Source organism: Stenotrophomonas maltophilia group sp. Smal17, assembly GCF_030237045.1.
Classification (GTDB): domain Bacteria; phylum Pseudomonadota; class Gammaproteobacteria; order Xanthomonadales; family Xanthomonadaceae; genus Stenotrophomonas; species Stenotrophomonas forensis.
Window position 1 is genome coordinate 1 of the sequence record NZ_JASJSU010000011.1, and the last position, 52068, is coordinate 52068.

Annotated in this window: 72 protein-coding genes and 7 tRNA genes (1 of these 79 only partly in view); 26 read left to right on the plus strand and 53 right to left on the minus strand. The window is 64.7% G+C overall.

Annotation, left to right across the window (positions count from 1 at the left end):
• On the plus strand, positions 1-411 hold a 411-nt coding region (locus QRO93_RS04945; RefSeq protein WP_285303979.1), incomplete at its 5' end, for an energy transducer TonB.
• A 128-nt stretch (positions 412-539) separates the two neighbouring features.
• Here QRO93_RS04945 and QRO93_RS04950 read toward each other — a convergent pair.
• The 7 genes from QRO93_RS04950 to QRO93_RS04980 all read right to left on the minus strand — a co-directional run bounded on the left by QRO93_RS04950 (position 540) and on the right by QRO93_RS04980 (position 9993).
• Positions 540-1442: a cation diffusion facilitator family transporter gene (locus QRO93_RS04950; RefSeq protein ID WP_006461443.1), complete on the minus strand. Its 903-nt coding sequence runs from the start codon at positions 1440-1442 to the stop codon at positions 540-542.
• Between the two features lie 28 nt (positions 1443-1470).
• Positions 1471-3759, minus strand: coding sequence for an Orn/Lys/Arg decarboxylase N-terminal domain-containing protein (locus QRO93_RS04955; RefSeq protein WP_285303980.1), 2289 nt, complete (start codon positions 3757-3759; stop codon positions 1471-1473).
• Between the two features lie 20 nt (positions 3760-3779).
• A complete protein-coding gene (gene adiC, locus QRO93_RS04960) occupies positions 3780-5132 on the minus strand; it encodes an arginine/agmatine antiporter (protein WP_006461445.1) in 1353 nt (450 codons plus the stop codon).
• 76 nt (positions 5133-5208) lie between these two features.
• Complete coding sequence (locus QRO93_RS04965; RefSeq protein ID WP_180880233.1) at positions 5209-6654, minus strand: DcaP family trimeric outer membrane transporter; 1446 nt, start codon at positions 6652-6654, stop codon at positions 5209-5211.
• Between the two features lie 515 nt (positions 6655-7169).
• Positions 7170-8009, minus strand: a complete 840-nt coding sequence (dsbG, locus tag QRO93_RS04970) for a thiol:disulfide interchange protein DsbG (protein WP_164087824.1) — start codon at positions 8007-8009, stop codon at positions 7170-7172.
• 30 nt (positions 8010-8039) lie between these two features.
• Positions 8040-8843 carry a TlpA disulfide reductase family protein gene (locus tag QRO93_RS04975; RefSeq protein ID WP_180880231.1) on the minus strand — a complete coding sequence of 268 codons (804 nt, stop codon included), beginning with the start codon at positions 8841-8843 and terminating at the stop codon, positions 8040-8042.
• Between the two features lie 82 nt (positions 8844-8925).
• Positions 8926-9993, minus strand: a complete 1068-nt coding sequence (locus tag QRO93_RS04980; RefSeq protein ID WP_053510834.1) for a GlxA family transcriptional regulator — start codon at positions 9991-9993, stop codon at positions 8926-8928.
• A gap of 186 nt (positions 9994-10179) precedes the next feature.
• Here QRO93_RS04980 and QRO93_RS04985 point away from each other — a divergent pair, with 186 nt between their 5' ends.
• The 7 genes from QRO93_RS04985 (at position 10180) to QRO93_RS05015 (ending at position 11515) form a co-directional block, all read left to right on the plus strand.
• The gene (locus QRO93_RS04985) at positions 10180-10578 is read left to right on the plus strand and encodes a heavy metal-responsive transcriptional regulator (protein WP_053450073.1); all 399 of its coding nucleotides are present in this window, start codon (positions 10180-10182) and stop codon (positions 10576-10578) included.
• A gap of 102 nt (positions 10579-10680) precedes the next feature.
• Positions 10681-10756 (plus strand) — tRNA-Ala (locus QRO93_RS04990).
• 54 nt (positions 10757-10810) lie between these two features.
• A tRNA-Glu gene (locus QRO93_RS04995) sits at positions 10811-10886 on the plus strand.
• Positions 10887-11070: 184 nt separating this feature from the next.
• A tRNA-Ala gene (locus QRO93_RS05000) sits at positions 11071-11146 on the plus strand.
• 48 nt (positions 11147-11194) lie between these two features.
• Positions 11195-11270 (plus strand) — tRNA-Glu (locus tag QRO93_RS05005).
• A 45-nt stretch (positions 11271-11315) separates the two neighbouring features.
• Positions 11316-11391: transfer RNA gene (locus QRO93_RS05010), tRNA-Ala, on the plus strand.
• Between the two features lie 48 nt (positions 11392-11439).
• Positions 11440-11515, plus strand: a tRNA-Glu gene (locus tag QRO93_RS05015).
• 60 nt (positions 11516-11575) lie between these two features.
• On the opposite strand, the gene QRO93_RS05020 is transcribed toward QRO93_RS05015, so the two are convergent.
• On the minus strand, positions 11576-11992 hold the full coding sequence (locus QRO93_RS05020; RefSeq protein WP_008267409.1) for a GNAT family N-acetyltransferase: 417 nt from the start codon (positions 11990-11992) through the stop codon (positions 11576-11578).
• 77 nt (positions 11993-12069) lie between these two features.
• Between QRO93_RS05020 and QRO93_RS05025 the strand changes: the two genes are divergently transcribed.
• Positions 12070-13026 (plus strand): SOS response-associated peptidase family protein, encoded by a 957-nt coding sequence (locus QRO93_RS05025; protein WP_053511701.1) that lies wholly within the window; start codon positions 12070-12072, stop codon positions 13024-13026.
• A 45-nt stretch (positions 13027-13071) separates the two neighbouring features.
• On the opposite strand, the gene QRO93_RS05030 is transcribed toward QRO93_RS05025, so the two are convergent.
• Complete coding sequence (locus QRO93_RS05030; protein WP_006461763.1) at positions 13072-13269, minus strand: hypothetical protein; 198 nt, start codon at positions 13267-13269, stop codon at positions 13072-13074.
• Positions 13270-13338: 69 nt separating this feature from the next.
• Complete coding sequence (locus QRO93_RS05035) at positions 13339-13719, minus strand: response regulator (protein ID WP_049458821.1); 381 nt, start codon at positions 13717-13719, stop codon at positions 13339-13341.
• Between the two features lie 132 nt (positions 13720-13851).
• Here QRO93_RS05035 and QRO93_RS05040 point away from each other — a divergent pair.
• Positions 13852-13937 (plus strand) — tRNA-Leu (locus QRO93_RS05040).
• Positions 13938-14028: 91 nt separating this feature from the next.
• Here QRO93_RS05040 and QRO93_RS05045 read toward each other — a convergent pair.
• The 3 genes from QRO93_RS05045 to QRO93_RS05055 form a co-directional block, all read right to left on the minus strand.
• Positions 14029-14535: a hypothetical protein gene (locus QRO93_RS05045; RefSeq protein WP_285303982.1), complete on the minus strand. Its 507-nt coding sequence runs from the start codon at positions 14533-14535 to the stop codon at positions 14029-14031.
• Between the two features lie 541 nt (positions 14536-15076).
• Positions 15077-15505, minus strand: a complete 429-nt coding sequence (locus tag QRO93_RS05050) for a BLUF domain-containing protein (RefSeq protein WP_053450077.1) — start codon at positions 15503-15505, stop codon at positions 15077-15079.
• 174 nt (positions 15506-15679) lie between these two features.
• The gene (locus tag QRO93_RS05055) at positions 15680-16294 is read right to left on the minus strand and encodes a hypothetical protein (protein WP_053450078.1); all 615 of its coding nucleotides are present in this window, start codon (positions 16292-16294) and stop codon (positions 15680-15682) included.
• A gap of 61 nt (positions 16295-16355) precedes the next feature.
• On the opposite strand from QRO93_RS05055, the gene QRO93_RS05060 reads away from it, so the two are divergent.
• The gene (locus QRO93_RS05060) at positions 16356-16655 is read left to right on the plus strand and encodes a hypothetical protein (protein ID WP_053451337.1); all 300 of its coding nucleotides are present in this window, start codon (positions 16356-16358) and stop codon (positions 16653-16655) included.
• Between the two features lie 617 nt (positions 16656-17272).
• Here QRO93_RS05060 and QRO93_RS05065 read toward each other — a convergent pair.
• The 23 genes from QRO93_RS05065 to QRO93_RS05175 all read right to left on the minus strand — a co-directional run bounded on the left by QRO93_RS05065 (position 17273) and on the right by QRO93_RS05175 (position 38286).
• Entirely contained in the window at positions 17273-17707 is a 435-nt protein-coding gene (locus QRO93_RS05065) for a BLUF domain-containing protein (protein WP_053451338.1), read from the minus strand.
• A gap of 301 nt (positions 17708-18008) precedes the next feature.
• Positions 18009-18692, minus strand: coding sequence for a hypothetical protein (locus QRO93_RS05070; RefSeq protein ID WP_285303983.1), 684 nt, complete (start codon positions 18690-18692; stop codon positions 18009-18011).
• A 1-nt stretch (position 18693) separates the two neighbouring features.
• Positions 18694-23721: a host specificity factor TipJ family phage tail protein gene (locus QRO93_RS05075; protein ID WP_053450081.1), complete on the minus strand. Its 5028-nt coding sequence runs from the start codon at positions 23719-23721 to the stop codon at positions 18694-18696.
• Positions 23712-24107 (minus strand): hypothetical protein, encoded by a 396-nt coding sequence (locus QRO93_RS05080; RefSeq protein ID WP_053450082.1) that lies wholly within the window; start codon positions 24105-24107, stop codon positions 23712-23714. Before QRO93_RS05080 ends, QRO93_RS05075 begins: the two co-directional genes overlap by 10 nt.
• The gene (locus tag QRO93_RS05085) at positions 24107-24568 is read right to left on the minus strand and encodes a DUF1833 family protein (protein ID WP_053450083.1); all 462 of its coding nucleotides are present in this window, start codon (positions 24566-24568) and stop codon (positions 24107-24109) included. Before QRO93_RS05085 ends, QRO93_RS05080 begins: the two co-directional genes overlap by 1 nt.
• Complete coding sequence (locus tag QRO93_RS05090) at positions 24565-24921, minus strand: hypothetical protein (RefSeq protein ID WP_053450084.1); 357 nt, start codon at positions 24919-24921, stop codon at positions 24565-24567. Before QRO93_RS05090 ends, QRO93_RS05085 begins: the two co-directional genes overlap by 4 nt.
• A 63-nt stretch (positions 24922-24984) precedes the next feature.
• Entirely contained in the window at positions 24985-28575 is a 3591-nt protein-coding gene (locus tag QRO93_RS05095) for a phage tail tape measure protein (protein ID WP_053450085.1), read from the minus strand.
• 51 nt (positions 28576-28626) lie between these two features.
• On the minus strand, positions 28627-29025 hold the full coding sequence (locus QRO93_RS05100; RefSeq protein WP_148564978.1) for a hypothetical protein: 399 nt from the start codon (positions 29023-29025) through the stop codon (positions 28627-28629).
• A 36-nt stretch (positions 29026-29061) separates the two neighbouring features.
• Positions 29062-29304 (minus strand): hypothetical protein, encoded by a 243-nt coding sequence (locus tag QRO93_RS05105; RefSeq protein ID WP_238581810.1) that lies wholly within the window; start codon positions 29302-29304, stop codon positions 29062-29064.
• An 80-nt stretch (positions 29305-29384) separates the two neighbouring features.
• Complete coding sequence (locus tag QRO93_RS05110) at positions 29385-29732, minus strand: hypothetical protein (RefSeq protein WP_008265925.1); 348 nt, start codon at positions 29730-29732, stop codon at positions 29385-29387.
• Positions 29733-29735: 3 nt separating this feature from the next.
• The gene (locus tag QRO93_RS05115; protein ID WP_053450086.1) at positions 29736-30188 is read right to left on the minus strand and encodes a hypothetical protein; all 453 of its coding nucleotides are present in this window, start codon (positions 30186-30188) and stop codon (positions 29736-29738) included.
• A 67-nt stretch (positions 30189-30255) separates the two neighbouring features.
• The gene (locus QRO93_RS05120; RefSeq protein WP_053450087.1) at positions 30256-30594 is read right to left on the minus strand and encodes a DUF3168 domain-containing protein; all 339 of its coding nucleotides are present in this window, start codon (positions 30592-30594) and stop codon (positions 30256-30258) included.
• Complete coding sequence (locus QRO93_RS05125; protein WP_053450088.1) at positions 30591-30992, minus strand: HK97-gp10 family putative phage morphogenesis protein; 402 nt, start codon at positions 30990-30992, stop codon at positions 30591-30593. Before QRO93_RS05125 ends, QRO93_RS05120 begins: the two co-directional genes overlap by 4 nt.
• Complete coding sequence (locus QRO93_RS05130; protein ID WP_053450089.1) at positions 30985-31332, minus strand: head-tail adaptor protein; 348 nt, start codon at positions 31330-31332, stop codon at positions 30985-30987. The genes QRO93_RS05125 and QRO93_RS05130 overlap by 8 nt, the downstream gene beginning before the upstream one ends.
• The gene (locus tag QRO93_RS05135; protein ID WP_008267712.1) at positions 31332-31640 is read right to left on the minus strand and encodes a head-tail connector protein; all 309 of its coding nucleotides are present in this window, start codon (positions 31638-31640) and stop codon (positions 31332-31334) included. The genes QRO93_RS05130 and QRO93_RS05135 overlap by 1 nt, the downstream gene beginning before the upstream one ends.
• Complete coding sequence (locus tag QRO93_RS05140; protein WP_187299770.1) at positions 31640-32131, minus strand: hypothetical protein; 492 nt, start codon at positions 32129-32131, stop codon at positions 31640-31642. Before QRO93_RS05140 ends, QRO93_RS05135 begins: the two co-directional genes overlap by 1 nt.
• Positions 32132-32197: 66 nt before the next feature.
• Positions 32198-33409, minus strand: coding sequence for a phage major capsid protein (locus tag QRO93_RS05145; protein ID WP_053450090.1), 1212 nt, complete (start codon positions 33407-33409; stop codon positions 32198-32200).
• Complete coding sequence (locus tag QRO93_RS05150; protein WP_053450091.1) at positions 33406-34053, minus strand: HK97 family phage prohead protease; 648 nt, start codon at positions 34051-34053, stop codon at positions 33406-33408. Before QRO93_RS05150 ends, QRO93_RS05145 begins: the two co-directional genes overlap by 4 nt.
• Positions 34046-35302 (minus strand): phage portal protein, encoded by a 1257-nt coding sequence (locus QRO93_RS05155; RefSeq protein ID WP_053450092.1) that lies wholly within the window; start codon positions 35300-35302, stop codon positions 34046-34048. Before QRO93_RS05155 ends, QRO93_RS05150 begins: the two co-directional genes overlap by 8 nt.
• Positions 35299-37206, minus strand: coding sequence for a terminase large subunit (locus QRO93_RS05160; RefSeq protein WP_238581811.1), 1908 nt, complete (start codon positions 37204-37206; stop codon positions 35299-35301). The genes QRO93_RS05155 and QRO93_RS05160 overlap by 4 nt, the downstream gene beginning before the upstream one ends.
• Positions 37139-37417 carry a hypothetical protein gene (locus tag QRO93_RS05165; RefSeq protein WP_053450093.1) on the minus strand — a complete coding sequence of 93 codons (279 nt, stop codon included), beginning with the start codon at positions 37415-37417 and terminating at the stop codon, positions 37139-37141. Before QRO93_RS05165 ends, QRO93_RS05160 begins: the two co-directional genes overlap by 68 nt.
• Before the next feature lie 297 nt (positions 37418-37714).
• Positions 37715-38041, minus strand: a complete 327-nt coding sequence (locus QRO93_RS05170; protein WP_080374937.1) for a hypothetical protein — start codon at positions 38039-38041, stop codon at positions 37715-37717.
• Positions 38038-38286 (minus strand): hypothetical protein, encoded by a 249-nt coding sequence (locus QRO93_RS05175; protein ID WP_148564979.1) that lies wholly within the window; start codon positions 38284-38286, stop codon positions 38038-38040. Before QRO93_RS05175 ends, QRO93_RS05170 begins: the two co-directional genes overlap by 4 nt.
• Here QRO93_RS05175 and QRO93_RS05180 point away from each other — a divergent pair.
• Positions 38279-38662, plus strand: a complete 384-nt coding sequence (locus QRO93_RS05180) for a hypothetical protein (RefSeq protein ID WP_053450094.1) — start codon at positions 38279-38281, stop codon at positions 38660-38662. The genes QRO93_RS05175 and QRO93_RS05180 overlap by 8 nt on opposite strands.
• Positions 38663-38668: 6 nt before the next feature.
• Here QRO93_RS05180 and QRO93_RS05185 read toward each other — a convergent pair whose 3' ends face one another.
• The 17 genes from QRO93_RS05185 to QRO93_RS05265 form a co-directional block, all read right to left on the minus strand.
• Positions 38669-39031, minus strand: a complete 363-nt coding sequence (locus QRO93_RS05185; protein ID WP_053450095.1) for a hypothetical protein — start codon at positions 39029-39031, stop codon at positions 38669-38671.
• On the minus strand, positions 39031-39309 hold the full coding sequence (locus tag QRO93_RS05190; protein WP_053450096.1) for a hypothetical protein: 279 nt from the start codon (positions 39307-39309) through the stop codon (positions 39031-39033). Before QRO93_RS05190 ends, QRO93_RS05185 begins: the two co-directional genes overlap by 1 nt.
• Entirely contained in the window at positions 39306-39509 is a 204-nt protein-coding gene (locus QRO93_RS05195) for a hypothetical protein (protein WP_008265830.1), read from the minus strand. The genes QRO93_RS05190 and QRO93_RS05195 overlap by 4 nt, the downstream gene beginning before the upstream one ends.
• Positions 39510-39564: 55 nt before the next feature.
• A complete protein-coding gene (locus QRO93_RS05200) occupies positions 39565-40047 on the minus strand; it encodes a hypothetical protein (RefSeq protein WP_008267275.1) in 483 nt (160 codons plus the stop codon).
• A complete protein-coding gene (locus tag QRO93_RS05205) occupies positions 40044-40487 on the minus strand; it encodes a hypothetical protein (protein ID WP_232281350.1) in 444 nt (147 codons plus the stop codon). The genes QRO93_RS05200 and QRO93_RS05205 overlap by 4 nt, the downstream gene beginning before the upstream one ends.
• A gap of 8 nt (positions 40488-40495) precedes the next feature.
• Entirely contained in the window at positions 40496-40981 is a 486-nt protein-coding gene (locus QRO93_RS05210; protein ID WP_053450097.1) for a glycoside hydrolase family 104 protein, read from the minus strand.
• Positions 40982-41076: 95 nt separating this feature from the next.
• Positions 41077-41793: a hypothetical protein gene (locus tag QRO93_RS05215; RefSeq protein WP_053450098.1), complete on the minus strand. Its 717-nt coding sequence runs from the start codon at positions 41791-41793 to the stop codon at positions 41077-41079.
• Positions 41794-41896: 103 nt separating this feature from the next.
• On the minus strand, positions 41897-42151 hold the full coding sequence (locus QRO93_RS05220) for a hypothetical protein (protein ID WP_148564981.1): 255 nt from the start codon (positions 42149-42151) through the stop codon (positions 41897-41899).
• Complete coding sequence (locus QRO93_RS05225) at positions 42151-42450, minus strand: hypothetical protein (RefSeq protein WP_053450100.1); 300 nt, start codon at positions 42448-42450, stop codon at positions 42151-42153. The genes QRO93_RS05220 and QRO93_RS05225 overlap by 1 nt, the downstream gene beginning before the upstream one ends.
• Complete coding sequence (locus tag QRO93_RS05230; RefSeq protein WP_265349061.1) at positions 42447-42572, minus strand: hypothetical protein; 126 nt, start codon at positions 42570-42572, stop codon at positions 42447-42449. Before QRO93_RS05230 ends, QRO93_RS05225 begins: the two co-directional genes overlap by 4 nt.
• A 74-nt stretch (positions 42573-42646) precedes the next feature.
• Positions 42647-43015, minus strand: a complete 369-nt coding sequence (locus QRO93_RS05235; protein WP_053450102.1) for a Ref family recombination enhancement nuclease — start codon at positions 43013-43015, stop codon at positions 42647-42649.
• Positions 43015-43212 carry a hypothetical protein gene (locus QRO93_RS05240; protein ID WP_040008728.1) on the minus strand — a complete coding sequence of 66 codons (198 nt, stop codon included), beginning with the start codon at positions 43210-43212 and terminating at the stop codon, positions 43015-43017. The genes QRO93_RS05235 and QRO93_RS05240 overlap by 1 nt, the downstream gene beginning before the upstream one ends.
• Positions 43209-43871 carry a hypothetical protein gene (locus QRO93_RS05245; protein ID WP_053450103.1) on the minus strand — a complete coding sequence of 221 codons (663 nt, stop codon included), beginning with the start codon at positions 43869-43871 and terminating at the stop codon, positions 43209-43211. The genes QRO93_RS05240 and QRO93_RS05245 overlap by 4 nt, the downstream gene beginning before the upstream one ends.
• Complete coding sequence (locus QRO93_RS05250; protein ID WP_053450104.1) at positions 43861-44754, minus strand: helix-turn-helix domain-containing protein; 894 nt, start codon at positions 44752-44754, stop codon at positions 43861-43863. Before QRO93_RS05250 ends, QRO93_RS05245 begins: the two co-directional genes overlap by 11 nt.
• 1 nt (position 44755) lies before the next feature.
• A complete protein-coding gene (locus tag QRO93_RS05255) occupies positions 44756-45070 on the minus strand; it encodes a hypothetical protein (protein ID WP_053450105.1) in 315 nt (104 codons plus the stop codon).
• Positions 45071-45296: 226 nt separating this feature from the next.
• Positions 45297-45482 (minus strand): hypothetical protein, encoded by a 186-nt coding sequence (locus QRO93_RS05260; RefSeq protein WP_053450106.1) that lies wholly within the window; start codon positions 45480-45482, stop codon positions 45297-45299.
• A 59-nt stretch (positions 45483-45541) separates the two neighbouring features.
• A complete protein-coding gene (locus QRO93_RS05265; RefSeq protein WP_187299771.1) occupies positions 45542-45985 on the minus strand; it encodes a helix-turn-helix transcriptional regulator in 444 nt (147 codons plus the stop codon).
• Between QRO93_RS05265 and QRO93_RS05270 the strand changes: the two genes are divergently transcribed.
• From QRO93_RS05270 to QRO93_RS05335, 14 genes are all read left to right on the plus strand, one after another.
• On the plus strand, positions 45984-46754 hold the full coding sequence (locus tag QRO93_RS05270; RefSeq protein ID WP_187299772.1) for a helix-turn-helix transcriptional regulator: 771 nt from the start codon (positions 45984-45986) through the stop codon (positions 46752-46754). The genes QRO93_RS05265 and QRO93_RS05270 overlap by 2 nt on opposite strands.
• A 189-nt stretch (positions 46755-46943) precedes the next feature.
• Complete coding sequence (locus QRO93_RS05275) at positions 46944-47135, plus strand: hypothetical protein (protein WP_053450109.1); 192 nt, start codon at positions 46944-46946, stop codon at positions 47133-47135.
• A complete protein-coding gene (locus QRO93_RS05280; protein WP_053450110.1) occupies positions 47132-47347 on the plus strand; it encodes a hypothetical protein in 216 nt (71 codons plus the stop codon). Before QRO93_RS05275 ends, QRO93_RS05280 begins: the two co-directional genes overlap by 4 nt.
• Positions 47344-47640, plus strand: a complete 297-nt coding sequence (locus QRO93_RS05285) for a hypothetical protein (protein ID WP_238581813.1) — start codon at positions 47344-47346, stop codon at positions 47638-47640. The genes QRO93_RS05280 and QRO93_RS05285 overlap by 4 nt, the downstream gene beginning before the upstream one ends.
• A complete protein-coding gene (locus tag QRO93_RS05290) occupies positions 47637-47873 on the plus strand; it encodes a hypothetical protein (RefSeq protein WP_053450111.1) in 237 nt (78 codons plus the stop codon). Before QRO93_RS05285 ends, QRO93_RS05290 begins: the two co-directional genes overlap by 4 nt.
• 109 nt (positions 47874-47982) lie before the next feature.
• Positions 47983-48225: a hypothetical protein gene (locus QRO93_RS05295; protein WP_053450112.1), complete on the plus strand. Its 243-nt coding sequence runs from the start codon at positions 47983-47985 to the stop codon at positions 48223-48225.
• Positions 48226-48301: 76 nt separating this feature from the next.
• The gene (locus tag QRO93_RS05300) at positions 48302-48532 is read left to right on the plus strand and encodes a hypothetical protein (protein WP_053450113.1); all 231 of its coding nucleotides are present in this window, start codon (positions 48302-48304) and stop codon (positions 48530-48532) included.
• Complete coding sequence (locus QRO93_RS05305; RefSeq protein ID WP_285303986.1) at positions 48529-49083, plus strand: DUF1566 domain-containing protein; 555 nt, start codon at positions 48529-48531, stop codon at positions 49081-49083. Before QRO93_RS05300 ends, QRO93_RS05305 begins: the two co-directional genes overlap by 4 nt.
• A 32-nt stretch (positions 49084-49115) precedes the next feature.
• The gene (locus tag QRO93_RS05310) at positions 49116-49541 is read left to right on the plus strand and encodes a DUF1566 domain-containing protein (RefSeq protein ID WP_053450115.1); all 426 of its coding nucleotides are present in this window, start codon (positions 49116-49118) and stop codon (positions 49539-49541) included.
• 74 nt (positions 49542-49615) lie between these two features.
• Entirely contained in the window at positions 49616-50011 is a 396-nt protein-coding gene (locus QRO93_RS05315; RefSeq protein WP_148564982.1) for a four helix bundle protein, read from the plus strand.
• Positions 50008-51375 (plus strand): RNA-directed DNA polymerase, encoded by a 1368-nt coding sequence (locus QRO93_RS05320; RefSeq protein WP_053450117.1) that lies wholly within the window; start codon positions 50008-50010, stop codon positions 51373-51375. The genes QRO93_RS05315 and QRO93_RS05320 overlap by 4 nt, the downstream gene beginning before the upstream one ends.
• Entirely contained in the window at positions 51368-51691 is a 324-nt protein-coding gene (locus QRO93_RS05325; RefSeq protein WP_053450118.1) for a hypothetical protein, read from the plus strand. Before QRO93_RS05320 ends, QRO93_RS05325 begins: the two co-directional genes overlap by 8 nt.
• Positions 51681-51965, plus strand: coding sequence for a hypothetical protein (locus QRO93_RS05330; RefSeq protein WP_053450119.1), 285 nt, complete (start codon positions 51681-51683; stop codon positions 51963-51965). The genes QRO93_RS05325 and QRO93_RS05330 overlap by 11 nt, the downstream gene beginning before the upstream one ends.
• Positions 51962-52068 carry the 5' portion of a hypothetical protein gene (locus tag QRO93_RS05335; RefSeq protein WP_053450120.1) on the plus strand. Its footprint extends 478 nt past the window's final position, so 107 of the gene's 585 nt are visible here — the first part of the coding sequence; its start codon is at positions 51962-51964; its stop codon lies beyond the right edge, outside the window. Before QRO93_RS05330 ends, QRO93_RS05335 begins: the two co-directional genes overlap by 4 nt.

Below are 52068 nucleotides of genomic sequence, written 5' to 3' on the forward strand. Positions count from 1 at the left end.
CGTGGCCGGCAGCCGCTGCCGATCGCCCCGCCTGCGGCCGCGACCGATGCAAGTCCCGCACCGGCATCGATCACGGCCGCGCCGCCCGCTCCAGACGCACCCCCTGCGGACTTCCAGGCCGGCGCCGCCAGCGACCAGTGGGAAGCCCGCCTGATGGCGCGGCTGGAGCGGTACCGCTACTACCCTGCCGCCGCGCGCTCACGACGCCAGCAGGGGACGGCCTGGGTCAGGGCCAGCATCGACCGTGAGGGGCGGCTGCTGGCACTGCGTCTGGAGCAGTCCAGTAGCCAGCCGATGCTGGACGACGCCGCGCTGCAGACCTTCCGCCGCGCGCAGCCACTGCCGCCCATTCCTGCTGAACTGAAGGCGCCGCAGGAACTGGTGGTACCGGTGGAGTACTACCTGCGCTAGGCGCCCCAGGCCTCGTATGGATGACCGGGATTGCGCAGCAGTCTGCGACCTCAACTCCGGTTGAGGTCAAATACATCCGACGCAACAGAGTAGTCCGGCACGCGCAACGATCGCGGTCCTTCGTCGCGTCACGTCCACGCCGGATCGGCAGTGAAATCGATGGTCAGCCAGAACGTGCTGCCGCGTGCATCCAGCCGTACTGCGATCTCATCACGCATCGCATCGACCTGGCCCACCGAGCCCAGCGGTGTCGCCGGGTCGGCCAGCACATGGATCTCGATGAAGCGCATCCGCCCCATCTTCGCCACGTGGCTGGTGAAGCCGGCATAGCCGCGCTCGGCCACGAACGCCTGCATCACCTGCTGCACGCGCCGGTCCAGGTCATCCGGCGCCACCTGCAGCACTTCACGCATGGCCTTCCACGCGCTTCGCGCCGGCACCGGCAGTACCGCCAGGCTGATCAACGCCAGCACGATCGAATCCAGGTACGGCACCCAGTGATGCCACTGACCGCCGTGCAGCACCAGGGCCAGCACGAAGGCCAGCACCACGGCCAGGCTCATCAATCCGCCCAGCAGCCAGCCACGCACGTCCAGCCACAGCAACGCCGAGCGCAGGCGCCGCGCACGCTGCGCGACGAACGCGGCCATTGCCAGGTTGCTGGCACTCAGCAACGCCGCCCACCACAGCGCGGGCCCGAACTTCACTTCGTGCCCGCCCGTGGTCAGGCCAATCACCGCGTTGGCCAGCGCATACACGCAGGCCAACGAAAGGATCACCCCGCCAAGCGCCTCCACCATCGGCTCCAGGTGCCAGTAACCGTACTGGAAGCGCGGGCTCTGTTCCCGCGCCACCAGCCGCAGTACCGACAACGACACCAGCGTCAGGGCAACGTCGACCAGACTGTAGACACCATCGAACAGGATGGCCTGCGATCCCACCAGCAGGCCACCGATGAAGCCGACCGCGCTGACCGCGATGGTCACCCCGATCGAGAACTTCAGGATGCGTTGCTCGCGCGCAGTATCCATCGTTCGCCGAAGGGCCGACCGTCGCCGGTCAGGCCTTCAGCACCTCCACCCTGTACGAGGCCTCATCGCCATCGTGCTCGATGATCAGCCCGTGCACGTCCGACTCGAAGCCCGGGAAACGGGCATTCTGCTCGCGGGCGATGCGCAGCGACTGGATGATCGGCTCGTCGCTGTCGCCGAAGCGTTCGCCCGGCATGATGGTCGGGATGCCCGGCGGGTACGGTACCAGCATGGTGGCGGCGACGCGGCCGCTGAGCTGCTCGATGTCGACCCGCTCGATCTCGCCCTTCACCAGGTGATTGTAGGCGTCGGCCGGGGTCATCACCGGGGTCGGCAGGTCCACGTACATTTCGCGCATCACCTTGGCCACCGAGAATTCCTGGTTGAACGCGTGCAGCGCATCGCACAGGTCACGCAGGCCCCACCCGGCATAGGTATTGGGGTACTCAGCGGCCAGCGATGGCAGTGCCTGGCTCAGCGGCGCGTTGCGGTCGTACAGCTCCTTGAACGCCATCAGCTCGGTGACCAGCGTACTCCACTTGCCTTTGGTGATGCCCATCGAGAACAGGAACAGCACCGAGTACAGGTTGGTCTTCTCCACGGTGATGCCGCGGCCCCACAGGAACTTGCTCAGCACCGCCGCCGGGATGCCCAGCTTGCCCATGCTGCCGTCCATCGCCAGCCCCGGGGTCAGCAGGGTTACCTTGATCGGGTCGATCAGCACATAGTCGTCAACCAGATTCTCGAAGCCGTGCCAGTGCGCATCCGGCTGCAGGTACCACTCCTCGCGCTTGGCCACCAGCGGTGCCGGCGTATCGCCCTTGTCCAGGCTGCGCTCGAGCTTGGTGGGCTGCCACACGCTGAACCACCAGTCGTCGCGGCCGAGGTCATCGCGCACGTGCAGCATCGCGCGGCGGAAGGCGATCGCCTCGTCATGCATTTCCTGCACCAGCGAGCGGCCCGCATCGCCCTCCATCATCTTCGAGGCCACGTCACAGGCCGCAATCACCCCGTAATGCGGACTGGTCGAGGTGTGCATCATGAACGACTCGTTGAAGCGCTCGGCGTCCAGGTTGCGATGTGCGGAATTGCGCACGTGGATCATCGACGCCTGCGAGAACGCGGCCAGCAGCTTGTGGGTGGAATGGGTGGTGAAGATGATCGCATCCTGCTCACGCGGCTTGCCCTTGGCCATGCCGTAATGGTTCTCGTAGAACGGATGGAACGCGGCGTAGGCATACCAGGCTTCGTCGAAGTGCAGGAAGTCGACCGCGCTGCCGATCTCGTCGGCGATCTTCTCGGCGTTGTAGCACAGGCCGTCGTAGGTCGAGTTGGTGACCACCGCGATGCGCGGCTTGGAGCCGGCCTGGTAGGCCTTGCTGGCCAGCGGATTGGCGGCGATGCGCTGCTGCAGCGACTCGGGCGTGAACTGGTCCAGGCTGATCGGGCCAATGATGCCGTGCGCGTTGCGGCTGGGGGTGAAGTACACCGGCACCGCGCCGGTCATGATCAGCGCGTGCAGCAGCGACTTGTGGCAATTGCGATCGACGAACACCACGTCGCCACGCGCCACCGTACCGTGCCACACGATCTTGTTGGCGGTGGAGGTGCCGTTGGTGACGAAGAAGGTATGGTCGGCGCCGAAGTTGCGCGCTGCCTCGTTCTCGGCATCCTTGATCGGGCCGGTATGGTCAAGCAGCGAACCCAGCTCCGGCACCGAGATCGACAGATCGCTGCGCAGGGTGTTCTCACCGTAGAACTGGTGGAAGGCGCGGCCGACCGGCGACTTGGTGAACGCCACGCCGCCGGCATGGCCCGGCGTGTGCCAGGAGTAGTTCGACTCGGCCGCGTGGTGGATCAGGGCCTTGAAGAACGGCGGCAACAGGTTCTTCATGTAGTCTTCGGCCGCACGCATCACCTGCCGCGAGATGAAGCTCTTGGTGTCTTCGAACAGGAAGATGAAACCGTGAATGTACTTGAGCAGCTTGCTCGGCACCTTCTCGATGGTGCGGCGCTCGCCGTACAGGAACACCGGCAGGTTGGCGCGGCGCGCGCTCTGCTCACGCAGGAACGCGGTCAGGCGCTGGAACTCGCCGTCCACCTCTTCGCTGCCATCGATCGAGATCAGCACCGCCGAGGCCGCCACGTAGGTGCGGGCACCGGCACGGGCATCATCCAGGTTCAGGCCGCACAGCACGCGCTGGTCGTTGCTGCGCAGCTCCTCCACCAGCGCACGGATCAGGATGCCACCGATGCGCGGCGACTCGTAGTCGTTGTCGATGACAATGACCGGGTAGTCCAGGGACTTGAAGTACACGTTGATTCTCCTTGTCTAACTCAGGAACGCTGGGCGCCGGCGCTGATCGCCGAGGCCTCGCGGGCGCGCTGCCGCTGCTGGCGGCGCTCCTCGCTGAAGAAGGGATAGAACACGGTGATGAACAGCACGAACAGGAACGCGTACTGCACGATGGTTCCCGACGAACCGTAGATCGCCCACAGGCAGTACACGACGGTCAGGCTGGTCAGGGTCCAGAACGCTCCGGTGTGGACCAGCGTGTGCGAACGCTCGACCACGAAGTAGCACGCCACGCACGAGTAGATGTAGGGCAGCAGCGTCAGCACCACCGCCGCTGACGTGATCACGTCGAACTGCGCGGACGCGGTTTCCGAGGTTGAGGTGACCAGCACGGCCAGGGTCATCAGCACCGCTACGATCAGCACGCCCTTGACCGGCACGTCATCCTTGTTGGTCTTGCTGAAGATGCTCGGGAACAGGCCGTCATCCGACGCCGCCTTGGCGCTCTGCGCGGTCAGCAGGATCCAGCCGCCCAGCGAACCGGCAGCACCGATGAAGGCGCACAGGCTGACCAGCGCACCGCCCCAGCCACCGACCGCCTTGGCCGCGGCCAGCGCAAACGGCGCATCGGAGGTCTGCAGCTCACCGTTGGGTACCATGCCCATGATCACCGAGGAGCTGGCGATATAGGCGATGGCAGCCAGGAACACGCCCGCCAGCGTGGCCCGGGCCACGTTCTTTTCCGGGTTCTCGACCACGCCGGCGGTCACCGAGGCCGATTCGACGCCGATGAAGGCCCACAGGGTCAGTGCCGCGGCGCTGGAGATCGCGCCGAAGTTGGATTCACCGGACACGTTGTAGGCGCCCTTGAAGATGTCGGCATCGAAGAAGAACCAGCCGAAGATGGCGATGCCCAGGATCGGCACCAGCGCGAAGCTGGTGGTGACCGTCTGCACGCGGCTGACGAAGGCCGGGCCGATCATGTTGGCGAAGCTGAGCGCCCAGACCAGCACCAGCACCGCGATGCAGCGCACCAGCGGCTCGGACAGGATCGGGAAGAAGTAGCTGAAGTACCCCACCGCAGCGATCGGAATGGCGACATTACCGATCCAGTTGGCGAACCAGTAGATGGTGTTGGTCTGGAAGCCCATGTACGGCCCGAACCAGTCACGCGCGTAGGCATAGGGACCACCCGCCTTCGGTGCCAGCTTGCCCAGCTTGGCGAACACGAAGGCCAGCAGCAACGCGCCGGCAGTGGTGATCAGCCAGCCCCAGATCGAGGCGGTGCCGATCTTGGCCAGGCTGGACGGCAACAGGAACACACCCGAGCCCATCATGTTGCCGGCGACGAGGAAGGTGGCTCCGACCACCCCGATTTTCTTTGCTTCTGCCATGACAATCTCCTGTACTGGCATGAGCCCGGTGCGGCCGGGCGTGGGGACGGTTGCGCTGGCGTACGGCCGCTGGCGCTTACTTGATGAAGTTGTATTGCAGGCTGCCCTGCACCCGGACCGTGTCGCCGCGCGTGCCGCCCTGCTGTTCCAGGCGGCCGTACAACAGCTCCATGCCCATCGTCCACGAGGGCGCCGGGCTCCAGATCAGGTTGAACACCCCGTAGCGACTCTGCCGGAACGCGTCGGCCGCCAGTGCCGCATTCCGCTCCAAGGTCAACTGGCCGAAGATCAGGTTCGAACGCCACAGCTCGGACCAGTAGTGGGTGTAGCCCACGAAGCCACCGTGCAGGTCCAATGCATCCAGGCGGCCATCGGCGCCGACCACGGCATCCAGCCCGGAGCCGGTCAGGTCGGCGGTGTAGCGACTTAGGCCGCGGCCACCCAGGGCACCAAACAACAACAGGTCGCGCTCGCCCACCGAGGCCGAGCCGCTGAGCTGCAGGCCGCCGGCCATGCGCCGGTCGCGCTCGCCATCGCCGTCATAGGCCAGGCTGCGCGCCACCGCACCCAGTTGCAGATGGCCCCAGTCACGCTCCATGCGCGCGGTCACCGTCACATCGGGCAGGCGGTTCACTGCGGCCCGTTCCTCGGTGGCCCCGGCCAGTTCGGTCTTCGGGTCTTCAGCGGCGACGGTGAGCGTGTTGCCCTTGCCCATCGCGAAGCTGTGGTGGATGCCCGCCACCAGCAGATAACCGGCACCGCCCGGCCCTGCGAAATCCAGCGTGTCGGGCAGGCTGTCCGGGTCCATGAAGCTGGAGTAGCCGTAGCCGGCGTAGGTATTGCCAAGCTGGCCATAGGCATGGCGCAGCCGGAACTCGTAGCCATCGCTGCTGCCGAAGAAGTCGTTTTCCAGGTAGAAGCGCAGATTGCCGTGCGTGGTCGGTCGCCGCGCTTCAAAACTGAAGCGGGTCTGCTTGGCATGGATGTTGAAGTTGGACACGTCGCGATGACTGCCCCCCACCGGCATCGACGAGGGAATGAACTGGTCTTCGTCACCCGCCGCGCGCGAGTCGGCAATGGCGTCGAGCTTGGCGTAGCCTCCGATGCGGATCACCGTGTCGGTTCCCGGGATGGCAAAGAAGCCCTTCAGATCGGGATCGGTCGGGCCCGCCGCACTGTCCGGACGCGATGCGGCGGTGGACGGATCGGCCACGGATTCGCGTTGCGGCAGCACCGGCTGTGCCACACCCGGCACCTGGGTGCGATGGATCACATCGGTCGCAGCCGCCGTTGCAGCACCAGGCGCTACAGGCGCTGCCGGCATCTGCGCCAACGCAGGCGCAGGCGTCGCGTCGCGTTGTTCAAGCCGATCCAGGCGCTGCTGCATGCCTTCCAGCGCCTGGCGCATGGCGGCAATCTCGCGCCGCAGTGCCTGTGTATCCTCCGCATCGTGCTGTTGCGCATACGCTGGCGTGATCGCCAGTGCACCCAGACACGCCAGACTCAGTACCGCCACACGCATTGCATCCTCCCCGGACGAACATTCGCATCACGTTCCCGGAGCGCACGCATGCGCCACCCTGGCCTCGCGTTGCCGTTGCTGGAAATGCAGCTACTGCGTCGACGACACCGGTCAGCCTGCGCGTGGCAGGCAACAGAACGATGACACTGTCCTGCCTGCCCCCATGTCGACTCCATCAAGGCCGCGCTGCCAGAGAGGTGGCGACCGCAGCGGTCTGGGTAACAAGCAAGGAGTGAGAGTGTCGTGAATGGCTGGGCCGGCCGCCCCCAACTGGGGGCTGGCGAACGCGGCATCCATCGCGCAGTGACGCTGTATTCCATGCGTCACAGGCTAGTCCGCCTGTCGTTTTTGGCCTTGATTGGAATCAAGGCGCGAGGCTTGATGTCAGTCACGATTCAGACGTGACGAAGAACAGGTGCTGCGCAGGTGGCTGTGCCCGCCTGGGCCGCTGAACGCAGCAGGCCCGCATGTCACCATGCGGGCCTGCGGTTCACGTCATGCGATGCGGGTTTCGATCAGCGCGGGCCCAGCACCGTCTGCAGGTCATCCCCCTGCGGCAGGCCGGCACGACGCTGCACCTGGCCCTGCGCATCCTGGAACAGAATGCCCGGAGTACCCTGGAAGCCCATCTCGATCATCAACACCTGGTTGGCATCGAGTTTGCCCGCGATCTCGCGGCTGATGCTTGGCAGCGCCTTGATGCCACCGCGGTCGAACTGATGCTCGTTCTCCAGCAGCGCCGCACTCGGGTCGCGCGCCGACAGGATGGCCGCAGCCTTGGCCGGGCTGTCCTCGCGGATTACGCCGACCATGATGTGCCTCAGCTGCACCTTGCCTGCGTCGACCCATGGGCGGGCCGCTTCCCAGAACTTGTGGCAGTACGGGCAATTGGCATCGCTGAAGGTATAGACCACACGCGGTGCGTCGGCCTTGCCATCACGCACCCAGGCGCTGGCCTCCAGCTTGGTCCACATCTTGGCCGACATCGGTGCGGCGACCAGCTTTTCCACGGCCTCGGCAGCCACGTCGTTGCCTTCGGCATCGAACAGGCTGCCGACCAGCACGTGCTTGCCGTCAGCGGTGACGTAGGCCGCAGCCGGCTGCTGCCCCCCCACCACACCGGCGAAGCCACGCAGTCCACCCGGCGCATCGAACTCGGCAACGACCTCGAAGCCGTGCTTTTCGATGCCCTTCAACACTGCGGGACGGTCACCCTTGGCAGCGGCTGGAGCGCTTGCGGCCGGTGCCGCCGCAGTCTTGCCTGGCGGAGTCTGGGCCTGGCTGCAGGCGGCCAATGCCAGCATGACCGGCAACAACAGCAACGCCGGAGCGGTGCGCAGGGAAGTCGACAACATGGGAACTCCGTAGTGAGATGCCCGCGCAGGCTACCGCAGCCGGCGCAGTTTGTGTTCAAGACCAGCGGCGGTCAGTTCGCCCAGGTGCAGTTCACGCAGGCGCCCGTCGGCATCGAAAAAGAGGGTCGAAGGATAGGCCTGCACGCCCAGCACGGTTGATGCGGCCGCGTCGTCGTCCAGCAACATGTTTCCCAGCACCAGCCGCTCGTCGGCGAGAAAACCCTGGACCTCATCCAGGGTTTCGCCTTGATTGAGGAATACGAACTGCACATCGGCATGTGCCTGCTGCGCCGCGGCCAGCACCGGCATTTCTCGGCGGCAGGGGCCACACCATGTGGCCCACAGATTCAGTACCAGCGGCGAGCCCCGGAACTGTTGCAGATCAACCGGGCCACCCTGCAGATCCGTCACCTGCAGCGTCGGCAATGGCATCTGGCGCTCCTGCCACAGCGACAATACCTGGCTCCCTCCAAACCAGAGCAATACGCCGACCAGGGCCGCTGTCAGCACCGGCGCACGTAACACGGGCCATCGGCGCAGGCGCCACAGCCCCCACGCAAGCCCCGCCAGCACCACCACCACCAGATGATAGCCACCATCGGTGATCTGAAGAATGCTCCACGGCGCGCCACGATACAGCGCGAAATTCAGTGCCACGAAACTGATGCGACCGCACAGCAGGCCGATCAGGAGCATGTCCAGCACCATGCTGGCCGCCGACGGCAGCGGCTCCGGGGCGTTTCCGCGTGGCCACAGGCGGGCAACCGCCATGGCCAGCGCAGCGCACACAAGAATCAACACCACCGGCATCGGAACCGGTCCAACACTCGACATCAACCCACCTGTTCAATCATTCATCCACTCCATGGTCGAAGCGTCACGCCCAGGTTGCAAGCACGACTGCAACATTGATGTCTCACGCGGCGCTTCGCCCCAGCTGCGCACCCGTCGGCGCCTGCAGCCCACGCAGGCTGCCTGCGACCGAAGGCATCAGCGGCCGCTCGCGTCGCTTGCAGCTGACGTGGCGGCGATAGTTGGCGGGCGTCATGCCCACAATGCGAAGGAACAGGCGCCGGAACGCGCTCTGGTCGGCATAGCCCACCCCCCAGGCCACTTCGTCGATACCGGCGCCCTGCTGCAGCAGCGTCTGCGCCTTGGCGATGCGCAGCCGCTGGCAATACTCGATGGGCCGCAGACCGGTGGCCCGGAGGAAGCGTCGCTGCAGCGTCCGCGGTTCCAGCCCGGAAACCTCACAGATCGCGGCCAGGGTGGCACCACGCGCGGCGGTCGTATGCAGCCAGCGCTGCGCCTTCAATACATCGCGATCACCATGCGCGAAATTGGCGCTGAAGCGCTCCAGATCCTGCTGTACCCCATCCGGCACCGTGATGCCCAACTGTTGCGCCACCGCGCTGGCCACGCCCTGTCCATGCAGCCGGTACAGCAGCCGAAGCCCCAGGAAACGCCACGCCTGCGAGCCGCCGACGGTCAGCAGATCGCCGTCATCGACCAGCGCACGCTCGCTCGGCACCCAGCTCACGGCCTGCGCCTGCAACCCCGGGTGTCGCCCCAGATCAGGCCCGCTGACCGTTCGCCCGGCCAGCAGGCCCGCACGCGCAAGAACGCTCACACCTTCGCTGGCTGCAGCCAGCAGGCTGCCACCGTCATAGTGGGCGCGCAGCCAGTCCAGCACGACTTCTTCGGCACGCAGGCAGGTGCCGGGACTGATCTGCCCGGGAACGGCGATCACCGCAGGAATGGCGGCATCGAGCATCTCCGCACCGGCGATGCGGTGCACACCGGTCTGACTGGCGGGTACGATCCAGCGCGTGACCAGCACACGCTTGAACGGCCGGCGCTGTTGCTGGGCCAGGCGATTTGCGACATGAGCCATCTCAGCCAGTACGGAGGCGGCAGACGGATCGCCTCCCGGATACTCGACCACCGCGACCTCGACGAATCCCTCGTTCCTGATTCCATCCACAGACCACCTCCTCGGTTTGTTACAGGCCATCGAACGGCCGGTTCAGGCGAAGGGTAGGAACTGGTCCAGCGGCGGGGCTATGAAGAAAGTTGCAAAGTGCGCTGAATACGCGCCTCCGGGCCAGGTCTTGACCCTTGACCAGACTCCAGGCTTCACAATGACCTGCAGCACCTGCAGGAATCCGCCATGAACATTGGACAACTGGCCCGCCAGGCTGGCGTGCCGATCGATACCGTCCGCTACTACGAGCGGCAGCAGCTGCTGCCGACGGCGGCGCGCTCGGCCGGTGGCTACCGCATCTTCGGCGAGCCGGACCTGCGCAGGCTGCGCTTCATCCGCCGCGCCAAAGCACTGGGCTTCAGCCTGGACGAGATCGGCGAACTGCTCGCGCTCAGTGATCGTCACTCGCAGGACATGGGCAGCGTGCGCGACACCGCACAGGCCCGCCTGCAGGACATCGCGCAACGGATGGCCGAACTGCAGCGCATGCACACCGCGCTTTCGCAGCTGGTCGACGCCTGCCCCGGGCATGGTGCGCTGGATCAATGCCCGATCCTGGCGGCGCTGACCGGCGACAACGCGTAGCCACCGCGACAGGAATCTGCCGCGCAGCGTGCGTGAAGAAAAGTACAACAAATGCTTGCCAAGCCCCGGGGGCAAGGCTATTATTTCGCTCCTCAGCGACGTGGGGCCATAGCTCAGCTGGGAGAGCGCCTGCATGGCATGCAGGAGGTCAGCGGTTCGATCCCGCTTGGCTCCACCAATCTTTCGGCATTAGGCCGTCGAAAGGTCGCTAAAGAACATTGATGAGAATTGCGTCCCCATCGTCTAGAGGCCTAGGACATCACCCTTTCACGGTGGCGACCGGGGTTCGAATCCCCGTGGGGACGCCACTCATCACGAACAACGAGGACCCGGCCGATAACCGGGTCTTTTTTGTTCACCGCCTACCGGCATTCAGGTTGTGGCGTTGCGGTTCCCCTGCCCCTGTGGCTTCGGATGAACCGGGACGAAAAAAGTTGAAAAAAGGCTTCCACAAACGTGAACACGCAGGTATGATAGGCGGCTCGGTAACACGGGGCCATAGCTCAGCTGGGAGAGCGCCTGCATGGCATGCAGGAGGTCAGCGGTTCGATCCCGCTTGGCTCCACCACTTTCGACATTAGGCCGTCGAAAGTTCTACAACTTGAAGTTTTCGTGCGTCCCCATCGTCTAGAGGCCTAGGACATCACCCTTTCACGGTGGCGACCGGGGTTCGAATCCCCGTGGGGACGCCAGTTTCAAACGGACTCTGCTCCCGGCAGATCATCCGAGGTTTCATCGGGGCCATAGCTCAGCTGGGAGAGCGCCTGCATGGCATGCAGGAGGTCAGCGGTTCGATCCCGCTTGGCTCCACCACTTCGACATTAGGCCGTCGAAGGTTCTACAACTTGAAGTTTTTCGTGCGTCCCCATCGTCTAGAGGCCTAGGACATCACCCTTTCACGGTGGCGACCGGGGTTCGAATCCCCGTGGGGACGCCAATTCTTGAGAACCCCGGCTTCGGCCGGGGTTTTTCTTTGCCTGGAATCCAGGCACTCATTTCAGAAGCGCCGATACATCCCGATCGACGCCGGCGCAGTTGGCGCGAAGCCGAACTGTGCATACAACCGGTGCGCTTCACCATCGGCCAGCAGGCTGACGTACGCCGACGGCGGCAGGCTGGCCCGCATCCAGTCGTCCAGCCGCCGCATCACCTCCTTGCCCAGGCCCTGCCCCTGCAGGCGTGGCAGCACGGCGATGTCGCACACCTGCAGGTGGCAGCCGCCATCGCCGACGATGCGGCCCATCGCAACCAGCTCATTGCCCTGGTAGGCACATACGCCGAACAGGGTGTTGGGCAGTGCGCGCGCAGCGGCTTCCTGATGCTTGGCACTGAGGCCTGCCAGTACACGCAGCCGGCAGTAGTCCTCGACCGTGGGCACGGCTTCGCGGAACTGGCAGGTGGCGGATTCATTCATGCGGCATCTCCTGATGTGTCGGGCTATCCTGCCGCATCCACGTCGCAGCCGCTGCGACCCACACCGGCAGAGTTCGCATGTGCTATTCCGCCCTGATCCGCGCCGACTACGCCAAGCTGGTGCGCGAGTTCGGCGCCATTCTCTCGCTGGAGGAATTCGCCGAGCTGTACGCGCACGATCCCGGCAAGAAGCGCCCGAAAACCCCAAAAGCCATGGACGACGGCTTTGCCGGCGCGCGCACGGAACAGGGCCGCGACATCGTGGCAAAGATCCAGCAATGGCATGCGCAGGAGCAGCAGGCACTGGAGGCCGAGCTGGTCCGGCAGCGCGAACGACGCGATATCGCCCACGCCACGCTGGCGACCCGCCCCACCCAGAAGGCGCGCAACGACCTGCGCGTGGCCGGCAACCGCATCGAGCGCGCGCAGGCCCGGCTGGAGGATCTGCATCGGGTGCAGCTGCTGCCGCGCGACAACCGCATCTTCCCGGGCACCTACGCACCGGTCATGGTCAGCGACAACGGCCAGCGGGTGATCAAGCCGATGCGCTACCAGTGCCGGCTGCCGGACACGCCAGCACGCAACGACGTGCTCTACCCCGGCACCTACAATGCACGGCGCGACAGCCTGGAAGGCTACTGGCGCGGCGCATTCGGGCTGCGCCATGGGGTCGTGGTCGTGCAGGCGTTCTATGAGCACGTGCCACGCCACGCCATCGACGCGCGCACGCTGGGCGCCGACGAGAAGGAACAGGACGTGGTGCTGGAATTCCGCCCCGATCCGCCCCGCGACCTGCTGCTGGCCTGCCTGTGGGCGGAGTGGGAAGGGCCGGAAGGCCGGCTGCTGTCATTTGCCACGATCACCGACGCCCCGCCACCCGATGTCGCCGCCGCCGGGCATGACCGCGGCGTGGTGCCGATCCGCCGGGAGCACCTGGACGCCTGGCTCAATCCGGACCCGGATGACCTGGCCCTGCAATACCGCATCCTCGACGACCGCGAGGACATCCGCTACGTGTACGACGAAGCCGGATGAACACCACGCGCCTATGAAAAACCCCGCCTGGGCGGGGTTTCTGGATCAGGGGTTGCCGCCGCACATCGCCTCTTCGCAGAAGGCTTGTTCCTGCAGGCACTGCTCGACCTCACCGCCGCGCGCGATGCAGCTCTTGTAGAGCTGGAAGCAGGGCTGGCCGCACCATGCGGCAGTCGCGGTACCACCGAAGACCGCCATCGAAAGGACACCCGCGGCAACCATGCGCTTGATCCACTTCTTCATGCCACTCTCCTTGTAGGCCTGAGCATTCAGGCCACGGCAGCATACGCCGGTCCTCTGCGCCGGGGCCAATCAGGCCTTGATGCGGGAATGACCCACCGCGCGCACCAGCGCCTGGGACAGATCCACCGACAGGTACGGCTTGACCAGCAGCACCCCGGCCAGCATCGACGCTGGCAACTGCTCGGCCAGCATGCCGGTGGCCAGCACGAACGGCACACCGCGTGCCGACAGCGCTGCCGCCACGGGCTCGCTGGTCTCGTTGCGGGCCAGGCGATAGTCGAGCAGGGCCACGTCCGGCGCCGAATCCTCCAGCAGGCGCAGCGCTTCGTCCACGCTCGCCGCCAACCCGACCACGGTCGCGCCGGCATGCACCAGCTGCATCTGCAGCAGCGCGGCACTCATTTCGTCGTTCTCGACCACCAGCACCCTCAGGTCCTGCAACACTGTCATCGGCTACCGCTCCTGGAGGTATTCACGCCGCCGCAGTATAGCCATCACGGGGCCGATGCCGACAGGAAGCGCCCCGAATGGCGCTGCCCCTATGAAAGCCCTGCCGACCTCGGTTACACTCACGCGCTGCCTGCCGGTGTGGCGGAATGGTATACGCAGCTGACTCAAAATCAGCCGGGGGTGACCCCATGAAGGTTCGAGTCCTTTCACCGGCACCATAACCCCTTGCAGCGCAAGGGCTTCAACGAAAATGGCGTAATGGAGTCGTGAATCTTCCGGCTCCGCCTTTTTTCTTAACTCCCCCTCTCGCTACACGCCGCGCTGCATCTGCTGCAGCCCTGCCCTCACCCACGCCTTGCGCGCGTCCTTAGGGCGGGGTTTCGTCGCTGGCGGCTTGACCGGTTCCAACGCTTCCTTGACTCGCGCCGTGGCAGTGGCCGTTGCCTCAGCTAGGCGCAGGGCCTGTTGCTGCTGCTCGCGGGTCGGCGGCAGGCCGGGCAGCGGGTCGAGCGGTTCGCCCGGGGTCATGTCCAGTAGACGGGCAACAGCCGCGCGCAGGCGCATCTCCGGGTAGAGCCTGGCCGCACACCAGCGCTCGGCGTAGCGCTTGCCCTGGGCGATGCTGGCGGCCCGTGCTTCCTTGACCTGCCACATCTTCCGGGCGTCGAGGCGGACGCGCGCGCCGCCACCCTTGCTGAGGCTGACATTGGCGATCTGGCGCCCGTTCCACCACAGCACCCAGCTTTCCCCCATGTGAACCCAGCCAGCGGGAACGGGAGCGGTGCGGAAGCCTTGGTAGCCGTGCGAGGGAAGCATGGCCGGAAGAATACGGGCGACGGTCTCACACTCTGCGATGGCGCTCGACGTTCCAACTCGCTGTGATGAACAGTTCACCTTGGATGTCGCACACTGCAGCCTCGCGGCTCTTCTCCGGTGCAGAATCCTTTGCGCCCGTGTCCAGCCTTTGAACGGCACGGCTATGCACCCTCCCAATGCCTTCAGGATCCATTCGATCCTGCCCCTGCTTGCGCTCAATGGCGCGATCACCCGCTTGGAGCAGGTGCGATCAACCTGCAAGAACTGCGGACTGAGGTCCTCACTTTGCGAGGGTGCAGGCCTTCAAACCGATCTGAAGGGCACCACGCTCACCTGCCCAGGTTGCGGAGCCACGGGTTTGATGGATGAAATCGAGACCTGGCATCACTGGCTTGACCAGTGCCGTCGCGAAAGACTGCTAGCGCAGTTCGCCCCTACGCCAGGTGATCCGCTCGATACTGGAGACACAAAATGAACGACAGCGGCTCCGAACTATCGATGGGTGCCTAGACAGTTCGGATGGGTGCCAGTGCGGCGCTGCTCAGGCAGCCTCCGCGAACGGTTCGACAAGCGCCACCAGCATCTCCATCGCGGTGGCCGGGGCAACCTCATTGCCTCCCCGCTGCAGGAAGCCAGTCCAGTCGGCTCGCACCAGTTGCACCAGCTCCGGCGGCGCCAAGGGGATGCAGCGCATCGGCCAGTATGGAAGCCTGCGCTGCCCCACGCGTCCACGCGCAATCTCGATCAGGTTCGTATGGCTGGCGGCCCCAGCAGCTCTGGAGAAGGCCACATCCAGACCGTCCTGGGGCCCCTCCATGTAGGAGAGGAACCGGCTTCCATCAAACAACGTCACCCCGGTCACTCCTGCTCTGCGGTTGAACCGCTCCGCGTCCGCCATGACCTTCAAAAGGTGGGCCTGGGTCAGGTCGCTGACCGCCTCGCTGACGAATACAACCGCCTTGTTGGGCATGGCACGCTGCTCCGGGCCTGTCGGGGAGTCCGAGCGTAGAGCTGACCGCGTAAGCGTCGCGTAGAGGCCGCCAGATCGCCGTCACAGTTCTGGCAGGCTACACGTCTCGCGGGTGTCGCCGACCGTACTACCTCCGGCCAGGTGCAGCCGACTCGTCGAGAACAGGCCAGATCGTTAAATCGGCCCGAGATCCCTCACCATCGCCTGCCCCTTCTCCAGGAAGCCGGCCAACAGCCGGCCTCCAGCTACCTGTCGCCCTACCCGTTCATTGAGCCATCTAGCCTGGACCTTGCCAGCCGCAAGAACGTCGGCTGGAGCGAAGCTATCCGGCCTGCCAGCCAGCGGTTCCCCAGGAGAAGCCAAGCCCCCATCGAGGGGCTGCACTATCGTTGGCCTGGAGCTGTCGCTCTTCGCATACGCTGTGGCCACCATCCGGCCTCTCTTCGGCGACCAGCCACCCAGCACCAGCTCGGTCCCAAGCTTTTCGATCGGCAAGCGAGCCTCGGCTGCCGCTCTCACGTAATTCGGCCATAGTTGATCCACTACCAGGCCCAACTCGGCGGAGAGCTGCTCCATCGTGAAATCAGCACGGAAGCTCGCCTGCAGAGCCAGCTCGTAGATGCGAAGGAAGAACTGCGTGGACCCGCGCGCAGCCAGCACAAGGTTGTGCTGCGGAATCAGCAGCAGCTTCGCGCCAGAGGAATGGGCGCCGGTCTGGACATCCTCTGCCAAGGTGTCAACAGCAACGAGGAGCTGGTCAGCACGCAGCAAAACGTTGAGGATGCTCATTGTGTACGCCAAGTGGCCCGTACGAACTATCCATCCCATTCATGCGCAAGTCGAGCCCCCCATGACACTCACCCTGGAGCAAATTGCTGAACGACTGCGCTCGTGCGAGGTCGATCTGGAAGCCCATCGGGCCTACCTCAAGGCGATGGAGTACGCGCTTGGCGCTGCCATCGCCACCCACAACGATCCGCGATCACTGGCCCGAGTGTGGGAACTTATGCTGGTAGAAGCGGCGGACGTTCATGCCGGCACCGACGGCCCGGTTTTCACCGCTGCCCTTCAGCAGTCTCTTCGGATGCTGACCGATCAGATTTCCTCGATCGACCCTGGGGCTACCAATCAACGCCCAGTAGATCAGTAAGGATTCGCTCAAGCGCGGCGGCGGCCTCCTGCTGGGAGTCCACTTTGATCGAAAGGCCGCTTTGCGACGGACCGGGCCTGGTCTCAAACCGCGTAATGGTGCCGCCCCCGCGCCCATCCACCTGGACCCTGGCCGTTATGGTTCTTCCCCTGGCGCTAAATATCCAATCTTGAAACTCGTGCATCTGTACTTCTCGGTGTGGGCTTCACAGGATAACTGCCGCCACGTGATGCGAGAATCATCCAAGGTGACACCCCCACTCTAGGTGTTGACCCGGGATTTCGCCCGCCATGCTCCTGTCTCAACGTCCCTGCGTAGCGCCCACGTCTTCGCGGGGATCTTCGCGCCACGAGCTGTGAGGTACTCCGGCATTGAAAGAAGAACCTCTTCCCCCCTCACAGAGCAACTGGTCGAGAGGACGACACCATCACTCAACTCCACCAAGCACGTGGTCTCACCGTCAGTTCCCGGGAGACTGCCAGAGAGATCGGCGGTAGCCCCGGGATAGATGTGTGTATGCGTGAACTCAAAGCGCATCGATCTGTTCCCTACCGCCCTTGATCGCTTATACACCCGAGGACAGCACAAGGGGCTAACTCCGGGGGAGCCGCAGCAATTCAGGATGCCGCCGCCTCGCGGCATTGCGCAACCAGATCGGCGAGTTGCTCCATGCCGGTAACGGGATCAAACCGGCCTTTCAGCCGCTGGGAGAAGTTGGTCCAGTCGGCGCGGACCAAGGACTTAAGCTGAGAGGCGGTCACCCGCATGAATAGCAATGGCTGTTCCGGGAAGCGGAGCTGCTGAACAGTCCCTCGAGCGAGCTGCACAAGCTCTGAGTGGATGGCCAATGACTCGATGTAGACCAAAGTCGCAGCTACCGAACTGGCGGTCCCCTCGAGGTAGGTAAAGAAGCGGCGTCCATCGAAGCACACAACCGCTCGCGATCCACACGCCTCGTTGAACCTGGCCCCAGCGGCCATTAGGTCGGCAAGCCGGCTTTCACCCACCTCTTCGACAGCAGAGCTTACAAACACAACTGAACACTTCAGCATGCGGCACAACCTCGAATTCAGAGGCGAGCGTATGCCCAGCCATGTGCTCAGCGCGTGCAGGAAGCAAAGCAACAAGCGGTGCACAGTCACGGGATTTCCACGCTTGCAGAACTACGCTCCGCACACCACTCAAGACTGAGTGGCCGTGAGCTGCATCAAGCCGCCGCGCGTACCTCGCAGGAAGCGATCAGCCATGACACTGTCGCCCCTGAATGATCAAAAGCAGTCCATTACACGCGCCGCCCTTCGAACCCAACTCCCCTCAGTTCGTCTGGAAAACCAGGTTCAAGGACAAATGTGTCTATACCGGTTGCGGAGTTGGCCTGCCTGGGCGGATTGAGAGCGACAAAAGTGCCGAGATCCGCGCAACCAAGCAGGCGCTTGCCGCACAGCTTGCGCACGTTCGGCTTTCGCAGTGCCACGAGGTGTTCGTGCGAAATACGACGGCCGCCCTGATCACTGTCCACCACTTTCTTTCTGAAGCAGCGGAGAAGGATGCCGTCTTCTTCCTTTGCGCAGATGCAGAGGTCGCTGGGCAGATCATCGACACTCTCAACATCTGCGCGGAGTAACACGTCGAGCCACTTGGCCGCAGCAGCAGCCGGGGGGGGGGACGGCTTAGCCGTCCCCCCCCGCCCTCATCCAGCGGCCCGACGATCTCCGGCGCAGGCGGGCTCTCCGACTCCCACACTCGATCCGTCGCGGCCTTGATTAACGCCATCAGCTTCCAGCCAGGCTCGGTGATCTGCTCGCCGGTCTGCGGGTGCGTGAAGGTGTACTCGCCCGCCAGCAGGTCACGGATCGGAGCGCGCACCGTGCGGTCATAACTGCGGGTGTTGACCTGACCCGTGGCCGGGTTCCAGTCCACGCGATCAAAGAAAAACAGCACCGGGCCGTCATTGGCCCGGAAGTCCCATTGCACATCGATCCGGGTCGCCAGCATCTCGACCCGGTTGTTGTTGCTCTCGGAAAGAATCGGCGACATCTCATTGCTCCACGGAAATGATGCCCAGCGTCTGATTGATCACCACACCGACTGTACCTCCGCTCGCCGTGCCGGTGGCCACGTTGCGGGTGACGATGATGGCCCGGTAGGTGAACTGCTCGGTGCCGGGGGTGTTGTCGGTGAAGGTGTGCGAGCCAGCCATGCGCGAAGTCAGCTGCGACGGCCCACCCTGCTCGTTCAGCACCTCATAGTTGCCCGTGACGTTGAAGTCGGTGATGAACTGCTCGGCACCATTGCCCACCCGCCGATAGATCGCGATGGTGGCGTTCACCGGCCCGGAAACCCCGGTCCACCGGCCCGTGTTCGCCGTGTCGGTCTTGGTCATGTCGTAGCTGACCACGACGTTCTTGGCGCGCCCCAGCGTAGAGAACGGCCCGTTGACGATCTCGGCGTTGCCGTTGGTCGAAGTGGTCTGCACAGCGTTCTTGAGCACGCCGGCCGACAGGCTGCCTCCGAAGTACCCATTGCCCTGGTTGTCGATCCAGAACAGGCCGTTCGCCTTGCTCGCGTTGGCCGGGTTGGAGCCCACACCGATCCACATCATCAGGTCGTTGGATACACCGAACGGCTTGCCGTGCACCATCATGTAGGCCCCGGAACGAGTTACCCACCTGCCACTTCCGAAGGTTGTGCTGCCCGTATTGTTGGGGTCAACGATGCTCAACACGTCAGCAACAAAGCTGATTCGGCCAATGGTGCCGTCGTTGACGGACGTCATACCGATGGCATTGCCATTCACGTCCAGCGCCCAAGTGTACTTGGCAAACATGGTCGACTGGCCGTTCTCCAGCGTCGTCGCCCGCACCTCCATGGACTGCATAGCCGTGGCTGTGTCGGAGGTGGTGACTTCATCGCTCCAGGGAGTCGCGGAGGGGCCACGCTCCAGTTTCAGGCGACGGAACGACATTACCTCGCCCGTGCCTTCGCAGATCACACCGGCCAGCAGCCGAGTAGCGTCCGGCGGCACATCGATTGGAACATTAAGCGCCTGCCAGACCCCCAGCTTGGAGCGATCGGACAGCACGGTCACCGAACCAATCAAGCCGCCGGCGTTGTATGCGCTGAGCACCAACCGTGCATTGCCGACCGAGCCATTGCGGAACACCTCTCCCGACAGGTAGTGAACGCCTGCCGTCGGGCTCTGCACGTACTGATAGCAACTGTCACTGCCGCTGGTCGGCTGGATCGCAAGGAATGGGCCGTGCGACGCATAGTTCAACGGCGCGCCGTTGGTCGGCGTACCGCCCCAGCCCGTCAGCCCATTGCGCCAGCTGGGGTTCTTCAGCATGTTCGGGTTGGGGTTCATCCCCACCGACAGATGGGTGATGGCCGAACTGTTGGCCGTCACCGAGTCCCCGAGGTTGCTGACCTGGCTGGCCAACTGCTGTAGCCCCGCCGCAGACGCTTTTCCCTCCAGCGCGGCATCGGTCGTGTTGAGCCGCTCGCCCAACGCACTGTCGCGAGCGACACTGGCCTGCTCGACTGCAGTCACGCTGGCCGTGCTTGCCTTGCCGCCCAAGGCCGCGTTGGTGTTGTCGAGGCGCTGGGACAAGGCCGCGTCCGCCTCCGCCAGCGCGTTAATCTGGCTGGCCACTTGCCCTGCGCTGGCAGCCTGGCCACCATCTGCCGGAAGCTTCACCACAACGGCATCCACGCGGCTGGCCTCAGCCGCGATGTCACTGGCGTTCTTCGTGGACATGCTGATGGCGGCCGCCAGCGCATCGCCCACCGAGGTGTAGTCGCCGATGGCCTCCCACACAGCCGGATTGGTGCCCGGCTCTACGTCGACATTCTCGGCCAGCGACCGATACAGCGTTCCAGCGCGGCGCACGAAGTCGCCGGCCGAGTAGGTCGTGCCGGCCGCCCATTCGTCGGCGCCGACAATGTCCTCCAGGATGCCGTTGAGCGCGGCGACCTGCTCGTCGGTGTACTGACGTGCCTTGCCCACGGCTTCGTTCACTGCGGCCACGTCGCCGGCCAGTCGATCGATGATCTCCTGCCCCACCCGCTGGTTCGCCCGCTCCGCCTCTTCCCACGTCTCCTGCATCTGCTCGCCGAGGTTGTTTCCCAGCGTCTTGACCACCACGCGCATGCCGGTGGAGAGCTCGCCCGAGGTGTTCACGCTGCGGCAGGCAAACGTCCAATCCCCCGATTCCGGAATGACCGCTTCGAAGGGCGCCGTGTGGTAGCCGGTTTCGCCAACGGGCGTCATCGCATTCCAGTCCGGGCTCATGTCCTTTCCCGGCATGTAGCGGATCTCGACGCCGGCAAAGTCTGCCGACCGCGTTGTGTCGCCCAGCCAGCCCCAGGTGTAAAGCCGCACACCGCCGCTGCGTTCTTCCACGTCGAACAGGTCCACCAGCACCGGCGGCACATCGGCGCCCTGCGTGGCATAGGTCACCGTCACCGCCACGCCGGCCTGCCCGTCAGGGCTGTAGGGCCGCACGGTGATCGGATACACGCCGGCACGCGGAATGCGCCAGACGGCCGAGCGCGTGGTGGTCGAGGCGACCTGCTCCAGCTCCGAATTCTGGTCCAGGTCCGACAGCACGCGGATCTCGCCCACCGGCCCGGTGATATCGAACGAAGCCTGCAGCTCGGAGAACACCGTGTCACCCTGCACCACCTGGCGCTCGGTAATCCGCAGGTTGCTGGCAACCGGCCGGCTGCCCAGCTGGGAGCCGTTTTCCGGCGGGATGTACTCGCCGGTCTTCACGTAATGCCAGTATTCCGGGCCCTCGGCCACCACGTCGACCGCGGCGCCCTTGAGGTCGTTCTCCGGCTGAATGCCTACCACCCGCACGCGGTAGCCCGGCGTCTGCTTGAAATCGTAGATCCAGATCGTGTCCCATGCCGGGTTGCTGTCGGTGTTTCCCGGCAGCTCGGCATCGGTCGGCCAGGGATCGGCCAGCTGCAGCTGGTCGCTCTCACCGGTGAAGGGCACGACCCGCAGGACGCGGTACACCCGCTCGCCAGGAATGCGAAGGCCGATGTAGGCGCTGCCCTGCGCGGGCGCAGGCACCGGCACGTCGAGCTGCAGCGTCACGACTCGCCCCGGCCCCATCGATGCGGACAGCACCTGGCCGCCAAAGCCCCATTGCGTCAGGTCGTGCTGCAGCGCCAGCACCGACATGCGGCCGTAGGCCAGGTGCTCGATATCGGTGCTGTAGCTGATCGACTTGTACTGGTACAGGCTCTGCGCCAGATGCCACCGGGCCAGCATGGCGGCATGCGCCTCGCTGGTGACGCCCTCGCCGGTCACCTGTGCCGGGTTGAGCATGGTCGTCACGCCTGGCGCAGGCACGCGCAGGGTCTTTGCCTCCCACGTGGCACGGTCCAGGTAGCTGTACTCGATGCCGTCGGCGCCGTTGGCCAGCGTGTACTCGACCTGGAACTGCCCCTTCTTGATCGTGGCCATGTTGACCACACCCGAGAGCGGCTGCTCATCGGCGGCCCACACCACGGCCAGACGGCCCTTCGGCCATGCGATCTGGCCGAAGCCGGCCAGCGCGACCGCGTCCATCACCGCCTGGTGGTTGCGCTTCTCGGCTACCTGGTAGTCGTAGCTGAAGCCATTGGCCGCGCAGTGCAGCATGAAGGCCTTGAGCGCCTCCACGTCGATCTGGCTGTCGGGCAGGCCCATGCCGGCAATCCGAACGCCCTGCGGCGACTTGATGCCGCGGGCATAGGCCAGGATCTGCGCGCCGGGGTTGCTGCTTTCCTCGGTGACCCAGCCGATGGCGTCGCCCTTCCACACCGGGATCGGGAAGGAATGTGCAACACAGCGCAGCTCGTCGGGGCTGCCGTTGAGCTGCCCGGACGCCTTCATGCGGATGCCGATGCGCGGGATGCCGTCATAACTGGCCGTGTCAGGCAGCACACTGACCAAGTTGGTCCAGCTGAAGCTGGCCTGCGCGTTGTTCCCGTCGGTGTTCAGGCCCGCAGTGCGGACCCGCACTTCGTACTGGCCGGCCGGAACATCGAGGCCATAGGTCGCGCGCCGGGACTTCTGCGTCCGACCGGCCACGGTGTAGTTGCCGAACACACGCCAGCCGCTCTCGCCCACTGCGCGGTACTGGATCTGGATCTGCTCGCGGTTCTCGTAGTCGCGGCCCTTCTTGTCCGCATCGAAGATGCGGAAATCCATGTTCACCTGCAGGCGGATCGCGCCGGCGGAGCTGGTGCGCTGAACCCAGTTGCTGGGCGTGTGCTTGGGGTCGCTGCTGGTGTCCAGGATCACACCACCGTCGACGCTGCCAGAGTTGCTGTACAGCGGAATGGCCTCATCCGGCATGCTGGGGAAGCCGCTGTGCCAGACCTGCACCCCCTCATAGCTGCTCAGCAGGGCGTCACCGTTGTACAGCTCGTCCACGCGGGCCACGTTGAGCCCCGGAGTCAGCACAAGCGACAGGTACTGCTCGTCACCCTCATAGTTCATGTACGGCTTGCTGGCCACGTCCGGCGCGATGCGCACCGTACCGAGCACGAACGACAGCGGCTCATAGGCACGCATCCGATTGCGGGGCGCCGAAATGGAGAAGAGTGTGTCGGCCGGAGCCGAGGCAGCAGCGCTGGGCAGCTTGGGACCGAGAACCTTGTTGATCAGCAGGCTGCCGGCAGCGTAGACAGCCGCGCGCGCAAGCGTCGTACCCAACACCGTGGAGGTGCCGATGCTGAAACCTGCAATGGCTGCACCGCCCAACGTGAAGTAAGCCAGTGCGACCTGGGCCACCAGCCGGATCGCGCTCTTACCGACCACGCCCCGGATCTCGATCACCTGGCCATGCTTCGGGTAAACGTTGCTCCACAGATGCCGCTCAACCGACCGGCCGCCGATAGTTACGAGCCACGCCTGCCCGCCCAGACCTTCCACATGGCGCTCAAGGAAGGCATACAGGCTCTCACCCGGGCGCAGGTCGGCCTGCAGGTTGCGTTGTCCATCCAGCATCACCGGATGCGGGGTGATGATCAGACGGCCGGCATCGGTAGGCGTGTGCATCAGGCCCATGCGTAGTAACCCTCGATTCGCAGCCCAAAGTCGGGCAGATCGCGCACGCGGTGCAGCACGCTGCAGCCGTTGCGCTCGTTGCTGTGAAGGACCCAGCCCTCATGGGCCAGGAAAAAGAAAACCCCGGCATGGCCGGGGTTTCGGTGTCCCTGATCGAACATCAGGACAAGATCGCCGTCTTCGGGTGGTCCGTCTCGCAGGTGCGCGTAGGGCCGCGACAGTGCCCCCAGCTCAGCCGCGCCCTGCAGCCCGCGCGGGCGACGCCCCGGTAGGGTGATCACCCTATTGAACAGCTGCAGCTGCACGAGCACCACCAGGTCGGCGCAGTCGAATCCGTCTTCGTCGTAGGGGATGCCCACGAACTTCTCCACCTCGGCCAGGCGCATCAGAAGATCCCCGGCAGAGTGTAGGGATTGGCCCGCAACGTCACTGCCTGCTGGCGTGTCAGGAAATCCACCCCGAGCTGCGCCGAAGCCGTGCGGGTATTCACCACGACTTGCGTCATCGGCAGGTCGTAGCTGGCCTCAATCACATTGGCATCTGCCCGGTCGGTGATCATGAGGCGCGCCGTCACCAGCTCCCCCGGCTGCAACCGCTCCAGGTCCTCGGTGATTGAACGGCCCACGTTGTCGAGCACCAGCTGCGCGCGCGGCGCCTGCCCGCCCACATCGTCGGGCAGCTTGAAGCCGAACGGGAATCCCGTATACACGTTGCCCTGGCTCACCCAGTCGCCCGTGTCGTTGACGATGCGCAGCACCTCCACGAACGACGGGGCGCTCAGTTCCAGTAGCAGCAGGATGCCCGTGGTGTCGTCAGTGCGCTGCCGGCGCTCGGTGAACGTACTCATCGCAGGTACTCCAGTACCAAGTCGCGCTTGGCGAATCGAAACAGCGTGTTGAGCGGCTGCAGCTTGCCGATCTTGCCACCCTGGAAGCGAGCACGAATTATCTGGCCCGTGCGGGGATGCTCAATGTTGAACCAGCCGATTCGCTTGAGGTTGTCGAAGTACCAGGCTTCGAAGTCGGCCACCGTCTGCGCCGAGCGGAACTGCACCGACGCCCCGATGGTCTGCATGACGTGGGTGTTCAGCAGGCGCTGCCGCGGCACGCCGCGTTCCATCTCGGTGCGCTCGACCGCGGGGTCGAACTCCTCACCGTAGTCCGCAAAGCGGATCTCGGCATAGCTGGGGAAGGTCTCCATGTACTCCTCGCTTCGAACAATCAATCTCATAGAAACCGGCGTGGGAACCCCGCGCCGATCCACTCAGCCCATCGCGTCCTGCCAGCCATAGCGGGCTTGGCCGACCCGGCCCCACGAACCGCCATCGAGCTCCTCGTTGCCGATCTGGACAATCAGCTTTCGGATCTCGGACCCATCTGGAAGCGTTTGCGATTCCTCTCGCTGCTGGACCTTGCTTCCGCTGTAGTTGTGGATCTCAACGGACGGTCCGCCTTGGCCACCCTGCCGGCCGCTCAGCGCAACACGAGCGGGAACCTGTCCACCGATGCCGCCAGCGTCGTAACCTCGCCTCAACGCCGCGCGCAGGGCGTGAAATGCCGATGGCCCCCCCAGTGCCCGCATGTCGTCCTGGTTGAGCACGCCCTCGCCCTTGTGGACGAGTCCGGCCGGCTCCAGTCGCCCGCCGTAACCGGTGAAGCCACCACCGTCGAACCCTGGGATCTGGATCCGCTCCCGCTGTACCGTTCCAACCGGCCCGGCAAAAGCGTTGAATCCGGCGTTGAACAGCGCTGATGTGGCTTGCTTGGCCGCGATACGAGCCAGGTCCGCAATGATCGAGTTGGCCAGCTGGCTGAAACTCAGCTTGCCGGTCATTTCGAAGTTCACCAACGCATCCTCCATTCCCTGGAATGCGTTGGTGAACGCCTGATTGCCCAGCTCTGCTGCATTGGCCGCCTGGGAACGATAGTCCTCGAAGGCACGGTAGGCACCCAACGACCAATTAGTGATCGAACTCTGACGATCCGCCTGGTACTGCGCCTCCCGCTGCAATGCCTCCTTGTGGTACTTGTCCAGCTCGTCCAGCTGCTGCGCGTACTGCTTGCTGGTATAGCCGTTGCCATTGTTGGCGCTGGCGTTGCGGTCATTCAGCGCTGACAGCCGGCGGTCGTACTCTTCCTTGAGCTGCAGCTGGCGGCGCATGCGCTCCATCTGCTCACTGCCAGTGCCGATGCCGGCCAGGTCGATCGCGTTGGCCTGCTGCTGGGTGACGGCCGCCTCGTTCAGCTCCTTCTGGAGCCGCAGCATGTCCTGTGCGGCCTTCTTCGCAGACTCCTGCGCCGCAAGCGCCTTACCCTGGGCCACCGCCTCCTCGAGCAACGCCTTGACGCGCTTCTGCTCCTCCTCGCTCAGCTTGCTCTTGGCCGAGGCCAGCTCATTTGCGATGACCACCTGGAGCTTCTGCGCCGCCGTCATGTCGTCGGTCAGGCCCATCTGCTCCTTGTCGAGAGCTATCTGCCGCTTGATCCGATCGGTGATCGATGCGTACTGGCTCTGCTGGGCTTTGCCGTCAGCGATCTCTGAACGGGCGGCCCCAGCCCTGGACTTCTTCTCATCCTCGAGCTGCTTCATCCGCTCAAAGTGCGCCTTCTTCCGCGCAGCCTCAGCATTGAAAGAAGCGCGCTCCTGCGGCGTCAGCGCTTGCACACCTCCATTATCGTTGATGACCTTGCCTTGCTCGGCCATCCATGCCGCGTACTCACCCTTGGACTTCTTGATCCACTCGACCTGATCCTTCCAACTATCAGTTCGCAAGCCTGACAACATTCCTTGGATCGCGTTTCCTGCGTCCACTGCACGTCGGGCCGCCTCTGGCAGCGCCGCCAAAAACTCCTCCAACTTCTCCTTCCCAAGCGCTGCTGCTGCCTTTGCAGCCTCGAACAACTCCGGCGTCAGCCGAGATCGAAGAACGGTCGACATTTCGTCGAACTTCGCTTGAGTCGGCGCCACCTCCTCTTGGAACTTCTTCAGATCCGCCTTCGCGTCAGCGAGGCGCTCCATGTCACGAACAATCGTGAGCCCAGCCCCCTCGCGCGTGGACGTTCTCCCTTGATCCAACAGCGCTTGATAGTTGCGGACCGCGGCCTCAAGCGCCTTCGCCCGTTCCTCCGACTGCTTGATCTTCTGCGCAGCCTCATTCCATTGTCCGATAAAGTCCTTGAGTGACACTTCACTACCGAACTTCTGAAATCTCTCCGTAACATCAGATATCTGATAGGCCAGAAGACCTAGAGACTTAACCTGCTGTGCGTACTCCTCCCTCGCTTGTTGGGACTTGCGCACCATATCCATGTACGCAATGCCGACACCACCAATGGCGATCGCTGCAGCACCCCACGGGCCACCAGCCAGCGCCAACAGACCGCTACCGGCACTGCGCAGTCCGCCAGCCAGCATTCCGCCGAGTGAGGATGCCGACGCCGCAGCGGCCTCCCTCCCGCGCGCCGCGGTGAGGTTGTTGGTTGCTACGGCAGCAGCCTCTTGGGCCAGGATCAGCCGCCCCTTCGCCGCGGTAGCTGCTGCATCTGCTCGCGTTCCAGACAGAGATGCTGCGTTGTACTCGCGCTGGGCCCGCTCAAGGTTGCGTTGGGCGACAACCACTGCGGCTTGAGCCTCCTTCTGCGCCCGCAGGTTGGCAGACAGAGTTGCCGCGCCCTGCTGGTGTTCTAGCGTCCGTTGTGCGGCTTCGTGGGCAGCCGCAGCCACGGCCAACTGGCCCCGAGCAGTATCCTGGGCGGCTGCAGCCTGGGCTTTCCACGTCGTGGTAAGGCGTACAGACTCCCTTGCCTGGTTGACTGTTGCGGCAGCCTCCTTGACACGCTCCCGCGCGACGCTTGCCAAGTCCGATGCCTGGCTGGATGCAGCCATCCGATCTGAAATCGGTGCGGCGACAGCGCTATATGCCTTGCCAGCACCGACGCCGACGAGACGGCCAGCGATGACACCCGCAGCCACCGTCGCGGCACCGGCGACGTTCTCCAGATTCTCGGCCATGAATCGAACGGACGAGATTGCGGCGTCGCTGAACACCCCGCCGCTGGCCTTGACCTTCAAGTTGAACCATGCAGTGGAAAGGCGATTCAGCTCTGCGCTCAGCCCTTTTGCAGCCTCCTCTGCTCCAGTGCCGGAGGCTTCCAGCGCCTTGATCATCGCCGGCAGGTACTTCTGGACGCTCAGGTCGCCGTCCTGCAGAAGCTTGTCGAAGGACTTGCCGGCAAGAGCAGTTCCTTCGTTCATCTTGGCAACCGCCTGGATGAAACGGGGCACGATGCCGGGGATGGCTTCGCCAAGCTGTTGCCGGAGCTCCTCGGCCTGGAACTTGCCCTTGCTGAAGGACTGCCCGAGCGCCGTGGTGGCTCTTCCCATCTGCTCACTGGTCAAGTGCATCACTGTCGCCGAGCGCGACAGTTGCCGGAACAGCTCCTGCTGATCCTTCATGGCTATGCCGTTCGCGGTGGCGGCCGCCGACATGCTGGTGAAGCTCTTGCCGGCCTCCTCCAGATTCAGGCCAAGGTCCTTCGCCGTCTGCGCGACGAAGCCGTAGGCCTTGTCTGCGGCTTGGGCCGACCCCGTAGCACCCATGAGGCCGTAGTGGATTTGCTGGATCGACTTCTGCGCATCCAAGAGTGCCAGCACGCCACTCTTGACCGCTTCGAAGCCTACGAAGCCAACCGCCGCCTTGTTGAGGTTCGCAATGGAAACCGCTGTCTGTGAGGCCTCCTTACGGATCAGGCCAAGCTGCTGCGTGGTGGTGCGAGCAGAATTCACCATCTCGGCGCGGTAAGCAGCGGTGTTCGCCCGCAGCTGTACGTCGATGGTTGCCGCGGTAGAAGTCATATCAGGATCCCATAAACAAGAAACCCGCCTTTCGGCGGGTCCTTAATCGGTTCAGAATTGTCGAGCAGGTGGCGTGATCACCTTGCATTGACCTGTCTGGATATAGCCCTTCTCAGGTTTTACCTGACCATTCTCCAGATACTTGTATTCATAAGTGACGCTCAGATCCACGCGATTGATTCTGGTGATCATAAGAAAAGTCTGGCTACCGTTCCTACCCCAATCATGGTAGTCGCGCCGCATATAGCGTACTTCCGTTGGGTCAAACGAAGCATCCGCGCTGAATGACCCACCCTCGGTCTGAGTCGCCGTCCCATTGTTCTCGTCAAGCGTTACTTTGAAGCCCGTTCGATCCCCTCCGCTACCAACGTAGCAGGAAAGGTAAATCGGGCTCGCAAGTGCGTTCCCGGACAGTAAGGCTGCAACTACTGCTATGAGTGCTCTCTTCATTTCCCGTCTTCCATGGTTGACGGGGGCGATGTTAGCTCAATGAACGGAGTTCCTTGCCGACGCCGCCTGGAACAGCTCGGCGATCTGCTGGGCCCTGGCCGCACCCTCGTCCACCGGCTGTGGAGGCTCCCGAACCAAGAGGAAGTCCTTCGGGCTGGTCTCGTTGCCATGGACCCTGGCCAGCACGTCGGTCAGCTGGGCCAGCATGTCCTGCAAGGGCTGGTCCAGCGGCTCAACGCGCGCGAAGGCGTACATCTCCGTCAGCTGGCGGGAATCCATTCCCGCCAGCATGTGGTCTGGATGCGGGTAGCCGAGGCGCCACGCGATCCGAAACTGAAGCCGGCGCTCAGGCCGGCTTGTCAGTTTTTTTCAGCGGCCTCGATGGCGGCATCACCCAGGGCGTTGAGCTTCTGTGCGGCGCGGAACACGCGATCGAGCGCCGCGGCCGACTTCGCACCCAGCTGGGCTACGTCCTTGTCGGTGAACAGGCGGTCGCCCTTCTCATCGACCAGGCACAGCGCCACGAAGCGGGCGCGGAAGTCCTCGGTCTTGGTCTTCTCACCGCCGTAGGTGTCCTGCTCCCACTTGTCGCGGTCGCTGGCGGACATGGTGGAGATGCGGACGGTGCCGCCCCACTCCTTGACCTCCAGGTCTTCGGTCTTGCGGTCGGAGGCGGCGAGGATCTGGCTCTTGTTCAGCAGGGTCATGGCTTACGGTCCGGTCGGAAGAGTGACGATGGTGAAGTCGCGCGGCAGCAGGTCCGCAGTGAAGGTCAGCACGGCATTGGTGCCCGGGGTCACGTTGAAGCCGGCCACCTTGCCAACGAAGGTGGCGGCGTCGCCGGTTGGCAGCACCATCAGGAAGTGCAGATCCTCATCCGGATCCGCATCGCGCAGGATCTCCTGGCCGGCCGACTTCCCCACCGGCCAGCGGTGGCCGGCAACCTGCACGGTCTGGCCGCCAGCCAGGCCGGCAATGTTCTCGACCTGCGTGGATTTCAGATTGGTGGCGTCCAGCGTGTTGGCCTGGCCACGGCCGAACGGGAAGCCCGTCAGGCCATCGACCTCGGTATAGCCGGCCGGATCGTTCGGGGTCGTGGGCGCCTCGCCCTTCTTCACGTAGAGCGCAGAGTCCTGCGCGGAGATCGCTTCGTTCTTGGCCATGGTTGGCTCCTTGGGGTAAAGAAAAGCCGCCCGGAGGCGGCCTGTTGGTTGCAGAGGTGGCGGGCGATCAGGCCCAAACGGTTACATCGAAGCTAGCGCGGTGCAGCGAGGTGTCCGCCTCATAGTCATCGGGGTTGTCGGTGATCTCGCCGACCTTGAGCAGGTCCGGAAGGCCATCCTTGAGCTGTTCAGCAAGCTCCCTCACAGGCCCCTTCTTCGGCCCCCACACATCGATCTGGAACGTGCCCCGCTCCGCACCAGCGCCAGAGTTGAGAGTGGCGTGCCGCCTGCCGCCAGCGCGCTGGTACGTCACGTACAGTGCCGGCCGGTCCTTCGGCGCAGGAAACGGGTAGAACGCCGCGGTGATCGTGCCCGCGGCTGCTGCGAGGCGAAGATCGAGGTTCATCGGCGGGCCCTCCGCATCTCGTCCTGGATTGCCTCTCCGAGGGCGTCACGCATGGTGCCAACCGCCTCCTCGGTCTTGGACTCCGCCGCCGGGCGCATGAACGGCCAGGCGGCCATCTTCGATGTGCCGTACTCGCCAAACTTGCCGTAGAAGGCCGACCGAGGCACCTCCACAGCGAACCGCATCCAGCCCTCAGCGTCGCTACGCTCCCGCACCCGGATGGATCGCCGAAGCTTGCCCTGCGCGATCCTGACGCGGTTGCGCGCGTCGTTTCGGACCACGATGGCGCCGCGACGCATGCCCTTTCGGAGCGCCCGGCGGGCGGCCTTGTCCGAAAGCTCGAGCAGGGCGGTCTCCAGCTCGTTCAGGCCCGAAATTTGGACATCGAAGTCAGACACGTCTGCACCTCGCGATAAGGTTCATTTCGTCAGGGCGTTCACCGTCGCGTACGGCGATGACCGTCATTGGAACACCGGCCCGATCCCCCGTCTGGCGCACTACCTGCCATTCCTCGGCGATATCGCCCCTGTGTCGAATGGTCAACCAGCGCAACACGGGGGCGGTGATCGATCCAGACTCGACTCCGAGGACGGCGGCCGTTCCCCGAAGGGAAAGCGGCTCATCACCGCACATGACCTCGCCTACGTTGACGAACGTCAGCGATTCCTCGCCGTACTCGTCACGTGTCTTCTCGGGGCGCTGCAGCAGAAGCCTCCAGCGCAGTTTTCCAGCACGCATCAGAATGCCTTCCTGTACCAAAGGAGGCGCTCTACGCCGAACTGGATCTCGGTCGAGACCTCGCCGACGATGACCGCCTCGCGGTTGGATACCCAGTGCCCGACCAGCAGCAGAGCTGCCTGCACCACGTCCGGTTCCAGCTTCAGCTGGTCGGGCCCGACAGGCTCACCCTCGACCAGCTTCCGGTCGCAATGCTGCTCGATATGCGCCAACGCAGCTGCCACGTACTGCTGCAGCAGGGCGTCGTCCACGTCGGCAACGATGTTGCACTGCTTGCGCACCAGTTCCAGGTCGAGGGTGACGGCCATTACGCGGGATCCTTCTTCTGGGCTTCAGCCAGCGCCGCTGCCAGGCGGGCAGCGCCCCAACGACGGTCGAACTCGACGCCTGCGGCTTCCAGCTGCTGGATCAGGAGCGCCCGCTCATCGGCACCGCCCTGGTCGGAGGTCGGCGCACTGCCAACGGTGGCATCGGCGGTGGTGGTGGTGGTGGTCTGGCCCGCACCATCGGAGCCTTCACCACCGCCCGTCTGCGTGCTTGCTGCGCCTGTCGCGCCGTCGTTGCTGGCTGCGTCGACCACGTCGCGGCCATCGCCCTGCTTGACTTCACTGGGCGCGGCCGGCTTCGTCTCCCGGGGCGCAGCGCCCTCGTGGATCTGCACTACCAGGCCCTTTCCGACCAGCGCGTGTCCGTATTCCGGATCCACGCCGTCGAAAACGTCGTCAGCCTTCACATCGGCGGATGCGGCGTTGAGCTTCGGGGCGTCACCGCGGAAGCCCCAAACAGCTTTGATCTTCATGTTCCTGCTCCGTATCGGAAGAGAGAAGCCGGCGCAATGCCGGCTTCGTTCGGGATCAGCTCGCTATCAAGCCTGCGGCTTGAAGCGTCCCTTCACGAATGCCTCGACGCGGCGCTTGGCCAGGCCCAGGCGCTCTTCGACCAGCAGCACGCGCTGGTTCTTCACGAAGTCGTCGTTGATCAGGCCGACCTTGAACAGGAAGCTCATGCGGTCGTAGATCGTGGCGCCACGCTGGAAGTTGGCGACCAGGAACTCGCCACCGGTGGTGGTGCCGTCGCCCTCGTCCATGCTGTCGGAAGCGACCACCGGGCGCCCCCACAGGATCGGCGTCACGAAGCCCTGCAGGTTGGCGAACAGGTAGCGATTCTGGCTGTCCTTCTCCAGCTCGATGTTCATCCAGTCCAGCTCGGTCATGACCGTGGCATCGGCCGCCAGCTTCGACTGCTGACGCACCTGGTAGATGGCGCGCCGCACGGTGTCGATGGACGTGTCGCCGGCCTTGGACAGGGCCGCATTGAACACCGTGGCGTCGGTCATCAGGCCCGGCAGGTTGTTGCCCAGGCCGTCACCCTTGAGGATCTGCGCCTCTTCTTCCAGCTTCAGGTCGTAGCGCAGCAGCTGCTGCAGGTAGCCGAACAGCTGCGGCACGTCGTCCAGGGCTTCGTCGGTGACCGGGATCCAGACCGCCAGCTTCTTCACCAGGTCGGTCTTCTGCTCGAAGGTGACGTTGCTCTGCGGCTTGGCCGTGCCCTCGCCGACCGGGCCGGCGCCGCGGGTGTGCAGCTTCTCACGGAAGTAGGTGTAGCTCTGGCCGGTGACGGAGATCGACGGGATCAGGTCGCGGATGCGCAGTTCCTGGCGGATGCCGGGCTGGATGGTCGGGTCATAGTTCGGAACCACGATGCCGGCGCTGGTGACCGCCTTGGTCTCCTGCATGGCCGCCAGCTCGTCCTTCTTGATCTCGATCTCTGCAGCCGACTTCTCACGGCCCATCAACGACTTGTATTCGTCGTTGCCCTTGATGAAGTCGATGAAGCCCTTCTTCGTGCCGGGCTGGTTGCCCAGGCCGATGCCCTTCTCTTCCAGCTTCAGGACCTTGTCGACCACCTTCTGGATCTCGTCGGTGGCGGTCTGGATCTGCTTCTTCAGGTCGGTGGTGACCTGGTTTCCCTTTTCGATCTCGGCCGAGGCGCTGTCGTACTTCTTCTGCAGGCCGGCAAAGCCGTCCTTCAGCTGCTTTTCCAGGCCCTCACGGATATCGCTGATGTTCTCGCTCATTGGTGCATTCCTTTGAAAATGGATTCGATGGATGTGCCGAGTTGCTGCAGCTGCTTCACGGTCTCCGTGTCCCCAATGCCACCGTCACGGTGGATCGCGGGAAAGCCGAGCGAGGCGACGGCCGCCGCCTCTTTCTGGGACAACCCCATGCGTTCGCGCAGGGCCGACTCGAAGGCGCGAACGTCGGACTTGACGCTCATCACCTGTGCTTCTGGGTTCATGCCGAAGGGGACAACCGAGCCTTCCCACAGCTCAGCCTTTTTGATGACGCGGACCCGCCGGCCTTCGCGGGTCTCCATGGCATCTTCGAGCGTGTTGAAGCCAACCGACATTTCATCCAACGTGCCGGCCTTCATCAGCTCGTACGCATCCCTGGCATAGCTGACGTTGAGGTTGACCTTGCCTTTGATGAGCAAGCCGTTGTCGTCCTGCTTGAAATCGGCGTCGCCGATCAAGCGGGTCAGATCGTGGTACAGGGCAAGGCGGAGGCGGCCTGTCCGGGTCGTCTTAACCTTGACGAAGGCGCCCGGGAGGATCAGGTCCTCGCCGAGATCCACGTTGTTGAACACGGAGGCATAGCCCTCGAAGTTGCCGGCATCGTCTGCCGCCTTGACCTCGAACGGGCAGGAATACTTGCTAAGCATTGGCGGGGTCTCCCGTTGGGTCGCTGCTGGAATCAGGTTTTTTGCTGGTCCACCGGGTGACCTGGTTGTATTGCTCGCCATCGAGCACAGGCAGGTTCTCCTTCACCCGAACCTCGTTGATCGTCATCCAGCCCGAGCCACCAGAGCCGCCAAGGGCGGTCTTGTAGTAGGTGGAGCGGGCGCCGCTGTCGGCGCGCAGCAGGCCCTCTACTACGGCCTCCACGAACATGTCCCCGTCAGCGAACAGCTTGTCGTTGATCTCGCTCTCGATGGCATCGAGGTAGGGCTTCAGTCCGAAGGTGACGAAGCCGCTGGTCTGCTGTTCCAGATTCGAGCCCAGCACCGACGTGGACCGGGCGCGGTTGGTCAGATAGAGCGGAACGCCCCAGATGCCGGCGAGCGCCTCTTCCTGGAACTGCTGCGACTCGATGAACTGGCTGTCCTTCTGCGTCAGGCCGGCCGGCGTGATCGTTGGCCCGCCCTGCAGGATGGCCATCTTTCCCAGGTCGTCCACGTCGCCCTGTCGGATATCCGGCAACTTCGCCTTGATCTGCGCCTGCTGCTCTTTGGTCAGGAAGCCCGGATAGGTGATGTATCCACCGGTGAACCCGCCCTTGCGCATGAATCGGGCCGACCAATCCTGCGCAGCGCGCGCCAGGCCGATGGTTTCAGCCTGGTACTCCACTGGCGACAGGCCAACAATGCCATCCGGACTGAACAGCTTGAAATGCAGCATGTTCTCCGGCGATACCGGCGTCTCGCTTCCGCTAATGGTCGCCCAGTAGACCAGGCCGTCGTCAGTGTCGATTCGGACGTTGTCCACACCCACCGGGATCAGACCAATCCAGGCGCCGGCGTCGTCGCGTTGGATGATGGCGAAGGCGTTTCCGCGCAGCGCCATGTTCACCACAACTGCTTTGATCAGGTCCAGCCACTTGATGTAGGGGTTGGGCTTGCTCAGCAGGCGCAGCAGCCGCCTGCGCTGCGGGCTGCTGCCTTTGACCAGCTGGCGGAGGTCACCGGCATCCTCGTAGAGCTTCCAAGGCAGGCCGGCAGCCGACTCGGATAGCACTTTCACACAGGACCAGACGATGCTCACGGTGAGCGCCTTCTTTGGCGTCACCCTTACGCCCGCCTTCGTGCTGCGGCCACCGGTGGATAGGTCAACTTCCACGTAGTTGCCGGTGGCAGGGTCGTCATACCCAAAGAACCGCCAGCTCAGCGGGTTGTACCAGCGAAAGGTCGTCATCCGATCAGTCCAAAGAAGCCGTTTTCCAGGTAGTCATCGATGCCACCGGCGTCCGGCGGCATGGCGTGTGCCGCACCGATGGCCATGCAGAGGGCCACGGCGGCGTCGATCTTGTTTGCCGACCTGGCCTTCGACAGCCAGCTGTTTCCCCAGCGGTCCGATTCGATGACGGCCGACATGATTGCGGACACCAACACTGGGTTCCGGCGCAGGCGCAGGCGCCCTTCCAACAGTGCTTCTTCCAGCAGCCGAAGCGATCCCGGCATCCACATGCCCTCCGGGACAGGTTGCCCGGACTGCTCTGCAGCCTCGACCGCGGCATCCAAGGGCTTTCCCTTCTTGCAGCCACCCTGCGGGTGCTCGGCGAAGGTCACCGACAAGCCAATGTCGTTGACCTCTTCTTCAAACCGCCGGAACGCATAGCGGTCGTACGCGACCAGCTGCACGTCATACCGGTTGTCGTACTCGGCCATGACCTGGGCCACATGCCGGAAGTTGATCGCCTGGCCTTGCGGCGCGTGCAGGTGACCGCCATTGACCCACGTGCGATAGGGCAGCTTGTCCTGCAGCTGCCGCGCATCCAGCGTGTCCCCGGGTGTCCAAGCCTCGATCCAGGCGTCGAATGTCGGCTTCTCGATGACTAGCTTCTCGCCCTCGATTTCGACCTCTACCGGTACGGTGCCGGTCTCGACCACCGCCGCCATGGCTGTGATATCGCGAACCTGCGACAGATCGAGGCCCAGGTAGACCTTGCTACCGTCATGCACGCGCGGGTCGAAGTCGGCCAGGGCTGGTTCCAGCGTCGGGCGCGTCATCCAAGCTGTCTCCGCATCGGTCCACACGCAGAAGTGCAACCGAAGAATGCCGTTCAGTGATCCGGGGATGGCCTTTGCTTGCGCCACCACGTCCGCCAGGTACTGCTCGGTGATCGTTACCCCCAAAAGGGGATTGGCCTTCGCCCAGCAGCTAGGGTCTTCCAGCGGGTCGTCGCCGTCGTCCAGGCTGCACACGTAGCTGAAGGTCCGGTCATCGATCACGTCGCCAATGAAGGTTGGATCGTTCACTGCCTCGGTATGGCCGGCGGCGACCTTGACCGCATGCTCATGCTCCTCCCAGCACACCGAGGTCCGGTCACTACCGGAGTTGGTGATCATGAAAAGCAGCGGCTCGCGGCGGAACTTGAAGCCGCGCTCCAGCATTTCGATGATTCGCCGGTCGGGAAGCTCGTGCACCTCATCGACCAGCACGAAGAACGGCCGAGGACCGGAGCCGGTGCGCCCTGTGTCGCGCGAAACAGGCCGGAAGAAGCTCGCGCTGGCGTGGTTCGCCATGCTGAACTCCCGGCCCTCGCCGCCGGCGAACTCCACACGCTTGGCCAGCAGCGGCGACTTCTTGACCATTTTTACTGCGTCGGCGAACAGGATGCCCGCCTGGTCCTTCTTGGCCGCCGCCGAGTAGATCTGCGCGCCGGCCTCGCCCGCCGCGGTCATGCCCAGCAGGCCCAAGCCACCGGCCAGCGGGCTCTTTCCGTTGCCCTTTCCCTGCTCGACGTACGCACGGCGAAAGCGGCGCAGGCCGTCCGCGCCCTTCCATCCGAACAACGAGCCGATGATGAAAGCCTGTGAGGGATGCAGCTCGAACTTCCGTCCCTCGAACTGTCCTTCGGACAGCATCAGCACGTTCTCGAAGTACTGGAAGGCGTACTCGGCTGCCGCGTGATCAAAGTAAAGGCCACGTTCGGGGCCCTGGATCAAGTCCTGCAGGTGGCGCCGGCAGGCATTTCGCACATGCGGCCCGGCGATGATCCTGCCGGCAACCACATCCAGTGCATATGCCTTAGTGCGGTCGGGCCGGGCCTGCGCCGTTGAAGAATTGCTCGCCCGCGTCGTCTTCGTCGCCACCATGCGAGACCTTCGATTCATCCACAGGGGTAGCACCCAGCTTCGAGAGGATCGAGCTGAGCGCCTGAGTTGCTGACACGCCGAATTCGGCCTTGGGATCTTCCATCCGGGCCGTCCAGAGGCACGCCAGGCGCAGAAGCACCCGGTGGCTTGAGTTCAGCCATGACATTTCCGATGCAAATTCCTTCCAGGCTCGTTTCTCGGCCGCGGTCATGGTTTTGAACGGTTCGCCCAGGGCGCGCGTTCCCGCCGGCCTCTTCCTGCCGGCGTGCCGGCCAGGGTTCTTGATGGCGGCGCCGCTTGTCGCAGCTTTTGCGACTGGCAGTCGGGGCCTTGGCATGGATTCCTCGGGGAAATACGGGTTTTCTTCGATGGAGCGCCCCGCTCAGGGGGTCGTCCCGTGAATTGTGGATACGCGTGTTTGGGGCCCAGGTCGGTCTAGCTCGCGGGCGGCGGCATAAATTCACCGCCCCTACCCTGCACCGCGTGGAACGCGCTGCCGTGGAACCGCTCAGGCGACCGGCCAGCCGTCGTCATCGCACCCTCGGACTTGCACCGCACCCCGCTCTAGGCGCGCCTGATCGACGTTGTGGCAGTCGGCGCACTGGCTGTCGAATGGACCAGACCAGAACATCTCCTCGGTCTCTCCGGCCGGATGACCGTTGGTGTGGTTGCATACCGTCGCCACCGACACGTGGCCGCGCGCCTTGCATCGGCTGCACAGCGGCTCGCGGTCCAGCTGCGCCTTGCGTGTGCGCTGCCAACGCGCCGTGCCATACAGGTGGGCGAAGGCACTGCCACCGGTCTGCCGTGTCCTACGGCCACGAGCCACGCTCACCGCCTGGCACTCCCTGCCCTTGCGGCAGATCGCAGCTCATCCTCGTTGCGCTTGAGCGATCGCGCTTGCTGGATCAGGCAGCTGATCAGCTTTCGTCTCGCAGGCCCCTGATCCATGGCAGCAATAGAATCCAGGGTGTGCAGTGCGCCAGAGGCGATGTACCGGCTGAGGTCACCCTCCTTACCACCGCGCACGCACATTTCCACACGGACAACGCCGTCGGCAGGATTGAACTGAATGGACACCACTGATCTCCATGAAGCACGACTCGTACTTGCCGAGCTGCTCCGGGTACATGACGAGTTTGAAGAGATTGCCGCAGCTGGCGACCGCCATCGATCCCTGGGTCCGGTTGAACTACAGGGCTACCGCGAGCGCTTGGTAGATCTGAAGGCGCACCTCAAACAGCGCGCGAGCACGGGCACCATCGATGGCTCGAAGCGACGGCCGACCAGGATCGAGGATGCGTTCTACGAGCCAGCGATTAGGCAGGCATCCGCCAACTTCTCTTTGCGGACGAATGCCCATCCATCGGAGTGGGTCACCGGGCTCTACGGGCCGTCCTCTGATATCTCCTACCTCGCTAGCCAGCTGCAGGAGCTGCTCAAGGAGCATCAGTAGGGAAGGTCAGAACTCCTCCACTTCCCAGCCACCGCCGTCGCGCTTGCGCCTGACCTTCACCGCGATGAAGCGGAACGGGTACATGGCCGCCGCTATCTTGATCTTGGCCCGTGCATCGTCCTGCCAGTGGCCCTTCACCTCGTGGCACTCCATGACTCCGTCGGCGGCCATGACCGCAAAGTCCGGGGTGTAGAACGTGTTGTCGGCCAGGCGCAGCTTGAGGCCCTCGAACTTGTGCCAGAGGATTTGGCCGGATGCCTCCAGCGCGCGCAGGCGCTCGGCATAGGCTGCCTCGGTCTTGTTCATCTCGCCAGTCTTCAGCCGGCCCAGCGCCAGCACGCGGCGCTCCTGCGCCGTCTGCGGTGCCATCAGTGTGGCTCCGGCACAGGTTTGCCCTGCACCCGGTCAATGGCTTCGAGCTGCGCCTCGTACTGCACCAGGCATCGCTTGCGACCATTGCTCACGTCGAACACCGCCGATGGTGGCGCCTCCTTCACCCATTTGCAGCGCTTGCGCAGTTGGGCATCGATCGGCACGTAGGTGGCCACCGGAACCGTGATGACGGCTGCCGGCGGCGGGTTCGGCTTGGTAGGTGCGGCCTGGCAGGCGACCAGCACCGAAACCGACAGCAGGAGTGAGAACCTCATGGCGCGATCCTCTTGCCGAGAGTGATGGGCGATTCCAGGGTGCGATCCTCCTGCACGAACGCAGCGGCGATCTCCAGTACCAGGTCCACTGCCATGCACCACAGGTGCAACGCCGGAACCTTCGGGCTGCCGGTCACCTGGGAATCGCTGTCTTCGCGCAACCAAGCAGGCACTCCGAACAGGCGGCCCTCGTGGGTCATCCCGGCCTCAATGGCGCTTTCCCTATCGACGTAGAGCCATAGTGGGAGCCGCATATCAGTACCCCTTCAGTGCTGGGCAGGCGGAATCGAGCAGCTCCAGCGCTGCCTTGCAGGTGTCGGGCCGCTGCTCGTAGCGACCGCGCCAAGTGACGGCCTCCCTCTCGGACGCCTCGATCTTGCCGGCCAAGGCCTGCAACGCAGCCGCGCTCTCTGCCTTCAGGGCTTCCAGCTTCTCGGCTTCAGCTCTCAGCGCGGTGGCGACTTCGGCCAGGCGCTGATCCCGGGTGTCCACGTCGGCCTGCAACCGGGCGGCATCAGCCTGCCAGTCAGCTCGGACCTTGATCACCTGGGCGCTCAAGTCGCGGATCTTCTGCTCCTTCTCCCAGGCAGTCAGCCCGGACACCATGCAGCCGAAGGCCAGCACCGCGCACACCAGCTTGACCTTGCTGCCGGGTTTGCTCAGCCACTGCAGCGCGTCGGCAGCGGCGCCTACGATCAGTGTCCACAGCGCGCGAAGGAATCGAATCACTACGTTCATGGCTTGTCGCCTCCGATGGCGCCGGTGGCTTTCTCCACCATGCGCACGTAGCCGGGCAGCAGCCGGCGGATCAGGACGCCCGAGATGCCTGCCATCGGCAGCTGCGGGGCGCCGGCCAGCTGGGGCCAAATCCATGCCGCGATAGCCACCACCCAGGCCGCAAGGACTGCGTAGGCCACGACCGCAACCGCCAGCGCGGCCCAACGAGCAGCGGTCTGCAGCAGGCGATGCCGGCGAAGTCGACTGGCGTCTGCCGCCACTCGCCCAGCGTCCTTGTCCGGGAGGATCAGCACACCGATCAGGGCGCCGGCCAATGCAAGCAGCAGTACTGACTGCGGAACGCCGAGGATGATTCGCTCGGCCTCACGTAGTGCGTCGGCGGTTGCCGGTGCCACAACGGCGGCGGTGAACGTCCCGACGACGATCTTGAAGGTGCTCACGGGCTCGGTCACGGCGCCACCGTCCCGCCGGCCTTGCGGTACACAGCCAACAGGTCGGAGAACTTGTGCTCGTGCTGGCCATAACCCGCACCTGGCAGGCTCGCCCATTCCTTGGAACACAGCGCAATCGCGTGATGAATGTGGCCGGCCTTGACCGATTCCAAAGCACCCCGCCCTTGGATCAGCCGGATACAACCCTTGTCCTGGTTCAACGGGCCGAAGTCCGCCAAACCCATCTGGCGCCGCAGGCTGTCCCAAGTGCGCGACAAGAACTGGTAGCGGCCTGCAGCCGTCGACGTCAACTTCGGGTTCAGGCGAACCAGAACACGCGGATGATCGCGGTATGTGTTGAAGAGCTTGCCGCCCACCAACACGTCATAGCCGCTGTTGTTGGTGGGCTGCCTGCCGTTGTCGGTCCCCTCGGACCAGGCCAGCATGTCGAGGAAGGCCACGACGTTCACGCCGCCAGCCTGTTGGGGAGTGATCTGCGCCATTGCGTCTCCGAAATAGAAAAGCCCCGGCTGGGCCGGGGCTTGCGTCTGGATGGTGACAAGAATGCTCGTCAATCTGCGGACCCCGCAAGTCCGCACTATGCAGCGCGATTCAGAGCCCCGGAGAAGGCCTCGGCAGCAACATGCTCGGCGCTGCGCATACGCTCCAGCATCCACTCGTACACGGGGCGCCAGAATCGCCGGTAGGCAGCTTCGTCGGCACCAATAGCCGCCCCGCGCTTGCGGCCACTCAGCTGCTCCAGCCCAACCCCTCCGCATGTCTCGCACTCAACGACCCCGCCATCCACTACAGCGGCTTGAAAGCGCAGGCCGTCGCAAGCCTTGCAGCAGCCACAGCTGACCATTTCTTCAATCACAGCGCTGGCCAGCACCCCAAGCTGCTCCATGGTGTTGTTCGGCCATGCCGCAGCGCGCGCCTCATCCAGTGCGCTCTCTGCCCGGCTCAGCTCACGCCGCTGCATATCCGTCACCGGCCCGCCGCCCCAGCCGATGCTTGCTTTGGCGATGCCGAACTCGGTCCGCGCGGTGGCCAGGCCATGCATCTGCTGGATGAACTCTGGCGCCACCAGGCCGATCACGGCCTTGCGCAGGTGCTCGCGTCGGCGCGCGGCGCTCTCCGGCCACCACAACACCTCCAGCAACTCACGGCCAAGGCCATCAGGCACGTACGCCAGTGCGGCGGCAATGTCTTGCGTAGTCAGCTCCGGCAGGCCACCACCACAGCCAGCGTCGAACCTCTGCGTGGTCGGCCCCATACGGCTTGCCAGCAATTCGCGTGCTTTGTTCGTCCTCATGCGCCTTCCCCTTGGTGGTTTGCTCGTACAGCGCGCGGTCGCGCCAGGTAGTTACTTGCTGCGGCCCTATTGAGGCCCTCTCTCTGGATCGGGTGAAGGCAGCTCACGAAGGCACCTCCGGGCGGGCGGCGAGCATGGCGCTCCAACGGCTCGTGATTGGCGCCCGGGTCGTGTCCGCTCGGTGTGCAGCCAACAGCATTTCGTCAGTCGGCTCCACCGGCACCAGCACGAAGCCCTGCGCTACCTGCCAGGCCAGGACAGCGCGCGCCGCCCGAACCTCATCCCGGGTCAACTCGGCCGGATCGCAAGTGAAGATCGATGCCAGCATCGCCCGCGCCCGCGTTTCATTGGCGTCCATCAGCCCCCCACCGGGCCGGCCGGCTCGGCCGCATAGTGCGTGATCGCAGGGTTGTCACCGCGCCAGCTGCCGAATACCGGCCGCTTGCTCACCGAGTCCCACAGCATCAGCCGGCGACCGTCCTGCGGCGCCTCGGCAATCGGGCGCCATGACAGCGGCACCGACAACGCTCCCTCAATGGCGTTGAGTGCACTGGCGGTGGTCACAACCACCTGCCTCCCCTGCTGGAAATTCAAGCGCCCGGCGTCGCTCAGCTCGAGAGCCAGCAGCTCGCGTGCCCTGAGTGCATAGCCGCTCATGCTCGCTGCTCCCAGCTGGCCGTCAGGCGCTGCACCTGCCCGCCGCGCGCCTCGAACTGCTCCACCGTCTCGGCCGGGCCATCGGCGAGCACGCGTGCCTTAGCTCGCTTGGGCCGGGACACCGTGTTGTGGTCCATCCGCCGCTCGCGTGGTTCCCGCTGGGGGTTGATCCTCGGCGCAATGGCCTTCGTGTTCCTCATGCTGCCGCCCTCAGTTCGTTGATGTAGGTCTGGTTTGCGATCAGCTCGTCATCCGAGCCATATGTTTCGTGGAACGTCCGCGAGCCATCCATCAGGCTCGGGCCGTAGATTTGGCGCATCGTTGCGAAGGTGTTGCCCTCCATCAGATGCCGCATGTGGTGCCACTTGCAGAGGCCGTAGCCCTCCATGTGGCCGCGCCGCACGTTCCCGCTCTTGGCGTGGTTGTAGTCGCAGCCGTAGACCACCAGGGATGGCTCCAGCAGCCCCTGTATCTGAAGCGCCAGGCAGGCCATGCACGGGCCCGCCTTGGCCAGCTCGATCCGGGCGCCCTCTTCCCTGGTCGGCGGTGGTGCCTTCGACCACATCAGCGCAACTCCGGGATCGGGCCCGCATACCGGGTGATCGGGATCTGCCGCATGCCATCGCGCCACACCGTCATCCCGCGGGAGGCGTACATCACCAGCGGCTTCACCCCGTAGCCATAGGCCAGATACCAGCCGGCCACGGCCACCGGCTCACTCACCGGGCGCACCTCAACGTCGAAGTGATCGGGGCTCCTCATGCCGCTTTGCCTCCCAGCAGGTCCGCGATCGCGGCCAGGTGCGCGCGGGTCCGGGCGTCTGCAGTCGGCGATGCCTCCACCGTGCCGGCCAGCAGCGCCACCGGATTGAACGCCGGGGTGGCCGGCGGCAACGCGAGATGTTCCGCGACCTGCTCATGCGTCAGCTGCCCGGCGGCCACGGCCTGCTGCAGCACGCCATCCCGGCCGGACACGTCAGCGCCGAGCGAAAGCTGGTAGGTCGCCGTGCGGTGGGCAGCGCGCGCGTCCTTCACCAACCGGGCATACACCTCTAGGAATGCCGGGCGCGCCGCGATCTTGTCGCCAGCCTGCACCAGCGGCAGCGCTGCAGCCCACGCGTCGCGGGTCTGCTCGGTCCACACCACGGTCGCGCCCTCATCGGCGGCCCGGATCGCGCTGGCCCACGCCTCATTCGGCGCTGGGTGGCCGTCTTCGATCCGCTCCAGAATCGAGGCCAGGGACAGGCGCGCTTTCAGCTCTCGACGGCACGATGCCAGCGCGCGCTCCAGCATCGGCAGCGGGTACTGCGCCAGATCCGAAACCATGAAGACGGCGGCGCTCGGACTGATCCGGTCGCCGATTACCTCGGCGGTGGCCACCAGCAACTCGATCAGACGTTCCTGCTCGAAGTCACTGAGCATTGCTGGCCCCCTTGATCTTCCGCAGCAGATCCTTTGCCTCGTCGGCCGCATTGGCGTTCGACTGTGTCTGGTCCTGCTGCTGCGCGCTGGCCTGGGTCATCTGGCGGCCGGTGGCCCACTGGGTGCGGTACGCCTCGCAGCGCGCCAGCAGCTGGCCGAGGTCGTGCAAGCCCTGCACCACGTAGCGCTCATTGACGGTCAAGAACCACGCGGCGACCGCCGGGGCCTCCTCGCGGCCCAGCCGCTGCACGATCTGCTTCACGTTGGCGTTGACCTTCGCGTTGCGGACCGGCGCCACCCCGTGACGGTCGCGGTACGCAGTGGCGTAGGCCACCCAGGTGGCACGGCAAGCTGCCTGCAACTCGGTTTCCGACTCCACCATCGGCGGCGTGGCCGGCAGGCCCGCCGGAAATGACGGTTCTCCTGACGGTTCATTGAGGGTTATATGACGGTTAGGCGGCACGGGGCGCACCTCCAGACCTGCGCCCGGTGCACCCCCTCCTGCATGGGGCGCACCCCGGGGTGCATCGGGCGCACCCCCTGCACGGGGCGCATCACCTGCGCCCGGTGCATCCCCACCCTTCGCCGTTTTCCGCTTGCCCTTCGGCGCGGCGGCATCGGCATTGAACTTGTCCGGCGTGACCGCATAGACGTTGCTGCTGTTGAACCTGCGCTCGCGAGTCAGCAGGCCAACCACCTCCAGATGATCCATGGCGGTGCGCACAGCGCGCGCAGACATGCAGCAGCGCTTTCCGATCGTAGCGATGGCCGGCCAGCACACGCCCTCGTCATTGGCCTGGTCCGCCAGCGAGATCAGCACGGCCTTCTGCGTGACGCTCAGGCCCTGCAGCGGCCAGCACTGCGACATGATGATGGTCGACATGTCAGAGCCCCAGCGACATGTTCTGGCCCGGGGCCACCGGCCACCAGGTGCAGGCCGGCTTGCCGGTGGTGGCACAGGGCGCTGACGGGCCGCGCCAGATGCGACCCTCGCGGGCCAGCTCCGGCAGACGACGGCCCAGCATGTGGCGATCAAGACCGGTCAGCGTCGACAGGTGCAGGCTGCTGTGCCCCGGATGACGGGCCACCGCGGCTTCCGTCTTGGCATGCTGGACGCGCAATGCACCGCTGGCGACAAGGTCGGCAGCAGCGGCGTGGCTGGTGTCCGGATCGGTGGAGCGCGCGCGTAGGCTGCTCATCTGTACTACCTCGTAGGGTCTTCGGGCCGTTTCAGTCCCTGAAAAGGGACCACTTCGCCGTTGCTTCGCGGGAGCCGGTAGCGGCGCCCAAGTTCGCCGCGTGCCAGCTCTGTCGCGGCCTCCTCGGGAGTGATCCCCCGCGAGGCCGCGTATTGATCAAGCTGTTTTCGCTGGTCGCGCGACAGCTGAATTTCCATGGACCCTCCCCAGGGACTCGTTGGGTCCTTCAGGCCACATCACTGTCGGGGCTACGCTGTTCCAACGCGGCCAAGCCGGCCAGCACCAGGTCACGAACGAACACCGCGGGCTGGCGCCCATTGAAGTTCGCTGCCGCATCGATCAAGGCCTTTTCCGTGTCGTTGAACCGGACCTTGATCGGGTTGTCACGAAGGTTTGAAGGGTCTGCGTACATATCCGTATGGAAGCTATTTGGAGGGGTTGGTGAAGCAACGCACTGCAGCGCGCGGCACGTCAGGCCGCGTCCACAGAAACGATTCGGTCAGCATCTGGATCGTGCGGCGCGGCTGCAGCCGGCGCCCGCTCTTCGATGCCCAAGAGCTTGGTGATCTGCGGCAGCGCCGGCAGCGCGCCCTCTTCGGGCCAGCCAGCCACCTGCTCAACCGGCAGATCCAGAACCTTTGCCAGGTGCGCGTCATTGCCCAGGCCGAGCCGCGCGCGCAGCGCGCGCTTGCTCATGCGGGTGTCGATCAGGGCAGTCACGTGAGTGAGGGGAGATCCCCCGAACTGGTCGGGCTTCATGTCAGCCAGCTTGAAAGCCGCGTCGGCACGTGGAGATCGGGTGCGCCCAGCCCGGATCTCGCGAACTGCGTTGGGAGTGACACCCATACCGGAAGCCAACTGTTCAACAGTTGCGCCGGCGCTCAACAGCACTTCGATGTGGGATTTCCAGTCCATGGGCAAGGAACTTACAGGATTCTGTAGGCTCAATCAACAGCATTCTGTTACAGACTTCTGTGAGCATTCCGGTATGGAAACCATTGGCGATCGAGTAAAGAAGGCCCGGGCGGATGCCCGCATGAGCAGGTCCGAGCTGGCCGTGGCGACCGGGATTGGCTACAGCACCATTGCTGAGCTGGAACGGGGCGGAATGCAGACGAGCACAAAGCTCCGCGTCATTGCGTCCGCCCTGGGCGTTTCCCTAACGTGGCTAGAGACCGGCAAGGGCACGCAACACGGCCTAGCAGAGCCCCAGGCCGAGTACGTCGCGGCGTCTGAGATTCCCGCCGGCTATGTTCGCTTCCGCATGATGGATGCGCAGGCTGCCGGGGGTGTGGGCGTGGTGAACCAGGACTATCCGGCAGTGCTGCGAGAGGTCGATATCGCCGAATGGCAGGTGCGTAGCCAGATCGGATTCATCCCCGACGAGGGGCGCGTGCAGCTGATTACCGTTCGCGGGGACTCCATGCACCCTGATGTGAAGAACGGGGACGTGGTCATGGTCGACACGGCGCGCGGCTTCTTCGACGGCGACGGGGTGTACTTGATCAACCTCAACGGCTACACCATGGTCAAGCGCCTGCAGATGCTGCCTAACGGTCTGCATATCGTCAGCACGAATCCCAAGTACCAGAACGCCGTTCTGCCACCAGATGAGATTGACACCTTGCACGTAGCTGGCCGGATCGTTGGTGCTGCACTGATGCGCCGGGGCGAGGATATCTAGCGACAGGCAGCGCAAGACAGTGATCAAAAGGCCCCGCGACGACGGGGCCTTTTTCGTTCTGCAGCCCCGAAAGTGCAGACGCACAGATTTCTACAGAATCCTGTTGACTGAAATCTACAGAATCCTGTAGTTTTATCTCCAAGCCGCCTACACAGCCCCATCCCGGGGCCGGGCGCAGGAGATCACGCAATGGCAACCATGTCTCTAGGCGTCAGCAAGGCGCCACCCACCGTCGTAGCGATTCCCTCCCTCGGCGTGGTCGCCATCAAGGTGGGCGCTGCCAGCCTCTATATTGAACTCGCAGAGGCTGACCGCCTCTCGGTAGAGATCCAGCACGCCGCGCATCAGCTGCGCGGCGAATGCCAGGACGCCGCCGCATGAGCGCCGCCCTCGCCCACCACTCCAACGCCCAGCGCGCGGCAGCCGCCGCCGGCATCGTCGCCCGCGCTGGGTGCCGCTGGGGCCTCCTCCCCTATCAGGTCGTCGCAGCCGCCAGCTTCGCCGCCAATGCCGTGCTGCGGCAGGGCAAGAGCGCAGCCGGTGCCGTCGCTGCAGCTCGCCGCGCAGCGCGCGCACAGGCAGGTGCTGCATGAGCGCCGCCGCACCGAGCCTCCCCGTCATCGAAGTGCCTGGCTGTGGCATGCGCTTGCGAGTGATGAAGGATCCGGCCGGCTGGAGCGTGTCGGGCTGGCGCCGGACGAAAGGCGCAACGGCCATGGCCGTGTACGTGTCCACCGACACCGCGCCGACTTTCATGGAGACCGCTGGCCAGCACCACGTCATTGCCGGTCGCACTTACATCGCACTGCCGCCCACGAGCCAGAAGAAGCTACAGGCGTTCATTGCCTCCACTGAGGGCGCAGGCGCCCAAGGCGGTGCTGCGTGAGCTTCTTTGTAGACGCACAGCAGGCGATCCGGGCCGCGATTTCAGACCTGGAAGAGGAAGGCTTCGGCACTGAGGAGCTGCGGGAGGTCGCAGACGCGCTTGCCGATCTGATCGAGGCGGCTCAGGCAGCACGCACGTCCCTGCAGCACATGCGTGGACCGGATTCGATCATCCACGCACGTTCTGCCGAACTTGATGCCGCGCTCCTCCGCATCAAGGGCGGTGCCGCGTGACCGACCCCGACTTCTTCGCCGCCATGGCCGTCGGCATCCCGCCCATCACCCCGCCCGCCGGCCCCGCGCCCGCGCCGGCCGAGCCCACCACCGAACAGGAGACCGAGTAATGCGCCACCTGGTCCTGCCCTTCTTCTGTGCCTTCGTGGTCGGCCTGCTGCTCGCACTGCTCGCCTGGGCCCTGCACAACCGGGTCGACGCCGTCGCCCTCGCCTGCGCCATCGGCGCCGTGTTCTTCGCATGGCGCTGCTGGGAAGACCTCCAGAGCACTTGGCCAGCCTTCAAGGCCGAGATGCAGCGGCGCAGCGCCGAGCGTCAGCGCGCACCACTGGCCGCAGACGAAACCCACTGAGCAACCGCCCGCCCGATTGACCGGGCTCCGCGCCGGCCGGACTTCCACTCGCCGGTAACCCATCCCAGGGAGCCGCATGCGCAATCAACTCGACATCTTCGACCACGACCCGGCACGCCTCGCAAAGGCAAACCGCGACGCTGCCGAGCATGCCCTGACTGACGTGCAGTTCTCCCACAAGGTCCGTCAGGAGCGAGCAGCTCACTACACCGCCGAGGCGGAGCGTCTGGAAGCCCTGGCAGCTCTCTGCAGTCCAACCCGCGCCGCCGTCGGCGGCACCCACAGCAACGCGAGGAACGCACGTTGAACGCCATCACCATTCGCACCAAGGGCGACACCGAGATCCAGCTCGCCCTTTCTCCTGCGGCGATCACCAACCTGATCGAGCTCGCCGCAGATCCCGTCGCCTCCGGCAGCGTGACCGCCACTGGCCACACCAAGCTGTTAGCCGACGGCACCAGCGCTGCCGGCAGCGACCCGCGTACCGACCACGTCGCGGTGATCGACCACGCCACCGGCCTCATGTGGGCGGTCAAGTCCATCGGCGACAGCGATGGCGACCCGATGAGCCAGGCCGACTGCGAAAAGGCATGCCGTGAGCTGCGCCTGCTGGGCTACGACGACTGGGGCATGCCGAGCCGCGCCGAACTGGCCGCCCTTGTCGATGACAACCGCCATGAGCCCGCCATCGATACCGCGCTGTTCCCGGGCGTGCTGCCGCGCTGGCACTGGACCAGCACGCCGGCCGCCTGGTCCTCGGCGTCCGCGTGGTTCGTCAATTTCGGCTACGGCTACGTCGACGGCTCCCACCGCGGCAGCCTCGGGTTCGCGTTGGCCGTGCGTCGTGCCGGTCAGTAATTGGCCCTTTTGATCCTTTCCCTGGAGCAACCATGAACCCCATCATCTTCAAGAAGATCGGCGCCGACCGCAACCAGCTGCCGGACGATTCCATCGACCACGTCGCCGTGTTCCTGCCCGACTACGGCCTGACCTTCACCGCCACCAACATCGTGGACAGCGATGTTCCGCATGCTGACTGCGAATCCGCCGCCAAGGCCCTGGACTTCCTCGGCCACACCGACTGGGATCTGCCGACCATCGAGGAACTGCAGCTGCTGATCGACCGCAGCCGCTACTCGCCGGCCATCAACACCGACTTCTTCAAGGACATCCAGAACGACTGGTACTGGTCGAAGACCCCGGCCGCCTGGTCCTCGGCGTCCGCGTGGAGCGTCAGTTTCGGCGGCGGCTACGTCAGCAGCCTCCCCCGCTACGGCAGCGGGTTCGCGTTGGCCGTGCGTCGTGCCGGTCAGTGATTTGATTTTCTGCTGAGGCTTTCCCGATGACCTCCCGATTCCAGCCCCCACCCATCATCAAGGCCGCCGAACGCATGGCGGTCGAGATCGAGAACGCCGTGCGTCGGTTCGCCCGCTACCATCGCTACCAGATCGGCAGCGACCTGCGCGCGCGTGCCCAGCAGGTGTTCATCAACGCCAACAACGCCTGGCGTGAGCGTGCTGAGCAGGCGCGATGGGTGGCGGTGCTGGTGCGGGATATCGACGCTCTCAAGCAGCTCCTGCAGATCGGCAAAAGGGTTGGCGCCTTCGCCAGCTTCCGCCAGTTTGAAATGCTTATTCGCCTGGCCGAAGAGCTGGGCATGCAGGCCGGCGGCTGGCGCCGCCGCCTGCGCGAAGTCTCCCATGCCCAGAATGCGCAAGCCGATGGCGTCGCGCAGCGTGGCAAGAAACTGAGTACCCGTACCGCCCTTGCGGGGGCCAACTCATGACGACGCCGCGCTATCCGCATCCGGGCTGCGCGGCCTGGTCGCAAGTGTATGGGGAGGCGGCCGCCTGGTCCTCGGCGTCCGCGTGGAACGTCAATTTCAACAACGGCAACGTCAACAACAACCACCGCAACAACAACGGGTTCGCGTTGGCCGTGCGTCGTGCCGGTGAGTTTCAGGGAGAGGTAGGCCTGCAGGAGTTGTACCAGGCATGGCGGCGTGCGCGCCGCCAGAAGGTTCCGAGCTTCAACCAGCTGCGATTCGACCATCGCTGGGCCGACGGCCTGCTGCAGCTGCAGCGCGAGCTGCTGGCCGGCCGCTGGGAGCCACGGCCCTCGACGTGCTTCGTAGCAACCCGCCCGAAGGCTCGCGAGATCCATGCGCCGGACTTCGCCGACCGCGTCGTGCACCACTGGCTGGTGCCGCAGCTGGAAGCGCTGTGGGAGCCGACGTTCATCCACGACAGCTACGCCAACCGCAAGGGCCGCGGCAGCCATGCGGCTGTACGCAGGGCCCAGCAGTTCGTGCGCCAGGTGCACAGCGGCAAGGGTGGTGGTTGGTATCTGCAGCTTGACATCGCCAACTTCTTCAACAGCATCCACCGGCCTACCCTGTGGCGGCTGCTGCGTACCCGGCTGCAGCGCCGTGGCGCACCACTGGTCGTCCAGCGTGCCACCCATGCACTACTGCGCCGCTCGCCGCTACATGCCGGCGTCCAGTACCGGGCCACGGCTACCGAGCAGGCACAGGTGCCACCACACAAGCGGCTGGCCAATGCACCGGCCGGGCGTGGCCTACCGATCGGCAACCTGTCCAGCCAGTTCTTCGCCAATGTCTACCTGGACGCGCTGGACCAGTTCGCCAAGCACGTCCTCAAGGCCAAGCGCTACCTGCGCTATGTCGATGACTTCGTGCTGTTCCACCACGACCGCGAGCAGCTGGCCGCCTGGCGCGACCAGATCGAGGACTTCTTGCAAGACCAGCTCGGCCTGCGGCTGAAGGCCGAGCAGAGGCTCTGCCAGCTGACCGACGGCTTGGACTTCCTCGGATACGTGATCTACCCGACTCATACCCTGGCTCGGCGCCGGGTGGTCGGGCACCTGCACACCGCGCTGGCCGAGTGGGAAGGCAGGCACGTCCAGGGCGACAAGCTGCGCGGCACCCCAGCGGACTTCCGTGAGCTGTCTAACCGCATCGCCAGCTTCGCCGGCCATCTGCAGCACGCCAGCAGCCACCGACTGATGCGCCGTGTCCACACCCGATTCCCCTGGCTGCGCTCAGCAGCCCGTCCGCGACGGTTCAGCCACAAGGCAGAGCGGCGGATCCATTCAATCCGCTGGATCAAAGAGGTGCCCTCCCATGACTGATCAGCTGCTCACCGCTGCGCAGGACCAATCCGAGCCGGTCGAGTGCCCCTACTACAACGGCCCTGTGTGGGACGCTTTCGGGCTCACCCGTGCGTCTTATCTGGTCGTCCCACGTCGGACTCTGCAATCCATGCCGCTGAAATGGCAGCAGCAGTTCGTGGCGCTGATGGATGAGGCGCAAGCCCGCCTGCCCGCTGAGGCTTTCCCCCAATACACCGTGCGCCGAGTGGTCAGCGGCAAGTTCGTCGCCGACCCACTGCGTGACTACCGCCATACCGGGCCAATCCCGCCCAAGGAAAGCCGCGATGAGCCCTGATCAACTTCGAGCCTTCGCCCGCTCGATCCTCGACCGCAAGCTGCGCGCCGGCTGGCGACGGGAGCAGATCCTGCGCATCGAATACGAAGGATTCACCGGGCCGGCGCACGCCGGCTACCTGATCTCCGCCGGAAAGATCTCGGTGTGCCAGGAAAACCAGTACCTGATCCGCCATACCGACGCATGGGCCGTGACGTTCCGCATGACCGACCTACTACGTGATGAGTCCGCACTACCGCCGGCACTGCCGGCTCAACTGGACTTGTTCGCATGACCGCACCGCTTCCCATTTCCCCGGCCACCACTGTCGAGGCCACCAAGGCATCGTCGCCTGTCGCTGCGGTCGTCGCTGCCATGCGGCGCGTGGATCCGGCCGG

Coding starts and splice junctions, on each gene's coding strand:
- QRO93_RS04950 (WP_006461443.1), bottom strand. CDS start 1,442: ATGGATACTGCGCGCGAGCAACGCATCCTGAAGTTCTCGATCGGGGTG.
- adiC (WP_006461445.1), bottom strand. CDS start 5,132: ATGGCAGAAGCAAAGAAAATCGGGGTGGTCGGAGCCACCTTCCTCGTC.
- QRO93_RS04965 (WP_180880233.1), bottom strand. CDS start 6,654: ATGCGTGTGGCGGTACTGAGTCTGGCGTGTCTGGGTGCACTGGCGATC.
- dsbG (WP_164087824.1), bottom strand. CDS start 8,009: ATGTTGTCGACTTCCCTGCGCACCGCTCCGGCGTTGCTGTTGTTGCCG.
- QRO93_RS04975 (WP_180880231.1), bottom strand. CDS start 8,843: ATGTCGAGTGTTGGACCGGTTCCGATGCCGGTGGTGTTGATTCTTGTG.
- QRO93_RS04985 (WP_053450073.1), top strand. CDS start 10,180: ATGAACATTGGACAACTGGCCCGCCAGGCTGGCGTGCCGATCGATACC.
- QRO93_RS05020 (WP_008267409.1), bottom strand. CDS start 11,992: ATGAATGAATCCGCCACCTGCCAGTTCCGCGAAGCCGTGCCCACGGTC.
- QRO93_RS05025 (WP_053511701.1), top strand. CDS start 12,070: ATGTGCTATTCCGCCCTGATCCGCGCCGACTACGCCAAGCTGGTGCGC.
- QRO93_RS05030 (WP_006461763.1), bottom strand. CDS start 13,269: ATGAAGAAGTGGATCAAGCGCATGGTTGCCGCGGGTGTCCTTTCGATG.
- QRO93_RS05035 (WP_049458821.1), bottom strand. CDS start 13,719: ATGACAGTGTTGCAGGACCTGAGGGTGCTGGTGGTCGAGAACGACGAA.
- QRO93_RS05045 (WP_285303982.1), bottom strand. CDS start 14,535: ATGCTTCCCTCGCACGGCTACCAAGGCTTCCGCACCGCTCCCGTTCCC.
- QRO93_RS05050 (WP_053450077.1), bottom strand. CDS start 15,505: ATGCCCAACAAGGCGGTTGTATTCGTCAGCGAGGCGGTCAGCGACCTG.
- QRO93_RS05055 (WP_053450078.1), bottom strand. CDS start 16,294: ATGAGCATCCTCAACGTTTTGCTGCGTGCTGACCAGCTCCTCGTTGCT.
- QRO93_RS05060 (WP_053451337.1), top strand. CDS start 16,356: ATGACACTCACCCTGGAGCAAATTGCTGAACGACTGCGCTCGTGCGAG.
- QRO93_RS05065 (WP_053451338.1), bottom strand. CDS start 17,707: ATGCTGAAGTGTTCAGTTGTGTTTGTAAGCTCTGCTGTCGAAGAGGTG.
- QRO93_RS05070 (WP_285303983.1), bottom strand. CDS start 18,692: ATGTCGCCGATTCTTTCCGAGAGCAACAACAACCGGGTCGAGATGCTG.
- QRO93_RS05075 (WP_053450081.1), bottom strand. CDS start 23,721: ATGGGCCTGATGCACACGCCTACCGATGCCGGCCGTCTGATCATCACC.
- QRO93_RS05080 (WP_053450082.1), bottom strand. CDS start 24,107: ATGCGCCTGGCCGAGGTGGAGAAGTTCGTGGGCATCCCCTACGACGAA.
- QRO93_RS05085 (WP_053450083.1), bottom strand. CDS start 24,568: ATGAGTACGTTCACCGAGCGCCGGCAGCGCACTGACGACACCACGGGC.
- QRO93_RS05090 (WP_053450084.1), bottom strand. CDS start 24,921: ATGGAGACCTTCCCCAGCTATGCCGAGATCCGCTTTGCGGACTACGGT.
- QRO93_RS05095 (WP_053450085.1), bottom strand. CDS start 28,575: ATGACTTCTACCGCGGCAACCATCGACGTACAGCTGCGGGCGAACACC.
- QRO93_RS05100 (WP_148564978.1), bottom strand. CDS start 29,025: ATGAAGAGAGCACTCATAGCAGTAGTTGCAGCCTTACTGTCCGGGAAC.
- QRO93_RS05105 (WP_238581810.1), bottom strand. CDS start 29,304: ATGGATTCCCGCCAGCTGACGGAGATGTACGCCTTCGCGCGCGTTGAG.
- QRO93_RS05110 (WP_008265925.1), bottom strand. CDS start 29,732: ATGACCCTGCTGAACAAGAGCCAGATCCTCGCCGCCTCCGACCGCAAG.
- QRO93_RS05115 (WP_053450086.1), bottom strand. CDS start 30,188: ATGGCCAAGAACGAAGCGATCTCCGCGCAGGACTCTGCGCTCTACGTG.
- QRO93_RS05120 (WP_053450087.1), bottom strand. CDS start 30,594: ATGAACCTCGATCTTCGCCTCGCAGCAGCCGCGGGCACGATCACCGCG.
- QRO93_RS05130 (WP_053450089.1), bottom strand. CDS start 31,332: ATGCGTGCTGGAAAACTGCGCTGGAGGCTTCTGCTGCAGCGCCCCGAG.
- QRO93_RS05135 (WP_008267712.1), bottom strand. CDS start 31,640: ATGGCCGTCACCCTCGACCTGGAACTGGTGCGCAAGCAGTGCAACATC.
- QRO93_RS05140 (WP_187299770.1), bottom strand. CDS start 32,131: ATGAAGATCAAAGCTGTTTGGGGCTTCCGCGGTGACGCCCCGAAGCTC.
- QRO93_RS05145 (WP_053450090.1), bottom strand. CDS start 33,409: ATGAGCGAGAACATCAGCGATATCCGTGAGGGCCTGGAAAAGCAGCTG.
- QRO93_RS05150 (WP_053450091.1), bottom strand. CDS start 34,053: ATGCTTAGCAAGTATTCCTGCCCGTTCGAGGTCAAGGCGGCAGACGAT.
- QRO93_RS05155 (WP_053450092.1), bottom strand. CDS start 35,302: ATGACGACCTTTCGCTGGTACAACCCGCTGAGCTGGCGGTTCTTTGGG.
- QRO93_RS05160 (WP_238581811.1), bottom strand. CDS start 37,206: ATGGTGGCGACGAAGACGACGCGGGCGAGCAATTCTTCAACGGCGCAG.
- QRO93_RS05165 (WP_053450093.1), bottom strand. CDS start 37,417: ATGACCGCGGCCGAGAAACGAGCCTGGAAGGAATTTGCATCGGAAATG.
- QRO93_RS05180 (WP_053450094.1), top strand. CDS start 38,279: ATGGACACCACTGATCTCCATGAAGCACGACTCGTACTTGCCGAGCTG.
- QRO93_RS05185 (WP_053450095.1), bottom strand. CDS start 39,031: ATGGCACCGCAGACGGCGCAGGAGCGCCGCGTGCTGGCGCTGGGCCGG.
- QRO93_RS05190 (WP_053450096.1), bottom strand. CDS start 39,309: ATGAGGTTCTCACTCCTGCTGTCGGTTTCGGTGCTGGTCGCCTGCCAG.
- QRO93_RS05195 (WP_008265830.1), bottom strand. CDS start 39,509: ATGACCCACGAGGGCCGCCTGTTCGGAGTGCCTGCTTGGTTGCGCGAA.
- QRO93_RS05200 (WP_008267275.1), bottom strand. CDS start 40,047: ATGAACGTAGTGATTCGATTCCTTCGCGCGCTGTGGACACTGATCGTA.
- QRO93_RS05210 (WP_053450097.1), bottom strand. CDS start 40,981: ATGGCGCAGATCACTCCCCAACAGGCTGGCGGCGTGAACGTCGTGGCC.
- QRO93_RS05215 (WP_053450098.1), bottom strand. CDS start 41,793: ATGAGGACGAACAAAGCACGCGAATTGCTGGCAAGCCGTATGGGGCCG.
- QRO93_RS05220 (WP_148564981.1), bottom strand. CDS start 42,151: ATGGACGCCAATGAAACGCGGGCGCGGGCGATGCTGGCATCGATCTTC.
- QRO93_RS05225 (WP_053450100.1), bottom strand. CDS start 42,450: ATGAGCGGCTATGCACTCAGGGCACGCGAGCTGCTGGCTCTCGAGCTG.
- QRO93_RS05235 (WP_053450102.1), bottom strand. CDS start 43,015: ATGTGGTCGAAGGCACCACCGCCGACCAGGGAAGAGGGCGCCCGGATC.
- QRO93_RS05240 (WP_040008728.1), bottom strand. CDS start 43,212: ATGAGGAGCCCCGATCACTTCGACGTTGAGGTGCGCCCGGTGAGTGAG.
- QRO93_RS05245 (WP_053450103.1), bottom strand. CDS start 43,871: ATGCTCAGTGACTTCGAGCAGGAACGTCTGATCGAGTTGCTGGTGGCC.
- QRO93_RS05250 (WP_053450104.1), bottom strand. CDS start 44,754: ATGTCGACCATCATCATGTCGCAGTGCTGGCCGCTGCAGGGCCTGAGC.
- QRO93_RS05255 (WP_053450105.1), bottom strand. CDS start 45,070: ATGAGCAGCCTACGCGCGCGCTCCACCGATCCGGACACCAGCCACGCC.
- QRO93_RS05260 (WP_053450106.1), bottom strand. CDS start 45,482: ATGTACGCAGACCCTTCAAACCTTCGTGACAACCCGATCAAGGTCCGG.
- QRO93_RS05270 (WP_187299772.1), top strand. CDS start 45,984: ATGGGCAAGGAACTTACAGGATTCTGTAGGCTCAATCAACAGCATTCT.
- QRO93_RS05265 (WP_187299771.1), bottom strand. CDS start 45,985: ATGGACTGGAAATCCCACATCGAAGTGCTGTTGAGCGCCGGCGCAACT.
- QRO93_RS05275 (WP_053450109.1), top strand. CDS start 46,944: ATGGCAACCATGTCTCTAGGCGTCAGCAAGGCGCCACCCACCGTCGTA.
- QRO93_RS05280 (WP_053450110.1), top strand. CDS start 47,132: ATGAGCGCCGCCCTCGCCCACCACTCCAACGCCCAGCGCGCGGCAGCC.
- QRO93_RS05285 (WP_238581813.1), top strand. CDS start 47,344: ATGAGCGCCGCCGCACCGAGCCTCCCCGTCATCGAAGTGCCTGGCTGT.
- QRO93_RS05295 (WP_053450112.1), top strand. CDS start 47,983: ATGCGCCACCTGGTCCTGCCCTTCTTCTGTGCCTTCGTGGTCGGCCTG.
- QRO93_RS05300 (WP_053450113.1), top strand. CDS start 48,302: ATGCGCAATCAACTCGACATCTTCGACCACGACCCGGCACGCCTCGCA.
- QRO93_RS05310 (WP_053450115.1), top strand. CDS start 49,116: ATGAACCCCATCATCTTCAAGAAGATCGGCGCCGACCGCAACCAGCTG.
- QRO93_RS05315 (WP_148564982.1), top strand. CDS start 49,616: ATGGCGGTCGAGATCGAGAACGCCGTGCGTCGGTTCGCCCGCTACCAT.
- QRO93_RS05320 (WP_053450117.1), top strand. CDS start 50,008: ATGACGACGCCGCGCTATCCGCATCCGGGCTGCGCGGCCTGGTCGCAA.
- QRO93_RS05325 (WP_053450118.1), top strand. CDS start 51,368: ATGACTGATCAGCTGCTCACCGCTGCGCAGGACCAATCCGAGCCGGTC.
- QRO93_RS05330 (WP_053450119.1), top strand. CDS start 51,681: ATGAGCCCTGATCAACTTCGAGCCTTCGCCCGCTCGATCCTCGACCGC.